The 57671-nt window shown below is 29.8% G+C and carries 60 protein-coding genes (2 of these 60 only partly in view); 23 read left to right on the forward strand and 37 right to left on the reverse strand.

Annotated elements, in window-relative coordinates; genetic code table 11:
• The 3 genes in view from rpsF to rpsR are tightly spaced (at most 10 nt apart) and all read left to right on the forward strand, a layout consistent with a single transcriptional unit that may run on beyond the window.
• On the forward strand, window positions 1-93 hold the end of the coding sequence (gene rpsF, locus OT390_RS05475) for a 30S ribosomal protein S6 (RefSeq protein WP_002853062.1). 285 nt of this gene lie to the left of the window's left edge; only the last 93 of its 378 coding nucleotides appear in the window; its start codon lies off the left edge, out of view; the stop codon is at window positions 91-93.
• A gap of 8 nt (window positions 94-101) precedes the next feature.
• Window positions 102-653 (forward strand): single-stranded DNA-binding protein, encoded by a 552-nt coding sequence (locus OT390_RS05480; RefSeq protein WP_002853013.1) that lies wholly within the window; start codon window positions 102-104, stop codon window positions 651-653.
• A gap of 10 nt (window positions 654-663) precedes the next feature.
• Window positions 664-924 (forward strand): 30S ribosomal protein S18, encoded by a 261-nt coding sequence (gene rpsR / locus OT390_RS05485; protein ID WP_002853032.1) that lies wholly within the window; start codon window positions 664-666, stop codon window positions 922-924.
• Between the two features lie 59 nt (window positions 925-983).
• Here the strand turns inward: rpsR and lon are convergent, their stop codons facing one another.
• The gene (gene lon, locus OT390_RS05490) at window positions 984-3359 is read right to left on the reverse strand and encodes an endopeptidase La (RefSeq protein ID WP_002852988.1); all 2376 of its coding nucleotides are present in this window, start codon (window positions 3357-3359) and stop codon (window positions 984-986) included.
• Between the two features lie 16 nt (window positions 3360-3375).
• The gene (locus tag OT390_RS05495; protein ID WP_002852961.1) at window positions 3376-4023 is read right to left on the reverse strand and encodes an outer membrane protein assembly factor BamD; all 648 of its coding nucleotides are present in this window, start codon (window positions 4021-4023) and stop codon (window positions 3376-3378) included.
• A gap of 158 nt (window positions 4024-4181) precedes the next feature.
• Here OT390_RS05495 and fliW point away from each other — a divergent pair, with 158 nt between their 5' ends.
• The 5 genes from fliW to OT390_RS05520 are packed head-to-tail and all read left to right on the forward strand — an operon-like array spanning window position 4182 to window position 6709.
• Window positions 4182-4571: a flagellar assembly protein FliW gene (gene fliW, locus OT390_RS05500; protein WP_002852982.1), complete on the forward strand. Its 390-nt coding sequence runs from the start codon at window positions 4182-4184 to the stop codon at window positions 4569-4571.
• On the forward strand, window positions 4571-5302 hold the full coding sequence (locus OT390_RS05505; RefSeq protein ID WP_002859150.1) for a pyrroline-5-carboxylate reductase: 732 nt from the start codon (window positions 4571-4573) through the stop codon (window positions 5300-5302). The genes fliW and OT390_RS05505 overlap by 1 nt, the downstream gene beginning before the upstream one ends.
• Window positions 5299-5601, forward strand: a complete 303-nt coding sequence (locus OT390_RS05510; protein WP_394535901.1) for a hypothetical protein — start codon at window positions 5299-5301, stop codon at window positions 5599-5601. Before OT390_RS05505 ends, OT390_RS05510 begins: the two co-directional genes overlap by 4 nt.
• Window positions 5598-6260 carry a hypothetical protein gene (locus OT390_RS05515; RefSeq protein WP_002859149.1) on the forward strand — a complete coding sequence of 221 codons (663 nt, stop codon included), beginning with the start codon at window positions 5598-5600 and terminating at the stop codon, window positions 6258-6260. Before OT390_RS05510 ends, OT390_RS05515 begins: the two co-directional genes overlap by 4 nt.
• Window positions 6257-6709 (forward strand): hypothetical protein, encoded by a 453-nt coding sequence (locus OT390_RS05520; protein WP_002874062.1) that lies wholly within the window; start codon window positions 6257-6259, stop codon window positions 6707-6709. The genes OT390_RS05515 and OT390_RS05520 overlap by 4 nt, the downstream gene beginning before the upstream one ends.
• Here the strand turns inward: OT390_RS05520 and OT390_RS05525 are convergent.
• The 15 genes from OT390_RS05525 to yajC are packed head-to-tail and all read right to left on the reverse strand — an operon-like array spanning window position 6706 to window position 22642.
• Complete coding sequence (locus tag OT390_RS05525) at window positions 6706-7335, reverse strand: uroporphyrinogen-III synthase (protein ID WP_002859147.1); 630 nt, start codon at window positions 7333-7335, stop codon at window positions 6706-6708. The genes OT390_RS05520 and OT390_RS05525 overlap by 4 nt on opposite strands.
• Window positions 7313-7945, reverse strand: a complete 633-nt coding sequence (gene thiE, locus OT390_RS05530; protein ID WP_002852670.1) for a thiamine phosphate synthase — start codon at window positions 7943-7945, stop codon at window positions 7313-7315. Before thiE ends, OT390_RS05525 begins: the two co-directional genes overlap by 23 nt.
• Window positions 7935-8747, reverse strand: coding sequence for a bifunctional hydroxymethylpyrimidine kinase/phosphomethylpyrimidine kinase (thiD, locus tag OT390_RS05535; protein ID WP_002867189.1), 813 nt, complete (start codon window positions 8745-8747; stop codon window positions 7935-7937). The genes thiE and thiD overlap by 11 nt, the downstream gene beginning before the upstream one ends.
• A complete protein-coding gene (locus tag OT390_RS05540; RefSeq protein WP_002852847.1) occupies window positions 8744-9430 on the reverse strand; it encodes an endonuclease III domain-containing protein in 687 nt (228 codons plus the stop codon). Before OT390_RS05540 ends, thiD begins: the two co-directional genes overlap by 4 nt.
• On the reverse strand, window positions 9427-10188 hold the full coding sequence (locus OT390_RS05545) for an ATP-binding protein (protein WP_002852748.1): 762 nt from the start codon (window positions 10186-10188) through the stop codon (window positions 9427-9429). The genes OT390_RS05540 and OT390_RS05545 overlap by 4 nt, the downstream gene beginning before the upstream one ends.
• 1 nt (window position 10189) lies before the next feature.
• Window positions 10190-13126, reverse strand: a complete 2937-nt coding sequence (locus OT390_RS05550) for a DEAD/DEAH box helicase (RefSeq protein WP_032586317.1) — start codon at window positions 13124-13126, stop codon at window positions 10190-10192.
• Window positions 13126-13521: a polymer-forming cytoskeletal protein gene (locus OT390_RS05555; RefSeq protein WP_002859143.1), complete on the reverse strand. Its 396-nt coding sequence runs from the start codon at window positions 13519-13521 to the stop codon at window positions 13126-13128. The genes OT390_RS05550 and OT390_RS05555 overlap by 1 nt, the downstream gene beginning before the upstream one ends.
• Window positions 13458-14360: a M23 family metallopeptidase gene (locus OT390_RS05560; RefSeq protein ID WP_002853442.1), complete on the reverse strand. Its 903-nt coding sequence runs from the start codon at window positions 14358-14360 to the stop codon at window positions 13458-13460. The genes OT390_RS05555 and OT390_RS05560 overlap by 64 nt, the downstream gene beginning before the upstream one ends.
• Entirely contained in the window at window positions 14347-15531 is a 1185-nt protein-coding gene (locus OT390_RS05565; RefSeq protein WP_074471048.1) for a folylpolyglutamate synthase/dihydrofolate synthase family protein, read from the reverse strand. The genes OT390_RS05560 and OT390_RS05565 overlap by 14 nt, the downstream gene beginning before the upstream one ends.
• Complete coding sequence (locus OT390_RS05570) at window positions 15497-16894, reverse strand: hypothetical protein (RefSeq protein WP_032586312.1); 1398 nt, start codon at window positions 16892-16894, stop codon at window positions 15497-15499. The genes OT390_RS05565 and OT390_RS05570 overlap by 35 nt, the downstream gene beginning before the upstream one ends.
• Window positions 16878-17390 (reverse strand): LPS assembly lipoprotein LptE, encoded by a 513-nt coding sequence (gene lptE, locus OT390_RS05575; RefSeq protein WP_032586311.1) that lies wholly within the window; start codon window positions 17388-17390, stop codon window positions 16878-16880. The genes OT390_RS05570 and lptE overlap by 17 nt, the downstream gene beginning before the upstream one ends.
• On the reverse strand, window positions 17387-19816 hold the full coding sequence (leuS, locus tag OT390_RS05580; protein ID WP_032586309.1) for a leucine--tRNA ligase: 2430 nt from the start codon (window positions 19814-19816) through the stop codon (window positions 17387-17389). The genes lptE and leuS overlap by 4 nt, the downstream gene beginning before the upstream one ends.
• 9 nt (window positions 19817-19825) lie before the next feature.
• Complete coding sequence (gene secF, locus OT390_RS05585; protein ID WP_002853635.1) at window positions 19826-20797, reverse strand: protein translocase subunit SecF; 972 nt, start codon at window positions 20795-20797, stop codon at window positions 19826-19828.
• Window positions 20797-22377: a protein translocase subunit SecD gene (gene secD, locus OT390_RS05590; RefSeq protein ID WP_032586304.1), complete on the reverse strand. Its 1581-nt coding sequence runs from the start codon at window positions 22375-22377 to the stop codon at window positions 20797-20799. The genes secF and secD overlap by 1 nt, the downstream gene beginning before the upstream one ends.
• Window positions 22370-22642: a preprotein translocase subunit YajC gene (gene yajC, locus OT390_RS05595; protein ID WP_002786346.1), complete on the reverse strand. Its 273-nt coding sequence runs from the start codon at window positions 22640-22642 to the stop codon at window positions 22370-22372. Before yajC ends, secD begins: the two co-directional genes overlap by 8 nt.
• Between yajC and OT390_RS05600 the strand changes: the two genes are divergently transcribed.
• Window positions 22615-23940, forward strand: a complete 1326-nt coding sequence (locus tag OT390_RS05600; RefSeq protein WP_002853913.1) for an apolipoprotein N-acyltransferase — start codon at window positions 22615-22617, stop codon at window positions 23938-23940. The two genes, yajC and OT390_RS05600, sit on opposite strands and share 28 nt — an antisense overlap.
• Window positions 23941-24176: 236 nt before the next feature.
• Here OT390_RS05600 and metK read toward each other — a convergent pair whose 3' ends face one another.
• Window positions 24177-25373 (reverse strand): methionine adenosyltransferase, encoded by a 1197-nt coding sequence (gene metK / locus OT390_RS05605; protein ID WP_394535902.1) that lies wholly within the window; start codon window positions 25371-25373, stop codon window positions 24177-24179.
• A 139-nt stretch (window positions 25374-25512) separates the two neighbouring features.
• On the opposite strand from metK, the gene sstT reads away from it, so the two are divergent.
• From sstT to aat, 13 genes are read left to right on the forward strand one after another with little or no spacing between them, the layout of a single operon-like run.
• On the forward strand, window positions 25513-26736 hold the full coding sequence (sstT, locus tag OT390_RS05610; RefSeq protein ID WP_052800206.1) for a serine/threonine transporter SstT: 1224 nt from the start codon (window positions 25513-25515) through the stop codon (window positions 26734-26736).
• Window positions 26737-26745: 9 nt separating this feature from the next.
• On the forward strand, window positions 26746-27633 hold the full coding sequence (locus tag OT390_RS05615) for an aspartate carbamoyltransferase catalytic subunit (RefSeq protein WP_002859135.1): 888 nt from the start codon (window positions 26746-26748) through the stop codon (window positions 27631-27633).
• A gap of 3 nt (window positions 27634-27636) precedes the next feature.
• On the forward strand, window positions 27637-29358 hold the full coding sequence (locus OT390_RS05620; RefSeq protein ID WP_002888328.1) for a M3 family oligoendopeptidase: 1722 nt from the start codon (window positions 27637-27639) through the stop codon (window positions 29356-29358).
• Window positions 29352-29789, forward strand: coding sequence for a hypothetical protein (locus tag OT390_RS05625; RefSeq protein WP_002872542.1), 438 nt, complete (start codon window positions 29352-29354; stop codon window positions 29787-29789). The genes OT390_RS05620 and OT390_RS05625 overlap by 7 nt, the downstream gene beginning before the upstream one ends.
• A complete protein-coding gene (locus OT390_RS05630) occupies window positions 29786-31861 on the forward strand; it encodes an ATP-dependent helicase (RefSeq protein ID WP_032586297.1) in 2076 nt (691 codons plus the stop codon). The genes OT390_RS05625 and OT390_RS05630 overlap by 4 nt, the downstream gene beginning before the upstream one ends.
• Window positions 31858-32676: a tRNA pseudouridine(55) synthase TruB gene (gene truB / locus OT390_RS05635; RefSeq protein WP_032586295.1), complete on the forward strand. Its 819-nt coding sequence runs from the start codon at window positions 31858-31860 to the stop codon at window positions 32674-32676. Before OT390_RS05630 ends, truB begins: the two co-directional genes overlap by 4 nt.
• Window positions 32670-32897, forward strand: a complete 228-nt coding sequence (gene csrA / locus OT390_RS05640; protein ID WP_002852854.1) for a carbon storage regulator CsrA — start codon at window positions 32670-32672, stop codon at window positions 32895-32897. Before truB ends, csrA begins: the two co-directional genes overlap by 7 nt.
• On the forward strand, window positions 32894-33661 hold the full coding sequence (locus tag OT390_RS05645) for a 4-(cytidine 5'-diphospho)-2-C-methyl-D-erythritol kinase (protein WP_002860206.1): 768 nt from the start codon (window positions 32894-32896) through the stop codon (window positions 33659-33661). Before csrA ends, OT390_RS05645 begins: the two co-directional genes overlap by 4 nt.
• Window positions 33658-34110, forward strand: coding sequence for an SsrA-binding protein SmpB (gene smpB, locus OT390_RS05650; RefSeq protein WP_406611464.1), 453 nt, complete (start codon window positions 33658-33660; stop codon window positions 34108-34110). The genes OT390_RS05645 and smpB overlap by 4 nt, the downstream gene beginning before the upstream one ends.
• A gap of 10 nt (window positions 34111-34120) precedes the next feature.
• Complete coding sequence (locus OT390_RS05655; protein ID WP_002860208.1) at window positions 34121-34723, forward strand: TlpA disulfide reductase family protein; 603 nt, start codon at window positions 34121-34123, stop codon at window positions 34721-34723.
• Window positions 34723-35013, forward strand: coding sequence for an ATP-dependent Clp protease adaptor ClpS (locus tag OT390_RS05660; protein WP_002860209.1), 291 nt, complete (start codon window positions 34723-34725; stop codon window positions 35011-35013). The genes OT390_RS05655 and OT390_RS05660 overlap by 1 nt, the downstream gene beginning before the upstream one ends.
• The gene (locus OT390_RS05665; RefSeq protein WP_032586292.1) at window positions 35010-37139 is read left to right on the forward strand and encodes an AAA family ATPase; all 2130 of its coding nucleotides are present in this window, start codon (window positions 35010-35012) and stop codon (window positions 37137-37139) included. The genes OT390_RS05660 and OT390_RS05665 overlap by 4 nt, the downstream gene beginning before the upstream one ends.
• Window positions 37114-37761 carry a leucyl/phenylalanyl-tRNA--protein transferase gene (gene aat, locus OT390_RS05670; RefSeq protein ID WP_032586291.1) on the forward strand — a complete coding sequence of 216 codons (648 nt, stop codon included), beginning with the start codon at window positions 37114-37116 and terminating at the stop codon, window positions 37759-37761. The genes OT390_RS05665 and aat overlap by 26 nt, the downstream gene beginning before the upstream one ends.
• A gap of 21 nt (window positions 37762-37782) precedes the next feature.
• Here the strand turns inward: aat and cetZ are convergent, their stop codons facing one another.
• The 3 genes from cetZ to OT390_RS05685 form a co-directional block, all read right to left on the reverse strand.
• Window positions 37783-39072, reverse strand: coding sequence for an energy taxis response protein CetZ (gene cetZ / locus OT390_RS05675; RefSeq protein WP_002858314.1), 1290 nt, complete (start codon window positions 39070-39072; stop codon window positions 37783-37785).
• An 80-nt stretch (window positions 39073-39152) separates the two neighbouring features.
• A complete protein-coding gene (locus OT390_RS05680; protein ID WP_002860212.1) occupies window positions 39153-39779 on the reverse strand; it encodes a MarC family protein in 627 nt (208 codons plus the stop codon).
• A gap of 14 nt (window positions 39780-39793) precedes the next feature.
• Window positions 39794-40153: a methionine-R-sulfoxide reductase gene (locus tag OT390_RS05685; protein ID WP_002826104.1), complete on the reverse strand. Its 360-nt coding sequence runs from the start codon at window positions 40151-40153 to the stop codon at window positions 39794-39796.
• An 89-nt stretch (window positions 40154-40242) separates the two neighbouring features.
• On the opposite strand from OT390_RS05685, the gene OT390_RS05690 reads away from it, so the two are divergent.
• Window positions 40243-41040, forward strand: coding sequence for a ferritin-like domain-containing protein (locus OT390_RS05690; RefSeq protein ID WP_002870128.1), 798 nt, complete (start codon window positions 40243-40245; stop codon window positions 41038-41040).
• Here OT390_RS05690 and pssA read toward each other — a convergent pair.
• From pssA to pglK, 16 genes are all read right to left on the reverse strand, one after another.
• The gene (pssA, locus tag OT390_RS05695; RefSeq protein WP_002859122.1) at window positions 41031-41759 is read right to left on the reverse strand and encodes a CDP-diacylglycerol--serine O-phosphatidyltransferase; all 729 of its coding nucleotides are present in this window, start codon (window positions 41757-41759) and stop codon (window positions 41031-41033) included. The genes OT390_RS05690 and pssA overlap by 10 nt on opposite strands.
• Window positions 41760-41768: 9 nt before the next feature.
• Window positions 41769-42386, reverse strand: coding sequence for a phosphatidylserine decarboxylase (locus OT390_RS05700; RefSeq protein ID WP_032586289.1), 618 nt, complete (start codon window positions 42384-42386; stop codon window positions 41769-41771).
• Window positions 42383-44320, reverse strand: coding sequence for an ATP-dependent zinc metalloprotease FtsH (gene ftsH / locus OT390_RS05705; RefSeq protein WP_002856296.1), 1938 nt, complete (start codon window positions 44318-44320; stop codon window positions 42383-42385). The genes OT390_RS05700 and ftsH overlap by 4 nt, the downstream gene beginning before the upstream one ends.
• A gap of 3 nt (window positions 44321-44323) precedes the next feature.
• Window positions 44324-45169 (reverse strand): 50S ribosomal protein L11 methyltransferase, encoded by an 846-nt coding sequence (locus OT390_RS05710; RefSeq protein WP_002856135.1) that lies wholly within the window; start codon window positions 45167-45169, stop codon window positions 44324-44326.
• A 22-nt stretch (window positions 45170-45191) separates the two neighbouring features.
• A complete protein-coding gene (locus tag OT390_RS05715) occupies window positions 45192-45584 on the reverse strand; it encodes a chemotaxis response regulator CheY (RefSeq protein ID WP_002866134.1) in 393 nt (130 codons plus the stop codon).
• A 112-nt stretch (window positions 45585-45696) separates the two neighbouring features.
• A complete protein-coding gene (locus OT390_RS05720; RefSeq protein WP_002856519.1) occupies window positions 45697-46590 on the reverse strand; it encodes a PDC sensor domain-containing protein in 894 nt (297 codons plus the stop codon).
• Window positions 46590-48362, reverse strand: coding sequence for a UDP-N-acetylglucosamine 4,6-dehydratase (configuration-retaining) (pglF, locus tag OT390_RS05725; RefSeq protein ID WP_002858054.1), 1773 nt, complete (start codon window positions 48360-48362; stop codon window positions 46590-46592). Before pglF ends, OT390_RS05720 begins: the two co-directional genes overlap by 1 nt.
• 1 nt (window position 48363) lies before the next feature.
• Window positions 48364-49524 (reverse strand): UDP-N-acetylbacillosamine transaminase, encoded by a 1161-nt coding sequence (pglE, locus tag OT390_RS05730; protein WP_002852877.1) that lies wholly within the window; start codon window positions 49522-49524, stop codon window positions 48364-48366.
• A 97-nt stretch (window positions 49525-49621) separates the two neighbouring features.
• Window positions 49622-50212, reverse strand: a complete 591-nt coding sequence (pglD, locus tag OT390_RS05735) for a UDP-N-acetylbacillosamine N-acetyltransferase (protein WP_004308598.1) — start codon at window positions 50210-50212, stop codon at window positions 49622-49624.
• A complete protein-coding gene (pglC, locus tag OT390_RS05740) occupies window positions 50199-50801 on the reverse strand; it encodes an undecaprenyl phosphate N,N'-diacetylbacillosamine 1-phosphate transferase (RefSeq protein WP_032583016.1) in 603 nt (200 codons plus the stop codon). Before pglC ends, pglD begins: the two co-directional genes overlap by 14 nt.
• Window positions 50794-51924, reverse strand: a complete 1131-nt coding sequence (gene pglA / locus OT390_RS05745; RefSeq protein WP_052800205.1) for a N,N'-diacetylbacillosaminyl-diphospho-undecaprenol alpha-1,3-N-acetylgalactosaminyltransferase — start codon at window positions 51922-51924, stop codon at window positions 50794-50796. The genes pglC and pglA overlap by 8 nt, the downstream gene beginning before the upstream one ends.
• A 9-nt stretch (window positions 51925-51933) precedes the next feature.
• The gene (gene pglB, locus OT390_RS05750) at window positions 51934-54075 is read right to left on the reverse strand and encodes an undecaprenyl-diphosphooligosaccharide--protein glycotransferase (protein WP_002860216.1); all 2142 of its coding nucleotides are present in this window, start codon (window positions 54073-54075) and stop codon (window positions 51934-51936) included.
• 3 nt (window positions 54076-54078) lie between these two features.
• A complete protein-coding gene (pglJ, locus tag OT390_RS05755; RefSeq protein WP_002867211.1) occupies window positions 54079-55176 on the reverse strand; it encodes an N-acetylgalactosamine-N,N'-diacetylbacillosaminyl-diphospho-undecaprenol 4-alpha-N-acetylgalactosaminyltransferase in 1098 nt (365 codons plus the stop codon).
• A complete protein-coding gene (gene pglI, locus OT390_RS05760; protein WP_002867212.1) occupies window positions 55164-56093 on the reverse strand; it encodes a GalNAc(5)-diNAcBac-PP-undecaprenol beta-1,3-glucosyltransferase in 930 nt (309 codons plus the stop codon). Before pglI ends, pglJ begins: the two co-directional genes overlap by 13 nt.
• Window positions 56086-57165, reverse strand: coding sequence for a GalNAc-alpha-(1->4)-GalNAc-alpha-(1->3)-diNAcBac-PP-undecaprenol alpha-1,4-N-acetyl-D-galactosaminyltransferase (pglH, locus tag OT390_RS05765; RefSeq protein WP_079346724.1), 1080 nt, complete (start codon window positions 57163-57165; stop codon window positions 56086-56088). The genes pglI and pglH overlap by 8 nt, the downstream gene beginning before the upstream one ends.
• Window positions 57162-57671, reverse strand: partial view of an ABC-type lipopolysaccharide transporter PglK gene (gene pglK / locus OT390_RS05770; protein WP_002867213.1) — the 3' portion only. The gene runs 1185 nt beyond the window's last position; the window shows 510 of its 1695 coding nt (coding positions 1186-1695); its start codon lies off the right edge, out of view; it ends in the stop codon at window positions 57162-57164. Before pglK ends, pglH begins: the two co-directional genes overlap by 4 nt.

The raw sequence follows: 57671 nt of genomic DNA on the forward strand, positions 1-57671 counted from the left end.
AAAAAAGAAATTGCAGCTTGGGAAAAACTAAGCCACGGGATTAAGCAATCTAAAAAAGAAATTAAACCTTTAGATGCTCCTGAAATTCAATAAGGAAAAAGATGTTTAACAAAGTTGTTTTGGTTGGAAATCTTACACGTGATATAGAAATGCGTTATGCACAAAGCGGTAGTGCTATTGGAGCTTCCGCTATAGCAGTAACAAGAAGATTTACCGCAAATGGAGAAAAAAGAGAAGAAACTTGCTTTATTGATATAAGCTTTTATGGTCGCACCGCAGAAGTTGCAAACCAATACCTTACAAAAGGTTCAAAAGTACTCATAGAAGGACGTTTGAGATTTGAACAATGGAGTGATCAAAATGGACAAAATCGCTCTAAACATAGCATTCAAGTTGAAAATATGGAAATGCTTGGCAATTCCAATGCTCCACAACAAGGCGGAAATTTTGGCAATAATAGCTTTTCAAACAACAATTATAGTGGAAACTATGAAAATCAAAGCTATGATCCTTATATGAGTGAAAATCAAAATTTTAATAAAGCAAAAGCAAACCCTGCTCCACAAAGAAACCAAAACCCACAACACGAAGAAAAATTAAAAGAAATTGATATCGATGCTTATGATAGCGATGATACTAATTTACCATTTTAAAGGATAAACTATGGCAGAAAAAAGAAAATACTCTCGCAAATATTGCAAATACACTGAAGCAAAAGTTGAATTTATTGATTATAAAGATACAGCAATGTTAAAACATGCTTTATCTGAAAGATTTAAAATCATGCCACGCCGTTTAACAGGCACAAGCAAAAAATACCAAGAAATGGTAGAAGTTGCAATCAAACGCGCAAGACATGTAGCCCTTATCCCTTATATAGTGGATAGAAAAGAAGTAATCAATAATCCTTTTGAAGGACTATAATCTTTTAAAGCAAACTTGTAAAAAGTTTGCTTTCTTATACATTTATTCTCAAAATAAAGTTAAACCAAAGTATATTCTAAAACATCACTGAAAGTATCAACAGCAATGATTTCCATATTGTCTCTAACCTCACTAGGAATATCTTTTAAATCTCTTTCGTAATTTTTTCTTGGAATTAAAGCTGTTTTTATATCTGCTTTATAAGCTGCAATTAATTTTTCTTTTAATCCGCCTATTGGTAAAACTTTTCCTTTTAAATCTATTTCACCCGTCATTGCAACATCTGCTTTAACCTTTTTATCACTAAAAATAGAAGCAATAGCTGTGCTTATCGTAATACCTGCACTTGGGCCATCTTTTGGAGTAGCTCCATCTGGCACATGTATATGAATATTATAACTATCATAAACATTAACTTTAGGATCAATAATTATTTTTTTAGGTATTTTTATTTTTCCTTCATCGATTAAAACTTTTATCATGCTAAAAGCAATTCTAGCTGATTCTTTCATTACATCACCCAAACTTCCTGTGAGCGTTAATTCTCCTTTACCTTTAATTTTTACAGCCTCTACTTTTAAAACATCTCCACCTACGCTTGTCCAAGCCAAACCATTGACCTGACCTACTTGATTTTCTCCATTATTTTTTTCTATTTCAAAAACTTTTTTATCTAAAAATTCATTCAAATTTTTTGTATTAATAATGACTTTTTTAATATTTTCTAAAAGTAGTTTTTTAGCACTCTTACGACACAACTCTGCCACTTTGCGACGCAAATTTCTAACTCCTGATTCACGAGTATAATCGCTAATGATTAGCTCTATAGTTTCATCATCAATAAATAATTCATTGGATTTTAAGCCATGTTTTTTAAGCTCATCTGGAATTAAATATTTTTTCATTATATGAAATTTTTCACTTGGAGTATAAGAGCTAAGTTCTATAAATTCCATTCTATCTCTTAAAGGTGCAGGAATATTGCTAATATCATTTGCCGTTGCTATAAAAATGACTTTACTTAAATCAATATTAAAATTTAAATAATAATCCCTAAATTTAGAATTTTGCTCTGGATCTAAAATTTCTAAAAGCACCGCACTTGGATCGCCTCTAAAACTGCGATTTAATTTATCAATTTCATCCAATACAATTACAGGATTAATTTGTTTTGCCTCTATGAGTCCTTGAGTAATACGTCCAGGCATAGCGCCTATATAAGTTCTACGATGACCACGCAGCTCATTAACATCTTCAAGTCCACCTAAGGCTATACGAATAAGCTCTCTTTTTAAAGCTTTTGAAACAGAATTTGCCAGTGAAGTTTTACCAACGCCAGGAGGCCCATAAAGACAAAGTATAACTTTAGCACCATCTTTTTCTGCTATTTTTCTTTTTTCTAAAAGTTCCCTAACTGCAAAATATTCTTCTATGCGTTCTTTTGGTTTATTTAATGCATAATGATCATGGTTGAGCTGTTTTGAAACTTCCTTAATATCAAGTTTTTTCTTAGAAATTTTTTCAAAAGGAACATCTAATGCTGTTTCTATGTAAGTTTGAATCATCGATGCTTCGGAATTATCTTGATGAATGCGTTCGAATTTTTCAATTTGTTTTTTGATTTCTTTATAAGCGTCTTCGTGCATAAATTTCTTCTTTAACTCCAGACGCTTTTGATACTCTCTAACCTCATCTTCTTTTTGCGTATCAGAACCAAGCTCTTTTTGAATTTGTCTTAATTGTTCTTTTAAAAAATATTCTTTATTTACCTTATCAATACGAGAATGTACTTTATTTTTAATTTCTTTTTGAATTTTATTAGCTTCTATTTCTTGAGCAATTAAATCTATTAATTTTACTAATTTTTGCTCAAGATCTGTTAAAATAAAAAACTCATAAGCAACTTGTTTTTTAATACGCACAGTATTTAAAATCAAATCGCAAATCCTAGATGCATCAAAACCTTCTTCAATTGTTCTTAAAAGATCTGGAGAAAAATAATGACTAATATTTGCCAAATTTTTTACTTTCTCTTTTAAAACTTCAAGAAGTGCTTCTTTTTTAGTTCCTTCTAAAAAGTCTTCTTTTATAAGTTCTATCTTGGCTTCTAAAGGTTTATTAGAAATTTGCTCTATAATTTTACCCTTGGCATATCCTTGAAAAAGTATTTTCACTCTTCCATCAGGCAAAGGAACTTTTCGCATGATAGTCCCAATCACTCCGCAATTATAAATTTCATCAAAATTTCTTCCATTTTCCAACTTTGAAGGTGCAACAAAAAGCATGCTATCATTTTTAATCGCAAGATCTAAAGCTTTCATATTGGATGAATCGTTAATAAAAATAGGAGTTATCATAAAAGGATATAAAAATAATTCATCTTCAACCAATACTGGTAAATTTGCTGGATAATTTTGTATCTCTTCAATCTGCATTTATTTTCCTTGTTTATTAAAATCTTTCAAATATACTTCTATACCAAGGAAGCTCAGGTTTGATAATACTTTGCTGATAAAATTCACTTTCTTGAAGTCTTTGTTTATAAATTTGTGCACTTTCATCATGCCCTATGCGCTGGTATAGATTTTCTATAGTACTATTAAGATAAAAAACCGCTAAATTAAATTTTGTAAGCATTGTTTGAACCAAAGGTTCATATTCTGTATAAGGATAATCTTTCAAAAAAGTATCTATTTCTTTTTGGCTTTCAAGCATTAAAGCCTGATTACGATTTGGCACTGCAAATGCATCAAATTTTGCCTTAATTTTAAGATAACGAATATAATCAGCATTGCGTGAATTTCCAAATTTTTTATTATATTCATCTAAATAAAATTCAGCTAACTTATATTCCTCTTCATCCATATGAGCTTGTGCTAAAATAATTAAAGTAGTTTCTAATAAAGGATCGGCAACATGCTCACTTGCCATACCATTATAATGATCATCAGCTTTTTCCAAATCCTTGTCCTGCAAATCTTTAATAATTTGCTTATACCACTCACTAGCACTAAGATTGTATAAACCTTCATCATTTTTCGTACTACACGCACTAAAAAAAACACTTAAAAAAACCAATAAAAAAATACCTTTTTTCATACTTCACCTTGATTTATATTCTCAAAAATATATTTTAACGATTTTATAATTATGTTCTTCTAAAATTATAATAAAATTAATTAAATAATTTAAAATTTTGGAATGATTATTGCTTATTTTATGTTAGAATATTAAACATTATAACTTGAGGAGAAAACATGACCCTAGCTGTTAAATGCCCTATCTTAGGTTTTGAAGAAACCAAAAATATGGAATTTTCAACTATCGATGAAGTATTTGTAAGACTTAAAAGTCTTGATGGTAAAGACTTTTCTTTTGTTTTAATTAATCCTTATTTGATTAGACCTGATTATGAATTTGATATACCAACTTATTATCAAGAGCTTCTTTCTTTAACACCTGAATCTAATATGAAAATTTTTAATATAGTAGCCATAGCAAAAAGCATTGAAGAATCGACAGTGAATTTTCTAGCTCCAGTAGTCATTAATCTTGATAATAATACTATGGTACAAGTGATACTAGATACAGTTAATTATCCCGACTTTTTTCAAGCTGATCAAATTGCTAATTATATTAAAAAATAATGCTCTATATACTTGCAAATGGATCTATGGCAACAGCCTTAGCCTATGGGTTAAAAGATGATTATGAAATTTGTATAGTAGGAAGAAGTATAGAAAAACTTCAAGCCCTCGCCAAAGAAGGCTTTAAAACCTTACTTTACAAAGATTTTAACATAGAAGGTAAAGATGTTATTTTAGCATTTAAACCTTATGCTTTAGAAAATATTGCTCAAATGCTAAAAGGACAAGCACGTATCTTAATCTCTGTTTTAGCCAATGTTGATTTTGAAAAACTACAAACCATCAAAGCTCAAAATTATGTTAGAATAATACCCAATACAGCAGCTAAATACAAGGCTTCAACCACACCATATATACTTAAAAACTCTCATTTTGAAAATGAAATTTTAGACATTTTAAAAACTTTTGGCTCGGCTTATAAATTAGATAATGAAATACAAATGAATGCAGCTATGGCGATTAGCGGCTGCGCTCCTGCTTTTTTAGCACTTATAGCAGAAAGCATTGCTAATGCTGGAGTTTATGAAGGTTTGTCAAAAGAACTTAGTCTCAATCTTACGCGCTCTTTATTTAAAAGCTCTAGTGCTTTACTAGAACATGAGCATCCAGCTATTATCAAAGAAAATATTTGCTCCCCTGGCGGAGTTACAATAAAAGGCATAAAAATACTCGAACAAAAAGGAATTCGCGGAAGTTTTTTTGAAGCCATAAATGCTAGCAGCGCTAAATGAAAAAGGCTTTCATACTTATAGAAAGCATTAGTGCTATAACGATCATATCTTTAATTTTCATTGGCATTTTTTATTACTATATTCAACTTTACAAACACTATGAAAATTTAAATATTTTTGAAAGACTCTATAAACTTCAAGAAGAATTATATGAAAAGCCTATTTTTAAAACCATCATACTTCAAACTTCAGCCTTAAAACCTATAGTTTTACAAGAACAGTTTGTTAATGACGGTATATTTCAATTTCAAAAATTATACTTTCAAGATCAAAATTATAGCGTTTATTTTAAAGAATGAGCAAAGCTTTTACACTTTTTGAACTTATAATATCACTAATACTTTTTACTTTTATAACTAACTTACTTTCAAAACCTTTAATGGATTTTTATCATTTAAATTTTACTGCTTTACATACAAACAATCTTATCACTCAAGCACATTTAAACTTGCTTAAAATAGAAAAATTAATACAAAATTGTATTAATATTACATTTTCACAGAATACATTAAAATGTCTTTTAAAAGATGAGTTAATTAGCCTAAAAGATAATAAACTTTATCTTATTAATTCTGCTCTTATTTTAGAAAATAATCATACACTTTATTCACCTCATTCTGATTTTAAAACACAACTCCAAAATAGAAAAGATTTATATAACGACAATGAACATATTAGCTATGCTTATAAAATTAATAAGATTGAAAAAATATCTATCTTGGAAAATGGTATATCTGCAAATTTTACAGGTAGTTTTATTCCTTTGCAAGCTCAATTAGTTATCAAATTGCAAAATGAAGAACTTATATATGAAATAAAGCCAAAATTTAATGAACAATTAAACCAACAAGGATTAATTTCTAAAAACATAAGCTCATTTAACCTGCAAAACAATAAATTAAAAATTTGCCTAAAAAGACAAACAAAACATTGCCTTGAAAAAAGAATTTTACTGTGAAAAAAGCTTATGTTTTAATTTGGACAATTTTTTTAATACTACTAATAAGTCTATGGATGAGCTTGACCTTAAACATATCCAGCTATACTCCAAAAATAATCCAAGATAGTTATTACTACCTTCAAGCTCAAATTTTAAGTCACAATGCAACGCAATTTTCTAAATATTTTTTATATCAAGCAAAGCAAGAAAATAAAGAATGTTTAAACAATATATATTTTAATTACACAAAAGCTTTGATTAAAATAAAATATTTTTATCCTATTGCACAATGTGTTAATTTTAAATTTTCCAACTTCAATCCCGATGCAAATTTAAGCAAAGATGGTGTTATTATAGCCCACATTAGTATTGCTTTAAATCGTGATAAAAACGTCAATGATGAAATTTTACTCACAAAAAGCATTATTATTTATCCCAAAGAAAATTTTTGGAATTTAAAAAATTAAACCAAAGTCTTAGCGAGCTTAACACAGTCTAAAAGACTTTGATTTTCGCATATATAAAGATTTTTAAAATTTAAAAGCTTCTTTGCTGTGCTTTGCCCTATAACTACAACCTTATCTTCTTCTTTTAAGCTATAAAATTTTAAAAAATTTTCTACACTTAAAGGAGAGGTGAATATAAAAATAGCAGGATAGATAAGCTTTTTGTCGCCTTTTTTAAAAACATTTTCATAAACAATCATTTCATCTAAATCCACACCTACATTTTTAAGATCCAAATTTAAAGTTGAAACAATATTTTTAGCCCTTAAATACAAACATTTTTGCATTTTTAACTCCTCTTTAAATTCAAGAAAAAGATCTTTTCCATAAGCCTTTGATGGAATTTTAATCTTTTTAAAACCTAAATTTTTAGCGTATTGAGCTGTACTTTGTCCCACAGCGTATAAATTGAGTTTGAAATTTAAAGTGATTTTTGCATGTTGTAAAGCTTTTAAAGCATTTTTTGAAGTGCAGATTAAAGCATCATACAAACTCAAATCCACACTAAAATCATAAAAAACAATCTCATTTAAAATAAGATTTTCCACCCCTTCAAAAGGAGTTTCATTTAAGAGATAAATTTTCATAGATTTTACGCTTTAGCTCTTTAGCTGCCAAAAAAGCATCTTTAGCATCCATGATCGCCCTAACCACAGCCACACCGCTTAAATTTATACCCTTTAACTCAACAAGTGCTTCTTTGTCAATCCCACCTATGGCTACAACCCCTATAGGGCTTTTATCACAAATTTGACTTAAAAGCTCAAGGCTTAAAAGCGAACTTTCTTTAGTAGGCGTTGCCTTAATAGCTCCACAACCTAGATAATTTACTCCTTGTATAAACTCAAGTTGTTCTAACTTTTTAAGACTTAAGCCTATGATTTTTTCATCTCCTAAAAGCTTTCTAGCTAATTTTGCTTCTAAATCTTCCTGTCCTAAATGCACCCCATCAGCATCTAAGGCTAAAGCTATATCCACCCTATCGTTAATCAAAAAAGGTATTTTATAAGACTTGCAAAGTTTTTGCACCTTTAAGCCTAGTTTATAAAATTCTCTTGCATTAAGCTCTTTTTCACGAAGTTGTATGATACTTACTCCGCCTTTTATAGCATTTTCTAAAGTATTTAAAAAACACTCCTCGCTTTTATTTCCCTTAGTAGCAACCAAATAAAGGCTAAGATCTAATTTATTTTTCATCTAGAAACTTGAAAAAATGATTTGTAGGACCACAACCTTTTCCAAGATTAAGTGAATAATAAATCGCATTTCTTACATACTCTTTAGCTTCACTAACAGCGTGAAATAAATCCTTGCCTTTAGCTAAATTACTAGCAATAGCCGAAGAAAGCGTACAACCTGTACCGTGAGTATTTTTAGTTTCTATGCGTTCGCCTTTTAAAATATAAATTTCTTTTCCATTATAAAGCACATCATTGGCATTTGCTTCACTATGTCCGCCTTTAAGTAAAACTGCCTTAACCCCCAAGCTGCATAAATGCTTAGCTGCTTTTATCATCTGCTCTTCATTAGCGATCTTAAAACCACACAAAAACTCTGCTTCAGGAATATTAGGAGTAAGAATGTCTGCAAATTTTATTATAGTTTGTTTGAAAAAATCACAATTTTCTTGCGGCATTAAAGCATAGCCATTTTTGGCAAACATTACAGGATCAATAACTACATTTTGAGGTTTAAACTCGCTTAAATTTTTAGCTACACAGCTCATTAATTCACAAGAACCTATCATTCCGATTTTAGTTGCCTTTGGCACTATATCTTCAAACACGGCAAGCATTTGTTCATCCACGCTTTGAGTAGGTATATCGTGTACAGAAATCACCCTTGCGGTATTTTCAGCTACCACACTTAAAACCACACTCATACCAAAAAGATTGTGTGCACTAAAGGTTTTAAGATCGGCTTGTATCCCTGCTCCACCACTACAATCACTCCCTGCTATAGTTAAAACAGGTATAAGTTCACTTCCTTTTGCTTTCATAAATCTTCCTTTAAAATTTTGATCCATTCTTCACCCTTAGGGCTTAATTTTTGTCCTTTAAAACTCTGTTTTGCAAAAGCTACAATCAAAGCATGAAAAATTTGATAAAGTTCGTAAAGTTCGCATTTTTTTCCTAAAATTTTATACAAATTTTCTTGCTCACTCTCTATGTCACTTTGAAAAAATTCTCTTAATTCTTCATAATTTTCAAACTCATAACCTAAGTAAAAAGCCAAACGCAAACTATAATTATCTACAACCAAAATCTCTCTTTTGCAAAGATAGTTTAAAATACTATCAACGCTTTCAAAACCTAAACCTTTGATATTTAAAAGCCATTCTCTGCTTGCATTTGTTTTAAAATTTTCTAAATTTTCATAAGTGTTTATGATACTTTCTACCAAACCTTTTAAACGCTTAGTTTTGGTATTATAAAATCCGCTAGGCTTAATTAAAGTTGCAAGTTCTAAATTGGATAAAGTATTGATTTGTTCTAAGCTTGCAATATTTTCTTTTTTTAAATTTTCTAAAGCTTTTAAGACATTTTTCCAATTTGTATTTTGAGTTAAAACGACAGAAATTAAAAGCTCAAATTCACTCAATCCTTGATTTTCAAGCCAATCAAAATCATGATAATTTAAATCCAAATTTAAAAGCTTGGTAAAAATTTGTGCTCCAGTCATTTAAAATTCTCCTTAAAAGCTAAATAAAATTGCTTTGCGGTACGACCACTTCTACTTGCTCTTAGAGTAGCAAATTCTTTAGCTTTAGCGTGCAAAAGCTCTTTATCACAAGAATAATCTTTAAAATAAAAATCTATCATCTTTAAATACTCTTCTAAATTTCCCTGATAAAAACTTAACCACAAACCAAATCTATCACTCAAACTTAATCTTTCTTCAGCAGCATCGCTTAAATGAAGTTCTGTATGTGTGATTTGCGTATCAAGATTATCAGTAATGCTTTCACTTAATAAATGCCTACGATTTGAACTCGCATAAATAATTACATTATTTGGGGCTTTTTCTATGCTTCCCTCAAGTAAAGGTTTTAAAAATTTATAACTATCATCTCCCTTTTCAAAAGAAAAATCATCACAAAAAAGTATGAATTTAAAATTTTCTAATCTGATTTCATCGATGATATCTGCTAAGGCAAATAAATCTTCTTTATTTAATTCGACAAGTCTTAAGCCCTGTTCTTTAAATTCATTAAATATAGCTTTAATTAAACTTGATTTTCCAGTGCCCTTAGATCCCCATAAAAGTGCGTGATTTGCTCCCTTATCTTGAATGAAATTTAAAGTATTTTCATAAAGTGCTTTTTTTTGACTTTCCATACCTACTAAATCTTTTAAAGCAATAGGATCGATTTCAAAAATAGGCTTTAAATAATCTTTTCTTGCTCTATAAATTGCTGCATAAGTTTTATTCCAATCCATTTTAAGCCTTTCTTAAATGCGTTAAAATTGCCTCTAAAATATCATCATCATCTTTGCTTTTTGCCTTGATGAGTTCTTTTTCATCATTTAAAGCAGTAAATTGAATATTTTGCTCATAGTTACTAATGCTTTTAAATTTATTTAAAGCTAAAATTTTAATAGTAATCAAAGATAAAAATTGCTTAGTATAAATGTCAAGTTTTCCAAAGCGATCTTCAATTTCACCTTCGATCTCATAAACCTCATGAACTTGCTCACACTTGCTAAGTCTTCTATAAAGTTCTAATCTTAAGCGATCTTCGCTGATAAGTTCGCTGTTTAAAAAGGCATTAACATTGAGTTTTAAATCAAGTTTATTTTCTTTTTGATCCACTTCATTTTTACTTAAAGCATTAAGTTCATCTTCTAACATTTTAAGATATAAACTATATCCAATTTGCTCAATATGTCCACTTTGATCTACGCCTAATAAATTTCCACCGCCACGAATTTCAAGATCATGATAAGCCAAAATAGAACCTGCGCCTAAAAAAGAATTACTTTCTAAGGAAACTAGACGCTTTAAAGCATCTTTTGTAATAACATTTTTATCTTCAATTAAAAAATAACAATAACCTTGCTTATCACTTCTTCCTACACGCCCACGCAATTGATGCAAATCAGCCATGCCAAAACGATCGCTTTTTTCTACTATGATAGTATTTGCATTTGGTAAATCAATCCCACTTTCTACGATAGAGGTACTTAAAAGCAAATCATATTCTTTGTTTTCAAATTTCAACATTTCTTCTTCTTGCATCTTGGCATCGATTTTAGAATGTAAAATCAAAATACGCAAAGTAGAAAAAAGTTCTAATAAATGCTTTTTACATTGCTCTATACTTGCAATATGATTATGAATATAAAAAATTTGCCCACCACGTCTTAACTCTCTTGCTATAGCTTCTTTTAAAAGTGCGTCATCATTTTCTTTGACAAAAGTTCTTACATCCATTCTATCTTCTGGTGGAGTTTGCAAAACACTATAAGATTTTATAGAACTTAAAGCTTGATTTAAGCTTCTTGGTATAGGGGTTGCTGACATGGATAAAATATGTGAATTTTGAGTGATTTCTTTAAGCTTTTCTTTTTGCTTCACTCCAAATTTATGCTCTTCATCAATAATAACAAGGGCTAAATTTTCACATTCTACACTTAAAAGTGCATGAGTTCCTACAACTACACAAGCTTTATTTTCTTTTAAATTTTGTAAAACTTGTTTTTTTTCTGCACTACTTGTAAAGCGATCCAGTTTAAAAACCTTTATATCAAAAGGATCAAAACGCTTTTTTAAGGTTTTATAATGCTGATGAGAAAGCAAAGTCGTAGGCGCAAATAAAAATGCGCAAAATCCACTTTTAACTACTGGATAAATAGCATTCATAGCGACTTCTGTTTTTCCAAAACCCACATCACCGCTTAAAAGCCTATCCATGACTTTTCCACTTTGAAAATCTTGCAAAATTTCATGACAGGCTTTATCTTGATCGCTTGTATAAATAAAACCCGCACTAGCTATAAAATCAGTCTGTCTATTTAAATCCACTGTAATTTTTTTTGCTTGCACCAAAGATCTTTTAGCCGCCATAATAACAATTTCAGAAGCTATGGCTAAAAGTTTAGTCTTTAATTTTTCTTTAAGTTTAATAAAGCTTGTTTTACCTAGTTTATCTAAGCTTGGAATAGATCCACTCACGCCCAAATATTTATCAATCAAATAAAGATTTTCCACTGGTAATAAAAGCTTATCAGAATTTTGATACTCTATAGCAACAAACTCTTTTTTTGCTCCGCTTATCACTATCATCTCAAGACCTAAAAATTTACCTATCCCATAATCTTCGTGTACTATATAATCCCCATTTTTAAGCTCATCTATAATCAAACTAGCTTTTTTTCTTGTTTTTTGTTTTTCTTTTTGATTTAAAGAAATAATTAGCTCTTCAGGACTAATAAGATTAAGCCTTAAATCACTTTTTACAAAATGGATATTTTGAGTATCTTCAAGCTCTAAAGCTTTAAATAAAGCTTCGTTTTTAGCTAAAAGTGTGATTTTTTTATTTTTATGAAATTCAAAAAAATCTTTATTGTAAGAACTTTGCAATTCTTTAAATTTTTTAGCTTGAGGTAAAATTTTTGCATTCACAAAACTTATATCTTTTTCATATTCATTAATATCAAACTTTTCACAAGCTAAAAAATCAAGCTCCAAATAATCAAAAAAATCATCAATACACCAAAAGCCTAAAGAATTGATATCATGTATTAAAGTATCGCTTTGAAAATCTTCTAATTTGTCCTTAAAAATTTCATAATTTTCTTTGTCAAAATATTTTAAAAAAGGACAAATTTCAAAATGTTCTAGTTCGTTAGGAATAGACTTTTGACTTTGCAAATCAAAATATCTTATACTTTCAATCTCTTCGCCAAAAAGTAAAATTCTAATAGGATTTTCTTCATTGATACAAAAAATATCAATAATATCCGCACGAATTGAAATTTCACCTTTATCCTGAACTATATCTACAAATTCGTATCCCAATCTTGAAATTTCATCTTCAAAACATTTCAAATCAAAATTTTGTTTTTTATCGATATGATAATTTTGTAAATGTTTTTTTGAAGGAAGTTTTTTTAAAACAGTATTTAAAGGAGAAATAAGGATTTTTTTTTCTTCTTCTTTATGATAAGCATTTAAAATCTTACAAAGATCAAAAAGTTCTTTAGAAAAAACCCTTAAATCATCTCCAAACTGCGCTCTAAAATCAGGTAAAACAAAGGTTTTTAAACCCTTAAATCGTGAAACTTGAGCGAGTAAATCTGCTTGTTTTTCATCTTTGCAAAGAAAAAGTTCACAAATTTTTGGATTTTGTAAGTATTCATAAAATGAAGCTTGCATTATTCTTCGTTGTTATTTTCAATAAGTTTGATAGTATCTTCTTTAATTTTACTAGTTCCATTAAAGCGACCGCCATTTTCTATAGAAATTTTTTGCGTTGAAATATCACCATTAACAACTCCGCCCGCTAAAATTTCTAAACTATTAGCCTCAAGTTGCCCTTCAAAACACCCATTTACTACAATTTTATCTGCTTGTAATTCACCTTTTAAATTTCCATTTTTTCCGATAACCACAATGCTTTCAGAATGGATAATGCCACTTAACTCTCCATCAACATGGAGCATAGAAGCAAAATAAAATTTACCCTCAATTCTCGCACCTGAAGAAATTACTGTTGTTTCTGAGCTAGAGCTGGATGTTGGGCTGATACCGCCTTTATTAAAGATTGCCATGGAACTCTCCTTTCTTGATTAAAAAAATCATTCATATTTTTTCTTTGCAAATTTAAAAAATACAAAGGTTCTAAAGTTTTATTAATAAACCTTACCTCATAGTGCAAATGCGGCCCCGTAGAAAGACCTGTATTACCACTATAACCTATCAACTGCCCTTTATTAACAAATTGACCTGCTTTGACCACTTCTTTGCGCATCATATGAGCAAATACTGTTTTAAAACCAAAATTATGCAATAAAATTACATTATAGCCATAGCCATTATCACTATAACCTGAAAATTCCACTACTCCACTTGCTGGTGCATAAATAGGGGTACCAATTTCTGCTCTTAAATCAATACCAGGATGAAATTCCCTTCTTTTTAAAAGCGGATGCTCTCTCCAGCCAAAATTTCCTGTAATGCCTTTATTTTCAATAGGCCATCCATTAGGAATTTGTCCCAAAATTCCAAGTTGCTGCTCATTGGTAAGCTGAAGATTATCAAGTCTTGCACTAATTGTAAGATTATTTTCTACTTCTAAGCCCAAAGCCTCTTCAAAAGAAGCTATTTTATCTTCTATAGCTGCATACTGCTGAGTTTTTTCTTCTATGCTTTTTTGCATTTGCGAATTAGATAATTCCAATTCTTTGCTTTTTTTCAAAAGCTCCTCACGCTTTTCACTGATATCGCTAAGTTTGCTATCGAGATATTTGATATAAAAACCACTAAAAACTAAAAATAAAACAATAAAAGCAATAGTATAAAAAACTATTTTTTTGATTATTTGATTTAAATAAAAATGTCTTGAACCGTTAATATCTGTAATGGTAATAGTGAATTTATTTTTTACCACACCACTCCTTTAAAAAATTTTCTACCAGCATAAAAGAACCAAAAACTAGATTTTTTTTATTCTCTTCTAATTTTACAAATTCTTTGCATTGTATACCTAGCTTTGATGCAATACTATAAATTTCATCATCGGCCAGCTTTCGTTCTGCACTTTTATATTTATATATTTGTATTGTATCAATAATAGGCTTTAATGTATTTAAAATTTGAAAAATATCCTTATCCAAATAAGCATTATAAATAAGATTTATTTTTTCTCCTTGAAATTTATCAAGCATAGCCTTAGCAGCCATGGGATTATGACCCACATCAACAAAAAAATTTGGAGAAATTTCTTGGCATCTTCCTTGTAAATTTAACTCTTGTAACTTTTTTAAAGCTTCTAAGGTTTTTTCTTGCGAAGTTAAAATTTCACAAGCCTTTAATGCAAGCTTTAAATTATGCTTTAAAAAACAAGGTAAAACAAACTTTTCACAATAAATCTCAAATTTTTCTTTCAAAAAAGGATTTAAAGAAGAAACTTGCAAATTAGCTTTTTTTAAAAAAGCAATTTTTTTTGCTAAATTTAAAACATTTTGCTCTTGCTCATCACTTATAAGTGCTATAGGCGCCATAACTTTAAGCTTGGTTCTTGCAATATCTTCTAAAGAATTGCCCAAAATTTGAATATGGTCAAATCCAATTCTTGTAAAAATATTCATTCTTCTTTCAAAAACAGAAGTAGCATCATATTCTCCACCCACTCCTGCTTCTAAAACAATAAAATCACATTTTTGAAATAAAATCATAGCTAAAAAAGTAGCATATTCAAAATAACTTAATTTTTGCAAGTCTTGTTTAAAAATTTCTTCAAGTCTTATATGAGTTTGTTCTAATTCTTCATCATTTGCAATCTTACCATCAAGATAAAATCTTTCATTAAAACTGAAAATGTGCGGACTAGTATAATGCCCTATTTTATAATTTAAATTTTCTAAAAGTTGGGTTAAATATCTACCCGTGCTACCTTTACCATTTGTGCCTATAAGTTGGATTATGGGAGTATTTTTAAAATATTTCTTATATTTTTCATACATTCTAAACATCAAAAAACGATCAATTTTATCGTAATTTATACTTTTTTGAGCTAAAAAATTCTCAACTTTCATTATATTGTTCATTAACCGCTGCAATTTGCTTTATTAACTCATCTAAAATATTAATACTTGGCTTACTTTGCTTATCAAGATAAGCCACGTGAATTTTAGGAGTTATAATATCTTGCTTATAAATAAATCTAAAATTTTCTATAGTTTTAAGATTTGTATTTACAAGCTGTGTAATTTCATCTTTGCTTTTTCCTGGCGAAACAATCAAATAACTCTTTTCATCTATCATCCACAATTCATCAAATTCGCTACAAGAATCTTTTAAAATTTTTTTAAATCGAACAAAAATTTCATTCAAACTTCCCATACCGTATTTTTCCATAATGAAACGGTAATTTACTATAGAAAATAAAGCTAAAGAATAATTAACTTTATACTTATTAAAATTTTCATCCATTTTATCAAGCTCTTTAAGAACACTCCAAGCCTCTCTCTCTTCTAAGCTTTGCGTGAATTCAATTTGATTATTTAAAGATGTAATTTTTTCTCCAAGTTGTTTAAATTTTAGTTTTAAATCCTCAAAACTAAGTTTTACTTCCCCATTTTCATCTGGTTTTAAAGTATTGATAAAATCCATATTTTTTTCATTCGATTTATTAAGTAAGACAAGCAATTCATAGATTTTTTTTAGATTATCATTAAAAAAATTTAAATTTTTTTGGACATACATATTATCAACCATTATACGATGATTTATAAATTCCATTAGTTCATTTTTAAAATTTTCTTCGCCTATTACAAAAGGCTTTTGTGTTAAATTTTGTATAAAACCTTGAATTTTTAAATCTTCTACCAATGAAGGATTTAAACCCAAGCATAATAATTCACTAAAGTGCTCATAACTACGCTCTTCAAGTTTAACTAAGAGTTTTTTAATCACGCTATCATAATCATCATATTTACTAATACCATATTTGCGAGCTTGTTCTTCTAAGTCATTTTCATCGTAATTTCTTTCAAGCTCTTTCCATTTTTTAGTAAGCAAGTAAATACTTTCACTATCCATAGTTTTAGAAATTCTAATCGAAGTCACCTTAGCCAAATCTCTTATCTTTTTATCCTTACTTATTTGCAAAGTTTTAGATATGGTATATAAAAAATCAAAAAATTCACTAAATTGTTTTCCGCTTTGTCTATTTAAAACAGAAATTAAAAAACTAATTAGTTCTTCTAAACTTCTTATAGTTTTAGAATTTAATTCTTGTTGATAAATCGGTAAAAGCAAGGTTTTGTATTTATCAAGTTTAGCCTTATTTGAACTTGTAATACCATATTTTAAAGATAATTCTTCAAAAATTTCCGTATAATTTTCAGGAGTTGGTTTTAGTTTTCTTTCTTTTAATGCAATTAAAGTTTGCTTTGCTATTTCATTAGTATTTGAAATCACGTTTTTGTCCTTTAATAGCAATTACGGAAATAAACTCATCAAATGCCTCGCTTGAAGCTGCTCGAATAGCCTCATACCTTGCAGAATCACTAATAATACTATTTGGAGAAATTTCAAAATTATAACTTCCACTTGTACTAAAAGCCTGACTTGAACCATCTTTAAAGACAACATTAAAATCTAAATTTAATTTAGCTTTATAACTAATAACATAGCCATTTTTATCATAAGCTAAAGGAATAAATTCTAAATTATTCATTTTAACATTGATTACATCATCAGCTTCATGTTTTAAAGCAAGTTTACGCCCTAATTTTGAAATTACCATTTCTTTTAAAGTATCGGCAACATAGATACTATTTTTTGGGTCTTGTTGACTTAATTCAACATTAACATAAACCTTCTCATCGAAAATATTATTAGCGATTTTTGATGTAGGAACATATCCACAAGCACCTAAAAATAAACCTATGCAAAAAATTAAAATCTTTTTCATTTAATCACTAGATTAACTAGCTTTCCTTCCACATAAATTTCTTTAACTATACTCTTACCTTCAAACCATTTAGCAGTATTTTCTTTTGCAAAAGCTAAAATTTCTTCTTTACTCGCACTACTTGAAATTTCAAATTCAGCCCTTTTTTTACCATTAATACTTACAGCTAAATTTAAAGTATCTTTTACAAAAACCTCTTCCTTAAGTTCTAATTTTTTGAAATTTTTACATTTAAAAAGCTCCTCGCTAAGCTCAAAACAAACATGAGGAATAATAGGCTCTAAAATATTTAAAATAATATAAAAAGCCTCTTGCTCCAAAGCTTCATTTTTACAAAGCGCTAAAGCATTTAAAGCTTCCATGCAAGCTGCAATTAAAGTATTAAAAGCAAAACTTTGATGATAAACTTCAAAAGATTTTTTCAAAGCTTCATATACCTTTAATCTTGCATATTTTTCTTCTTTATTTAAATTTTCTTGTTTTAATTCTACAAGCTCACCTTTTTTAACATTTTGCGCCCTATCATAGAGTTTACAAATAAATCTATAAGCCCCTTCAACCGCATCATCATTCCATTCAAGCTCTTTAGCCGGAGGCGCAGCAAAAAGTATAAAAAGTCTTGCGGTATCAGCACCGTATTTTTCTATAATCTCATCAGGATCTACAACATTGCCTTTTGATTTTGACATTTTAGCTCCATCTTTTAACACCATACCCTGAGTTAAAAGTCTATCAAAAGGTTCATTTTGTGTTAAATAACCCAAGTCTCTTAAAGCTTTTTGGAAAAATCTCGCATAAAGCAAATGCAAGATTGCATGTTCAATACCACCTACATATTGATCCACACTCATCCAATACTTTACACTTTTTTCATCTAAAGCTTTTTCCTGCCAAGTTTTCTCATCACTTGCAAAACGTGCAAAATACCAAGAACTTTCAAAAAAAGTATCTAAAGTATCACTTTCTTTTTGAGCCTCTTTGCCACATTTGGGACAAATACAATTTTTCCAAGTTGGATGTTTATCAAGTGGATTACCCTCACCTGTAATTTGCACATCTTCAGGTAGGGTAATAGGTAAATTTTCTAGTTTTTGAGGTACTATACCACAAATTTGACATTTAATCATAGGAATAGGCGCACCCCAATATCTTTGGCGTGAAACACCCCAATCACGAATTTTAAAATTTACAACCCTTTTTCCTATATTTTTAGCTTCAAACTGAGAAATAATTTTTAATCTTGCCTCATTACAATCAAGATTATCAAATTCTTGACTATGGATTAACTTTCCTGATTTTTGCGTATAAGGTAAATTTTCTTGAGTTTGAATAACTTGTTTGATAGCAAGATTATATTTTGTTGCAAATTCAAAATCTCTTTCATCATGAGCTGGAACAGCCATAACCGCTCCGCTACCATAATCAGCCAAGACAAAATTAGCCACCCATAAAGGAATTTTTTCTCCGCTTAAAGGATGAATGGCATAAATTCCTAAAAAATAACCTTCTTTTTCAGAACTTTGTCTTTCTCTTGGGCTTTGATTTTGAATAACTTTGATTTTATTTAATACATCTTGATTTAATAAATTTTGTGAAAGCAAATTTTGAACAATCTTATGTTCTGGAGCTAAAGCGATATACGAAACTCCATAAATTGTATCTGCTCTTGTAGTAAAAACTTCTAAAGAACTTTCTTTGGTTTTTTGCTTGCTTTCTTCGTCTAAATTTAAAGAAAATTCCAAACCTTCGCTTTTACCAATCCAATTTTCTTGCATAGTTAAAACTTGATTAGGCCATTTATCTTTTAATTCTTCTAAATCTTTTAAAAGTTCCTCAGCATAAGCAGTGATTTTTACATAATAACCTGGCATTTTTTTCTGCACTACTTCATGACCACAACGCCAACATTTTCCGTCTTCAACTTGCTCATTAGCCAAAACCGTTTGATCTTGTTCACACCAATTTACATTTGCTTCTTTAGTGTAAATCAAACCTTTTTCAAACATCTTAATAAAAAATTCTTGCTCAAATTTTGTATAAAGTGGATCTGAAGTAGCAAGCATTCTTTTTTTAGAAAAAGAAAAACCTAAAGAAAAAAGTTCTTTTTTCATATAAGCTATATTTTCATAAGTCCATGACTTAGGATGAATTTTATGTTTAATAGCTGCATTTTCAGCAGGCATACCAAAACTATCAAAACCTATAGGATGTAAAACATTAAAACCTATCTTGCGATAATATCTTGCTAAAACATCACCTATAGTATAATTTCTTACATGCCCCATGTGAATGCGTCCGCTAGGATAAGGAAACATCGATAAAATATATTTTTTAGGCAAATTTAAATCATCTTTTGGCTCAAAATATTCATTTTCATCCCAAATTTTTTGCCATTTTTTTTCTATTAAACTTGCTTCATAAGCCATAAATTCTCCTTACACTGTTCCTTTTTCATACATTGCACGATTGCGTTCTTTATCTTGTTTTCTTTTTGCTTTTTCAATTTCTTTATTTCTAAACTCAAGCACACTAAATTTAAACCATAATAATGTCGGACTTGCAACAAAGATAGAGCTTAAAGTTCCCGCTATAATACCTACAATTAAAGCCAAAGAAAATCCTTGTATCATTTCCCCGCCAAAGAAATAAAGTATCACAACGGTTGCTAAAGTCAACCCTGAAGTTAAAACCGTTCTTGATAAAGTTGCTGAAACACTTTCATTGATAATAGGTGCAAGTTCGGTTTTTTTACTTGTTTTAATGCCTTCTCTGATTCTATCAAAAATAATAATTGTATCATTCAAAGAGTACCCAAGCACAGTTAAAACAGCAGCCAAAGTATCTAGATTGACATCAATTTTAAATAAAGAAATTGCCCCTAAAGTAATCACAACATCATGAATTTCACTGATTATAGCCGCAAGAGCAAAACGCCACTCAAAACGCAACGCTATATAAATTAAAATTGCTATCAAAGATACAGCTATAGCCATAAGTCCTTTATTTCTAAGTTCATCACCTACTTTTGGACCTACCACATCAGCACGACGCACTTCAAATTTTCCCGTATCCTTTAAAAGAGTGCTTATATGCTCGCCTATATCATTGCTTACATTATCATTACTTCCTAAAAAGCGTATGGTTACTTCTTCATTACTTCCAAATTCAGTTACAGATAAATTTTGAAAAGTTCCTTGTTTTTCTAAAATTTCTCGAATTTGTGTTATAGGAGCTGCATTTTCATATTTAAGCTGAACTAAAGTTCCTCCGCTAAAATCAATGCCATATTGCAAACCCCTATCCCAAAGCAAATAAATAGAACCAAAAAACAAAATAAAAGAAAGAGAAATAGCAGCAAAACGCATTCTCATAAAATCATAAATTTTCTTTTCGCTAAAAAACTGCATTATCTTCTCCTATAGCCAAACCAAAATCTTGTATTATTACTTTTTTCTATGCGTTGCATAAAATAATCAAACATTCCATGAGTTCCCAAAATAGCTGTAATCATAGAAACAACGATACCAATTCCCAAAGTCACAGCAAAACCTTTAACTGCTCCTGTTCCATAAGCATAAAGTGCTACCGAAGTAACCAAAGAAGTGATATTTGAATCTATAATCGCACTCATAGCATTTTTATAACCTTGTTCTATGCTAGCTCTTATATTTACTCCATCTCGCAAGAGTTCTCGTATGCGCTCATTGATAATCACATTTGCATCTACTGCCATACCCACAGTTAAAACAAGTCCTGCCATCCCTGGTAAAGTTAAAGTTGCTCCAAACATAGCCATAACGGCAACTACTACCAAAACATTAACTAGCATTGCAATATTTGCAAAAATTCCTGCCACACCGTAATACATCATCATAAATACTACAATAAAAACCAATGCACCGATTAAGGCTATCATACTCATTTTAATACTATCAGCACCTAAAGATGGTCCTATGCTTCTTTGTTCAAGTAATTTTACAGGCGCAAGCAAAGCTCCACTTCTTAAAGCTACCGCCACATCGCGTGCTTCTTCTTGAGTAAAAGCTCCACTGATTTGCCCACTACCTCCACCTATGCGTTCATTGATAGATGGAGCAGAATATACTTTATTATCAAGTACAATAGCAAGACGCTTTCCAACATTTGCTCCTGTATAATCAGCAAATTTTTTAGAACCCTCGGCATTTAAAGTAAAATTAATCACAGGATAATTACTCTTATCACTAATCCCTACTCTAGCATCAGTAAGCATAGATCCATCTAAAATAGGTATACTTTTTAAGGTATATTTTAAATTTGGATTTCTAGAATCAGGCACTAAAATCAGTCCATAACTCGCAGCCTCAGCATCGCTCATTGTAGAAGCTTGACCCATTTTAGAATCATCAACTTCCATAAGTTGCAAATGTGCTGCTTTTGTGATGCGTTCTTTTGCTCTTAGTTCATCTTCTTTGGTTTTAATCCCTGCAAGTTCAACCAAAATCTTATCATCACCTTGTTTAGCAACTGTTGGCTCTGCTAAACCAAATTGATCAAGCCTATTTCTTATGGTTTCAACTGCTTGCAAAAGTGCAAAATTTTCTATATTTTTTACTTCTTCTGAGGTAAAAGAAATTTTATAGTGCATATTTTCACTTTGTATATTAATTCCTTTTATTTCTTTAAGCAAATTTTCAACTTTTGCAATATCTGCATTATCAAGCAAAGTAAATTCTAAAATATCATCATGGGTATTTAAGCCATCATTTAAAATATTTTCTTTATTAAAAGAATAACTCAATGAAGATGCAATTGATTTTATTTTAGATTTTACAGCTTCTTTATTATCTACACCTAAGAGCATATAAAGCCCACCTTGCAAATCAAGCCCTAAATTAATCTTCGCACCACGTTCTGACTGCAAAAAAGAAGGGAGTGAAAAAGCCACTCCAAAAATAAATACCGCCATAAAAATAATCAAGCGATAATTGATTTTAGAATTACGCATCAATTTTCTTTGCTATAAATTCTCTTGAAATTTTTGCAGTAACATTGTCTTCATTAAGCTTAACTTTGATAAAATCCTCCTCTGGTTTTACGACTTCACAAATAAGTCCGCCATTAGTGATGATTTTATCTCCTTTTTGCAAAGACTCAAGCATTTGTTTATGTGCTTTTGCTTGTTTTTGTTGTGGTCTAATTACCAAGAAATAAAAAATTGCAAATAACACTACAAGAGGTAATAATGAAGTTAAAATTGAATTTTCTGCCATATTTTTCCTTTATTCCAAAAAAATTAAACACTAATTCTATCATTTTTAAAATAATAAAAGTCTTTTTTATTGCAATTTTACTTTCAAATTCTATTTATCTATCATTTTTTGAAAATATTTTTACACAAACCATTAGCCCATTTTTAGCTATTTGGGGGTTAGTTTTACTTCTAAAAAGTAAAAATTCTAAACAATATTTTTGGATAGGTTTTTTTGTAGGGATTCTTTGGTTTTGGTGGATTGGTTTATCTTCAATTTATTTTAATCTAAACTATTTAGTACCAATTATACCAATTATCATTGGTTTTATTTATGGACTACTTTTTAGATTATGTTATTTATTAAAATTTGATTTTTTAAGGCTTTGTGGAATTTTTTGCATAAGTTTTATCCATCCTTTAGGATTTGATTGGCTTAATTGGGGAATTTTTACAGTTTATGGTTTTTTTGACCCAAGTTATCGTGGTATTATTTGCATATTTTTAATAGCATATTTCATCTATGAGGGTTATATATCAAGATATTATAAAATAGCGATTGTTCTTATTTTATTCTTTAGTGGATTTCAATATAATGAAAAACAAGCTCAAACTCTTAATTTAAACTACAAACTCATCAATACTAATATCTCTCAAAATCAAAAATTTTTACAAGAAAATTTAAAATCAAATTCTGATATCTTAATTCAAGATATACTTCAAGCTATAAATGAAAAAAAAGAACTTGTAATCTTGCCTGAAACCGCTTTTGCTTTTGATTTAAAAAATACCAAATATGAGCTCATGCTTAAAGAATTATCTTATAAAATCACCATTATTACAGGAGCATTTCATGTTGAAAAAGAACATACTTACAATAGCACTTATATCTTTAAAAAAGGCAATGTCTATATTTTAAATAAGCATTTTTTAGTTCCCTTTGGTGAAGAAATTCCATTTTTTAAAGACTTAACAAAAAAATATTTTCTCAAAAATATTGAAGAATTTTCCAAAGGTCCTATACAAAGCAAATATAAATTAGATAATCAAATTATCACAAATGCAATTTGTTATGAAGCTACCAAAGAACAAAACTATCAAAATTCACAAATTATTATAGCCCTAAGCAACAATGCTTGGTTTAATAATAGTAGCGAATACAAACTCCAGCAACTCTTAATGAAATTTTATGCAAGTAAATATGGGGTTAGTGTTTATCATGCTACAAATGGCAAAGAGAATATAGTTATACTCCCTAAAAAGCTTTTAAGCAAAGATTGGAAAAATTTATCCAAAGAAATATTTAATGATAAAAAATAATATTAAAATTTTAATTTTAAAGTAATTTAAGTTATTTTATATTATAATTCTGTCAAACAATATTTTGACTTAGAGGGGTTTTTACCCCAAGGCTAAATTAATTTAGCTTCCTTCCTAACTTTTATATTTATGAGGGATATTGAAAAATATCCCTCTAAGTCAAAAATTAATATAACTTTATTAATTCTTTATAATTATACAAGCCTTGTTTAAGCTTGTATAATATTGTTAATTTTTTAAAGTAGCTTTTTAAACTGTTCTAGAGCATCAAGTTTTTCCCAAGGATAGTCCTTTTGTCCTACTTGCCCACGAGCTGCTACATCCGCATAAAGAAAAGTTTCTTTACTTGGTTTATCCAGATGAAATTTATCACGGATCCAATTTGGCGTTAAAGAGAAATTTTGCATTACAAAATCACTTAAAACATCGTCATTTACACTGGTATTTGTGCCCATACAATCCACGCTTACCGAAGTAGGTTTTGCAACACCTATAGCATAACTAAGTTGAACTATACATTTTTTAGCAAGCCCTGCTGCAACTATGTTTTTAGCTAACCATCTACCTGCATAAAGTCCACTTCTATCAACTTTAGTATAATCTTTGCTCGATTGCGCACCACCGCCTATTGGAGAATAACCTCCAAAACTATCTACTATAAGTTTTCTTCCTGTTAAACCACTATCATGTAAAGAAGAATGATTAACATATTTACCAGTTGGATTGATTAAAATTCTAGTCTTATTAGGATCAAAAAGTTCTTTTGGTAAATTACTATCTAAGATAAGTTTCATCACTAAAGATCTTAAATCTTCTATTGTCATACTTTCAACACAAGGTGCAGAAACTACTATAGTATGAATACTTTGCGGTTTGCAATTTTCAAAATTCGCCTTAGTGCCATAATCTATAGTCACTTGAGTTTTAATATCCACTCCAAGTTCATGTGGATTTGCTTTTGCATAAGCATAAACTCTATCGCATAGCATTCTTGCATAACTAATAGCTGCTGGCATATATTCCTCAGCTTCACAACTTGCAAAACCAAACATAATGCCTTGATCACCTGCTCCTGTTTCGCCATCTTCTTGATCGACACCTTGGTTGATATCAGGGCTTTGTTCATTTAAAAACACCATAACATCAACCTCATCAGGATGTAAACACTGCTCTTTGCTAAAATGGCCTGCTCCGTCATAACCAATGTTTTTTAAAACATCTTTAACTAAATTATCGTAATCAGCTTTACTAAGTTTGTGATTTGACTTAACTTCGCCTCCTATCACAACCTTATTTCCTGCGACAAAAACCTCACTCGCCACCCTTGAATTTTTGTCATTTTTCAAGAGTATATCCACTATCGTATCAGCGATTATATCAGCGCACTTGTCTGGATGACCTGCACTTACGACTTCTGAAGTGAATAGATACATAAAAAGTCCTTTCATTTAAAATGAACCACAATTGTATCCAAATAAACTTATCAAAGCTTGATAAATTAAAAATTCTCTAAAATTAAGCAAAAGTTAGTTAAAATCAACTTTTGATATAAAAAATATTTAAAAGGTTTTTATGTTTTCTAAAATCATTCAAAGCTACGCTAAAGGCAACCTCATAGTTCAAATTTGCATAGGTATAGCACTAGGAATACTTATAGGCATTAGCTCTAAAGAAATATCTGAAATTGCAAATTTACTTGGAATACTTTTTACAAGTGCCTTAAAAGCTATCGCTCCTATGCTTGTTTTTATTTTAATTTTAACCTCAATTTGCACTAAAGATTTTTCTCAAAGTGGTGCTAAGATCAAAAATATTATTATTTTGTATATAGTAGGCACCTTTCTTGCTTCAGCTTGTGCGGTTCTTGCTAATTTTTTCTTCCCTGTAAAGCTTGTTTTAGATGGAGTTCAAACCGCTACAAACTCATCTCCAACCCACATGAGTGATATTTTCAAAGATCTTTTATTTAAAATTGTTGATAATCCCATAAATGCTCTTTCAAGTGGAAATTATTTAGGAATTTTAACTTGGGCAATAGCTGGAGGTATAGCATTAAAACACTGTTCTAACGAAGCAAAACAAGTTTTTATAGACATTAATGAAGGGGTTTTAAAAATTGTTAAATTTGTAGTAAAACTTGCTCCTTTTGGAATTTTTGGACTTGTGGCTAATTCTGTAGCACAAACAGGAGCACAAGGTTTGCTAAGTTATATAAAACTTTTAATTTTACTTGTAGCTACTATGCTTTTTGTTACTTTTGTTATCAATGCCTTAATAGTCTTTTTTTATACAAGAAAAAATCCTTTTCCTTTAATTTTTATCTGCTTAAGGCACAGTGCATTTTTTGCCTTTTTTACAAGAAGTTCAGCGGCAAATATTCCTGTAAATATGGCACTTTGCGCTAAACTTGGCATAGATAAAGAATTTTATAGCATTTCTATACCTTTAGGAGCTACTATCAACATGGCAGGAGCAGCAGTTACTATAGCTATTTTAAGTCTTACCGCAGCCAATACCGTTGGTATAGAAATCAGTCTTTTACAAGCCTTTTTATTAAGCATTATTGCCACCTTTGCAGCTTGTGGGGCTAGCGGAGTTGCGGGCGGATCTTTACTGCTTATACCTTTGGCTTGTTCTTTATTTAATATAGACTATGATATTGCTATGAAGATAGTTGCCATAGGTTTTATTATAGGGGTTATTCAAGATAGTGTTGAAACTGCTTTAAATAGTTCTACAGATGTTCTTTTTACAGCAATTTGTTCTAAAAATGAATTAAATTACAATATCAAATAAGGTAAAAACATGCGTCATCTCATCACTACAAAGGATTTTAATAAAGTCGAAATTATGGAGCTTTTTAAAGAAGCAAGTGATTTCTTAGATGAAAAACCTAGAACTTTTCTTGAAGGAAAAAGTATCACGACAATTTTTTTTGAAAACTCTACACGCACCCTTTCATCTTTTGAAAGCGCTGCAAGAAGATTAGGTGCTAGGGTTTTACGCCTTGATGTTTCAAGATCAAGCTCTAGCAAAGGAGAAACTCTTTATGATACTGCTGCTAATTTAGATGCCATGAGTCCTAATGCTATTGTTGTAAGACACGCAAACTCAGGAGTTCCTTTGATATTAGCAAAGCATATGCATTGTCCAGTTGTTAATGGAGGAGATGGAAAACACGCCCATCCTACCCAAGCTTTGCTAGATTTATTTACTATTTATAATCATTTTCAAGGCGATGTCGAAGGTAAAAAAATTTGCATCGTAGGTGATATTAAAAATTCCCGCGTTGCAGCGTCCAATATAGAACTTTTAAGCAGGTTTAATCTTGATATTACCCTAGTAGCTCCACCACATTTTATGCCTAATACCCATCTTAAAAAACATTATAAGCTTGATGAGAATATCATAGCAAATTCAGATATTATCATGAGTCTTAGAACACAAACAGAAAGACATAATAAAACCGTTTATGCTTCACTTAAAGACTATGCAAATGATTTTTGCATTCAAAAAAGCTTAGTAAAGGATAAAAAGCTTATTTTACTACATCCAGGCCCTGTTAATCGCAATATTGACATAAGCGATGAAATGATGAGCGATGAAAGGACTTTAGTTTTAAAACAAGTTAAAAATGGAGTGGCTATTAGAATGGCTGTTCTTAAAAAACTCATACTAGAAAATGAAGGATAAAAAATGTTAGAATGGGATTTAAGTGCTTTATTTCACGATAAAGAATCATTGCAAAATTTTACACAAGATCAAATCCAACAAAGTTTAAATTTCAAAAAAAACTATGAAAATAAACTTTATACATTAAATGCTAATGAGTTTTTGCAAGCTTTAAAAGATTATGAAAATTTAAATCAAGCTCTTGGTAAAATCATGACTTATGCTTATTTGCTTTTTGCTAAAAACACTCAAAATGGTTCTTTTTACGCACAATACGAAGAAGAATGCAAAAAAATAGAAGAAAATTTACTCTTTTTCGAGCTTGAATTTTGCGAGTTAGCTCCTGAGAAAAGTCGAGAATTTACAACTTTTTGCAAAGATTATGATTTTTATCTTTCTAATTTATTGCAAAACAAACGCTATAATCTTAGCAAAAACGAAGAACGCATTATGCTTTATCTTTCAAATACAGGTGCAAATGCTTTTAGTAGACTTTTTGATGAAAGTATGAGTGCTTTAAAAATCCCTTTTGAAGGTAAAAAACTTAGCGAAGAAGAAATTCTAAGCAAAATGTATGATGAAGATAGAAAGATACGCAAAAAAGCTGCTAAAAAATTCAGTAAAGTTTTGCAAAAAAATAGCAGACTTTTAAGTTTTATTATCAATATGATAAAAACAGAAAGAAAAAATATAAGCTTATTAAGAGGTTATGAAAATGCTGAAATTTCAAGACATATCAGCAATCAAATTTCACAAAAAAGCGTTGATTCTTTGATAGCAAGTGCGCAAAAACATTTTAACTTAGTATCGCAATTTTACAAAAGAAAAAAACAAATTTTAGGCTATGATGAGCTTAAAGACTATGATAGATATGCACCCATAGGAAAAGAAGCAAGTTTTGATTTTAAAACAAGTAAAAATATTGTTTTAGAGGCATTTCAAGCTTTTTCTCCGCAATTTTATAATATAGCAAAAAATGCTTTTAATCAAGGCTGGATTGATGTTTATCCACAAGAAAATAAACAAGGGGGTGCTTTTTCACATTCTGCAACTTCTGATGCACATCCTTTTGTTTTATTAAACTACACCGATAAAAGGCGTGATCTTTTTACACTTGCACATGAATTAGGACACACCATCCATCAAAAACTTTCTTATAATGTAAGCTATTTAAATCAAAACACGCCTTTAACCACCGCAGAAACAGCTTCAGTTTTTGCTGAAATGCTCGTATTTGATTTTATTAAAGATAAGTTAAAAAAAGAAGAACTCCTATCTTTATATGCAAATAAAATCGAAGATATTTTTGCAACTTTTTATAGACAAATTAATTTTACTTGTTTTGAAAGACGCTTACATGCTCAAGAAAATGAACTTAGCACCGAAGAAATCAATAAAATTTGGATGGAAGAATCTCAAAGGATGTTTCAAGACAGCGTAAAACTTACAAAAAATTATGCTTCTTGGTGGAGTTATATTCCTCATTTTATCCATTCTCCTTTTTACTGCTATGCTTATGCCTATGCACAACTTTTGGTTTTAGCTCTTTATGGACTTTACAAAAGTAAAAAATGTGAAAATTTTAAAGAACTTTATATCAAAATGCTTTCTTTAGGTGGAAGCGTGAGTCCAAAAGAACTAGTAGGAATGTTTGGATTTGATATAGAAGATGAAAATTTTTGGGAAATAGGCATAAAAGAAATTCAAAAACTCATCAATGAATTCATGGAGTTACAATCATGCTAGAAACAATCTTAAAAAATGAAAATTTTATCCATACCATGCAAAAGCATTGTTATGAAGTTATTTCACACCTTATAGAAGAAAATATAGAATTTTCCATAGTTGCAAATACAAATTTCATAGATTTTAACCCTGAACTTCCCAAAGAGCTTGATATTAAACAAAATCCTTATGCTCTTTTTGCTCTTGGAGGATACACCTTTGAATCCATACAACTAAATAAAGATTTCATTCAATTTCACGCAGGTTTTGGAAATGATGATTTTGATAGTTTTGTAAAGGTTGATTTAGGAGCTATCACGCAAATTCAAATAGAAAATAGCATTTTATTTGTTAATTTTAGCCTTTATAAACGCGAAGATAGTAAAAATTTACAAAAATCTAAAAATATATTTTTAAATAATCCAAAAAATAAAGATATTTTCAAAAAATGAATCTATTTGAAGATTTAAATGATAATCAAAAACAAGCGGTAAGTCACATTGATGGAGCTATGCTTATCCTAGCGGGTGCAGGTAGTGGAAAAACCAAAACTATTACCACTCGTCTTGCTTATCTTATCGGTGAAGTAGGCATCCCCTCGCATAACACTCTTACTCTTACTTTTACAAATAAAGCAGCTAGTGTTATGCGTCATAGAGCATTAAATTTTCTGCAAGGCAATCACAATCCTTTGCTTTGTACCTTTCATAAATTTGGACTTTTATTTTTAAAACTCCATTTTGAAAGATTGGAGCGTAAAAATAGTTTTATTGTTATCGATACAGATGATACAAAAAAAATAATTAAAGACTTAATCCATGATAAAAACAAAGATAATGTCTATGATATTATCAAATACATATCTTATTGCAAAAATGAAGGCAAAAGAGTAAGCAATGTCTTTGAAGATTTAAATTTACTAAAAGAACATAATTTTGAAAAATATCAAAATGAATACAAATTTGCCAACTATTACCGTGCTTATGAAGAATACTTATTAAAACAAAATTTTGTAGATTTTGATGATCTTTTATTGCTAAGCAATCTCATTTTAGAAAATGATATAAATTTTGCCAAAGAACAAAGCTTACTTTATAATTACATTACAGTTGATGAGTATCAAGATACCAATACCTTGCAATATAAAATTCTAAAAAATCTATGTTGTATGCATGAAAATATCACAGTTGTTGGTGATGATGATCAAAGTATTTATAGTTGGCGTGGAGCAAAAATTGAAAATATTTTAAATTTTCAAAACGATTTTAAAAATGTTAAACTTGTAAAACTTGAACAAAACTATCGTTCAGTAGGGACTATTTTACAAGCAGCAAATAATCTCATATCTCACAATGAGCAACGACTTGGAAAAACTTTAATCTGCACTAAAGATACTGGGGAAAATATTAAAATATTAAAAAACGAAAACGAAAAAGATGAAGGTTTATATATCGCTCAAGAAGTGAAAAAATTGCTAAATTCTGGAGTAGAAGCTAAAGAGATCGCCATTTTATTTCGAGTTAATGCACTATCAAGAGCAATAGAAGAAGCATTTATGAAGAAACAAATTTCTTATAAACTACTTAGTGGTATGCGTTTTTATGAGAGATTAGAAATAAAAGATTTAATCTCGTATCTTAGACTTATCTTAAATCCAAGCGATGATTTGTCGTTTAAACGTATTATTAATCGCCCCAAAAGATCCATAGGAGAAAAAGCCCTAAAAAATTTAGAAGAATATGCAAAAAAACGTCAAATTTCACTTTTTGATGCCCTATGCGAAAGCGATGGTGGTGTAGGAATTTTAACAACAAAAAAAGCACAAAATGAAGCAAATATTTTTATACAAAATATTCACACTCTAAAAAGCTACGATAATGCAAAAAAGGTTTTTGACAATATAGAAGAATTATTTAAAATTAAAGATTATTTTTCAGAGCAAGATGATGGAGATGAAAGAATCAGAAATCTTGATGAGTTTTATGCTAATCTAAGAGAAAAACTCAAAGAAGATCCCAAAGCTTCTTTAGAAGATCTACTTAGTGAAATTTCTTTATTAAGCGATCAAGATAATTTAGATGAAGAATGTGTTTGCTTGATGAGTATTCATGCTAGCAAAGGTTTGGAATTTGATTATGTTTTTATAATAGGCTTTGATGAAGGATTTTTTCCTTTAAATAGCGAAGAAAATCTCGAAGAAGAACGCCGTCTTGCTTATGTTGCCATCACTCGCGCCAAGAAATTTCTCACAATAAGTGTTGCAAATTCTCGTTTTTATCATGGTTCAAGAGCAAATATCAATCCTAGTCGCTTCTTAGAAGAAAGTAAATTAATCAATGAAAAATCAAAAAATCAAAATATACAAAAAACTAGTTTTTGCAAAGGAGATCTAGTTAAACATAAAATTTTTGGCATTGGCAGGGTTGTTGAAGTTAATAAAAGCGGAAAAGAGGAAAAGCTTAATATTAATTTTGGTGGTATAATGCGTGTAATCATGGCAAGCTTTGTGGAAAAAGCAGTATGAACAAGATCTTTGCAGCCTTTAAACCAAGGGGTTTGAGTTCTAATGCCTTTTTAAGTACTTTAAAGAAAAAATATAAAAATAAAAAAGCAGGATATTCTGGCACTCTTGATCCTTTCGCCAAAGGGGTTTTAATCGTTGCATTTGGGCAATATACAAAACTTTTCCGTTTTTTAAAAAAAACTCCAAAAACCTATAAAGCTACTTTATGGCTTGGAGTTTACTCCTTAAGTCTTGATGATCAAAATATAAAAGAAATTAAAAATATAAAAGAATTTGATCTTGCAAATTTACAACAAATCATTGATCAAATGCAAGGAATTATCTCCTATACACCACCGCAATTTAGCGCCAAAAGAATCAATGGAACTCGCGCCTATGAACTTGCAAAAAAAGGTATAGAAGCAAATTTAAAACCTTGCCAAATGGAAGTATTTGATTGCAAGATCTTAAGCTATAATCATCCTTTTTTAAATATTGAAATCACAGTCAGTGAAGGTGCTTATATAAGATCTTATTGTGAACTTTTTGCTAGAAAACTAGGTATTAATGCGACTTTAAGCTCTTTAGAGCGCATTAAAGAAGGTAAATTTGTTTATAATAATGAGAAAAGCTTAAATGTGTTAAAATACATTGACCTAAAACCAAATTTTATCAAGGATTTAAATAAACTAGAAAATGGTGCTAAAATTTTTGTCGAAGAATTAGAATTTCATGATGAAGGAGATTATTATATTGAAACAGAGAAATATTTTAGCATAATTAATATTAAAGAAAATACAGTAAAATATCTTCTAAATAAGGTTGAAAAATGTTAATATTATCAAGAAAAGAAAATGAAAGTATAATTATCGGAGAAGGTATAGAAATCAAAGTCGTTCAAACAGGGAAAGGATATGCCAAAATAGGCATAGAAGCTCCAAAATCCCTTATGATACTTAGAAAAGAACTTGTTCAACAAGTAAAGGATGAAAATTTACATTCTGTTGTTCAGAATGATATTAAACTTGATGACTTAAGCAAAAAACTAATCAAATGAAAGCTTACGCTAAAGCAAATATTTTTTTAAAACTTACCGGTTTTGACTCAAGAAAATATCATCTTTTAGAATCACGATTTATACTTTTAAAAGATCTTTTTGATGAGCTTGAGCTTGTTGATAAAGAATCAGACTCTAAAAAAGAATTTGAAATCATTAGTAATTTTAAATGCGAAAATAATATTATTCAAAAGGCTTATTTGCTACTTTCTAAAAGATATAATAACGAATTAAAAGAATTATTTAGCAAAAAAAGCCTAAAACTCACAAAAAATATCCCAGTATGTGCTGGACTTGGCGGTGGAAGTAGCGATTGTGCGAGTTTTTTACTGCTAATAAATGAAACCCTAAATTTAAAATTAAACCTACAAGAACTTATAAATTTAAGCATGCAACTAGGAAGTGATATTGCTTTTTTTTTAAGTGGCTTTCACTCTGCTAATGTAAGTGGCTGTGGTGAAATTATAAAAGAATTTGAAGATGACATACCTAATTTAAAATGGACTTTTCCACAAATATTTTGCCAAACTAAAGCTGTTTATGATGAATTTGATAGAGAAATATTTGACTTTCAAAAAAACAATAATCAAGCGCAAATCTACAAAAAACTCAGCACAAAAGAGTTGTTACAAAACTTTAAAAACAAAGAATTAAATGATTTATTTACTCCTTGTGCAACTTTATATCCTAAAATGAAGTCTTACTTGCAAGAAGATTTTTTTCTAAGCGGTAGCGGTAGTAGTGTTTTTAAGGTTGATCAATGAAAATTATTGCGAGAAATAAAAAAGCTTTATTTGATTATAGCATCATAGAACGCTTTGAAGCCGGAATTGTCCTTAAAGGAAGTGAAGTTGTAGCCTTAAGAGCAGGAAGAGCAAATCTTAAAGACTCTTTTGTTCGCATTATAAAAAATGAGATTTTTTTACTTAATTCTCATATTTCATTGCTTCATACTACACATTCTTTCTATAAACACGAAGAAAGAGGTGTTAGAAAGCTTTTAATGCATAGAAAGCAAATTGATAAATTATTAGGTAAAGTAAGTATAGAAGGATATACTATCGTTGCATTAGATCTTTATTTTAACACAAAAAATAAAGTAAAAGCTACCCTTGCTTTAGCTAAAGGGAAAAATTTGCACGACAAGCGTGAAACTTTAAAGAAAAAGCAAGCCGATTTAGAAGCTAAAGCTGCTATGAAAAATTACAAATAAAGGAAAATAAATGAAAAAAATTTTAGCCCTAATTTTAATAAGTTTAGCATTTTTTCTTAATGCTTGCTCCAAGGAAGAAGAAATTCAAAATGATTTTATGTTTGAAGAGTATCACAAAGGAGATAAAATAGTCTTAAATAGTGTAAATGGTGGAAGCAAAACTTTAATAAGAACAGATAAAGGTTTTGTGGTAGAAGGAGAGGAAGGAAAAGTTCTAATGTTTGATTTTTTTGGCACTTTTTGCACCCCATGTAAAGAAGAAGCTTTAGATCTTAGCAAACTTTGGAAAAATAATTCTAGCAAATTTATCATTATAGGACTTACACATTTTGAAGATGTTAGCGATGAAACAGTTAAAAAATTCGCGGATGATTATGGTGCTTACTATTTTCTAAGCAATGGCAGCTCTAATGATCGTATTATTGCTCAAATTTTAAAAGATATAGACTATCAAAATATGGAGCAACTTCCTTTTAAAGTTGTTTTAAAAAATGGAATTTATCAAAAAATAAGCGATTACTGGAATAATAATACTCCAACAAATTTTTATCTTGGTAAAATTCCAACAGAACTCATGCAAGAAGATTTAAATAAAATCTACAAAGGAAAATAATGCCAAAAACCCAAACTCTAGAGCAAACAAAACTTAGTGAACCAAAAATGTATAAAGTTATACTCTTAAATGATGATGTAACAACCATGGATTTTGTTATAGAAATTTTGATGAATATTTTTCATCAAAACCTTGAGAAAGCAAGTCAAACAATGTTAGAAATTCACCACAATGGTTCTGGAATTTGTGGCATTTACACCCAGGAAATAGCTCTTTCAAAACAAAAAAAAGTTATAGATTCGGCTAAACTTGCCAATTTTCCGCTACAAGCAAAGGTGGAAGAAGAATGAAATACCAAGAAAATTTACAAAAATATCTTGATAATGCCAAAAATCTAAGCTTAATAAATCACCATGAATTTGTTACCTGTGAGCATGTACTGTTTGCATTACTAAAACTAAGCACTGATTTTAAGGATATATTTGAAGAATTTTCAGATGGAGATCTTGAACTTCTAGAAACTGAATTAAAAAATTACATTTCTCAAAACAATCAAGTTATTAAACAAGAAATAGAACCTACAATATCTGTTGTTTTAGATGAAATCTTACTTTCATCTAAAAATAAAAATAATGAAATTAAAATTATAGATTTTTTAGAAAAGCTCATACAGGATTCAAGAAGTTATTCTAGCTATCTCTTAAAAAAACACAACATAAATCTTAACAAAATTCAAGAACTTCAAAATCATGAAAATATACAAAATTTAAACAACCACACAAGTGATTTAACACTTTTAGCTCAAAATGGCAAAATTGATCCTTTAATAGGAAGAAAATTTGAACTTGAAAGAATGATGCAAATTCTTTCACGTCGCAAGAAAAATAATCCTATTTTAGTAGGAGAAGCAGGAGTTGGAAAAACAGCCATTGTAGAGGGATTAGCATTGGCTATTGCGGAAAAAAAGGTGCCTAAAAACTTACAAAATGCAAAAATTTTTAGTCTTGATATGGCTAGTATACTTGCGGGAACAAAATACCGTGGAGATTTTGAGAAAAGAATTAAAGAAATTTTAAGTGAACTTGAGAAAATACCCAATGCTATTTTATTTATTGATGAAATTCACACTATAGTAGGAGCTGGAAGCACAGGAGAATCTCATACTGATTTTTCCAATCTTTTAAAACCAGCTCTAAGCAATGGAACTTTAAAATGCATAGGTGCAACAACTTTTATGGAATATAAAAATACTTTTGATAAAAATAAACCCCTAAGTCGCCGTTTTGCTAAAATAAATGTAGATGAACCAAGCCAAGAAGAAAGCTTGCAAATTCTTAAAGGATTAAAAAACAAATATGAAGAATTTCATCATATCAAATTAAACGATGAAATTCTTCAATATGCTGTAATTTGGGGTAAAAAATTTTTTAATGATAAATTTTTACCTGATAGCGCTATAGATCTGATCGATGAACTTGGCGCTTCTTTTGCTTTAAATCCAAGAGCTAAAAAAAATGCCAATTTAAAAGATTTAGAAAATGTTTTAGCAAAAATGACCCACCATCACAAAATGTTTGAATTCGATCAAAATAAAGCTTTAATGAACTTAAAAACAAATTTAAAAGCAAAAATTTTTGGCCAAGATGAAGTTATAGATAGCCTTGTTTCATCACTTAAGCAAAGTTTCGCAGGATTTAAAAATTCCAATACACCACGCGGAGTGTTTTTGTTTACTGGATCAAGTGGAGTTGGAAAAACAGAACTTTGCAAAGCTTTAGCTGAATTTTTAGGTTTAAATTTAGAACGCTTTGATATGAGTGAATATGCAGAAAAACATGCTATAAGTAAACTAATAGGATCTCCAGCTGGATATATAGGTTTTGAAGAGGGTGGACTTTTAAGCAATGCTATTCGCAAAAATCCTTTCAGTCTTATTCTTTTTGACGAAATAGAAAAGGCTCATCCTGATTTAAGCAATACCTTTTTACAGATTTTTGACAATGCTGAACTCACCGACAATAGTGGTCTTAAAGTAGATTTTAAAAATACAATTATTATTATGACATCTAATCTAGGACTTAAAGAAAGCAATGAGCTTGGTTTTTTAAGTAAAAATGAAGAAAAAAGTAATCGTGCTATCAAAGACTTTTTTGCTCCAGAATTTATTAATCGCATTGATAAAATTTTACATTTTAATGATTTAAACGATGCTATACTTGTTAAAATTATCGAAAAAGAACTTGACGAAATTTCTAAAAATTTAAATAATATAAAATTATCAGTGGATGATAAAGCTAAAATTTATTTAGCTAAAAAAGCCTATAATAAAGAATTTGGAGTAAGGCTTTTAAAACGCATAATTTCTGAGGAAATAGGAGAAAAAATCAGTGATGAAATTTTATTTGGAAAGCTTAAAAAAGGTGGTATAGCTAAAATCAAACTTGGTAAAAATGGAAAGCTCGAATTTATATTCTAAATTACTCAATGCGCCTAAAAATGCTCCTGTATTTTTAAGTCAAAATTTAGACGCTGATTTTATTGTAAAAGCTTATACTTTTGGTCTATTCCCATGGACAAGTAAACCTGTAACTTGGTGGTGTCCAGATCCTAGATGCATTTTAATTCCAAATCAAATTCACATCCAAAAAAATATGAAAAAATTTATTAATCTCTATCAAATTAAACTTGATTATGATTTTTTAAAATTAATTACATTATGTCGCGATACACGCTCTCAAAGCTGGATAGATGATGAATTTATTACCACTTATTATAAGTTATTTACCCAAGGCTATGCGCATAGCCTTGAACTTTATGAAAATAATGAACTTATAGGTGGAATTTATGGTTTAATTTTAGGCAAGGTTTTCTTTGGTGAAAGCATGGTAAGCATTAAAAAAAATGCATCTAAAGTTGCCATGATTAAACTTTGTGATTTATTAAAACCTTATGATTTTATCATAGATTGTCAAGTTTATAACCAACATTTAGAATTTATGGGTGCTCATAATATTTCTAGGAAAGAATTTTTAAATATTTTAAAAGAAAAATGCAATCAAGAAAGTGGTTTTAAAAATTTTAAAGATTTAATTACTTAAAAATAAGCGTGAAAATCACGCTTATGACATCGCTTTAGCAACTTCAGCAGAGCTTTCACGAATTTTCTCCATACACTCTCTTGCTTCTTTTGCAAGTTCAACACTCTGATTAACATCCTCTAAACCGCTTTTAATACTCTCAACCACTTGTGATGTAACATTACGAATAGAATTAATCGTAGTGGTAATTTCATTAACCGAATGCCCTGTTCTTTCAGCTAAATTTCTTACTTCATCAGCAACAACAGCAAAGCCTCTACCATGTTCACCAGCACGTGCTGCCTCAATAGCAGCATTTAAAGCAAGCAGATTAGTTTGATCAGCGATATCACTAATAGTCTGAATAATAGATTTAATTTCATCTGATTGTTGATTTAATGAGGAAACAAGATTTGAACTTTGAGACATCATATCAGCAATATTCTGAACATTTGAAACAGTGTTTTCAATTACACGATCTCCATCTTGAGTAAGATTATCATTTTTTTCTGCAAGTTCGCTTATGAGGCAAAGTTTTTCTTGATCTTTTTTAACTTGTTCGCTTATATCTGTAGCAAATTTAATAACCTTGTAAATTTTTCCATCATCATTTTTAACCGGATTATAACTTGCTTCAAGGTATACTTTTTTATTATTTCTTCCGTATCTTATATATTTACCTGATTGAAATTTGCCCTCTCTTAAATCTTCCCAAAATTGAACATAGTCCTTAGAGTGTCTATAATTAGAATCACAGAACATGCTATGATGCTTTCCTTTAATCTCATCAATATTAAAATCCATAGTTCTTAAAAAATTTTCATTAGCCGTAATAATAGTCCCATCAGGTTTAAATTCAATAATAGCCATAGAACGATTAGCAGCAGCAATAGTATTTCTAAGATCAAGCATTTCATAATGTCTTTGAGTTATATCATTGGCAAATTTAATAATTTTATAAACATGACCATTATTATCACTAATTGGAAGATAATTTGCTTCTAAATAAACATCTATCCCTCCCTTAGCTATACGTCTAAAAAGACCACTTCTAGCTTTTCCATCTCTTAAATCTTTCCAAAAATCACTATATGCTGAAGAATTAACAACTTCAGGCAAACAAAACATACTATGATGCTTACCCTTGATCTCTGAAAGGGAGTATTTCATAGTTGTTAAAAAATTTTGATTTGCCTCTAAAATAACGCCATCGGTAGTAAATTCAATTACCGCCATGGTATTCCCAATAGATCTTAAAATATCTCCTAAACCATTACATTTTTTTTCAAGTTGTTCAATTATTTTAGTATTATTTTTCTTAGCACCAAACATAAAACTCACCTTTTTAATAATAAATTATTTTAAAATCATATCATATTTATATAGTATTATTTACTTAAAATTATATTAATTTATAAGTTAAATATATCCTTTAAACCTACAATAATCATCTTAAACCCCATAGCAACAATAAATACTTGTGCTATACGAGAAAAAACATGTAAAATCAATTTTCCAACTATTTTTTCTATAGTAGCTGCAAAATGAAAAAGTATAAACATAAAAATAAAAGCTATCATTACTCCGCCAAGAGCAACATCAAGCCCACCATCTTCGGCTATAACAATAACGCTAGCTAAAGTTCCAGGCCCAACAAGCATAGGAAATGCCATAGGTATTAAACTCTGTCTTAAAATTTCCTTATCATCCATATCTTGATAAGAACTAAAATCCTTAGTTGCAATTTTTGTTGAAAAAAGTAAATTTTTAATAGCCATTATAATAAGAACCAAACCACCAGAAACCCTTAAATCATCCAATGAAACTCTAAAAATATAGTTCATAAATAAAGGTCCTGATAATAAAAACACCAAAACTATAGTAAAAGCTGTATAGAGAATAGTTCTAAAAAGTTTTTTTCGAAGCATTAAAGGCAATCCATCACTCATAGCCAAAAATTGAGTTAAATTACCAAAAGGATTTAATATAGCAAGTAAAGTAATTGCAGCAAAAAACATCAAATAAAGCTCAGAACCCATACTAGAAAACACTATCAATCCTTAGTTTTTACAAATTCCAAAGAAATAGAATTTACACAATGTCTTACATTTTTAGCAGAAAATCCTTCTCCTTCAAAAACATGACCTAAATGTCCATTGCAATTTGCACATACAATCTCGGTTCTAATCCCATCTTTATCAGGAATTCTTTTAACAGCCCCTTTTATTTCATCATCAAAGCTAGGCCATCCACAACCTGATTTAAATTTATCTTCGGATTTATAAAGCGAAGCTCCACATTGCTTGCATTGATAGATTCCTTTTTCATAAAAATCATTATATTTCCCACTAAAAGGAGCTTCTGTTCCTTTATTTAAAATTACTTTTTTTTCTTCTTCATTTAATTCTTTCATGATCTACCCTTGTAAAATAATTTTTATATTATATAATTAAATTTTCAATTTTAAATGATAAATTTTTATAATTTTCAAGAAAGTTTTAAATGCAAAAAGAATTTTTTCAAGAACTTCAAGATATTTTATATGAAAAAAATATAACTATAAAATTTCACTCTTTTCAAAATTTTTATGAAGACTTTAAAAGCCACAAATTGATTTTTAATCACGAACATCAAAGCATTTTCAAAAAAAATACATCACAACAAATTACCTTGCTTCATCCTACGCGTATAAGAAGGCCTAAATTTGTCAATTCAACTCATGCGCTTGCTAAAATAATTCATTCAGTCGCTCATATAGAATTTAATGCAATTAACCTGGCTTTAGATGCGAGTTATCGCTTTAAAAATCTACCTTTGCAATTTTATTACGATTGGCTGGAGGTAGCAGATGAGGAAATTAAACATTTCAAACTTTTAAATTCAGCACTTAAAGAACTTAGTTACAAATATGGAAATTTTCCAGTGCATGATAATTTAGAATCTGCTCTAGAAGCTACAAAAGACTCTTTAAGCTTTAGAATGGGAGTAGTTCATAGAGGTTTAGAAGCTAAAGGGCTTGATGCCAACCCCTTTGTTGTTCAAAAACTTCAAAGTTCCAATCATTCCATTAAAAATCTTCTAATGGAATATCTTGAAATTATACTTAATGATGAAATAAAACACGTTAAAAAAGGAGATACTTGGTGGAAATTTGCAAATCAAAACAGGTATGATTTTATTGAGCTTTGCAAAACATTTAAACAATTCTCTCTTGCGGGAAAAAAACTTAACATTCAAGCAAGAATCAAAGCTGGCTTCACTCAAGAAGAATGCGAAGTCATTGAAAAATTTTACTCTTGATTTCTTATCTTAAATTTTGAAACGATAATGGTATATAAAACCCGAATAATTCCATAAAGCACATACAAGCTTGCTAAAATTACTAAACTTTCAAGAGGGTAAAGATATAAAAATGAAAATATTATAATTAAAATAATCAAAACTTTTAAAACACTAGAACGATTAAAATCAAGCTTTTTAAAACTAGGATAACGTATATTACTTACCATTAAAAGCCCTAAAATTGCTTGAAGCACCAAAAAAACTACGCCATAAGGCTTTAAAAAATCATAACTGATAAACGCATAAGTCCATATAGCACTCACAACTGCTGCAGTAGGTATAGGAAGACCTATAAAAACGGAGGGTTCATAAGTGCCTGTGGTAACATTAAATCTCGCCAAACGAATAGCTCCAAAAACCACAAAAAAAGCTGTAATCAAAGATCCAAGTTTTCCAAAATCATAACCTATCGCCATATAAAAAAGAACCGCTGGAGCAACTCCAAAAGCTACTAGATCAGCCAAAGAATCAAATTCTACTCCAAATTTTGAAGTAGAATTTGTAAGTCTTGCAACACGGCCATCAAGCCCATCGCAAATCAAAGATAAAATAATATAAATCAAAGCTGTATAATAATTTCCATGTATTGAAGCTATAATAGAAATAACCCCTAAAAAAGCTGAAGCAGCTGTAAAAAGATTGGGTAAAATATAAATTAGTTGCGGTCTGTTATTCATTATTTTTCCTTACGCAAAATAGCCTAGCAATGAACCTGCTTTAATTTCATCATTTAAGCCTATATGAATTCTAGTATCTTTTGGTAAAAGTAAACTTATAGAGCCATTAATTAAAAAACCCATTCTATCTCCTGCTTTTAAATCATGAGAAATATTATCAAGCTTTAATTTTCTATCAAAAGAACCTGCATAGATTCGCAAGGCTATCGTTTTATTCTCTTTAACTTTTGCCAAAATAAAAGCTCTTTCATTCATCATTTTTGCAGATTTTAATTCACTGCACAAAAAAAGCCCATGTCGTAAACGAACATCTATTATAGACATTGCAAAAGGTGTATTAAAATTTCCAGCATCATAAAGAGCATTTTTAATAGTAATTTCAACACATTCACCCAAATCTTTATGATGAATATTTTCTATTTTAGTAACCCTACCATCTATAGGTGCAAAAATAGCTTTTTCATCACTACAAACAAGTTCTCTTTTGGGTGTTCTAAAAAGAAAAATACAAATTACAATTAATGTTAATAGTAAAATGGAAAAAGAATAAAAAATCCATACAAAAATAAAAATCAAGCTTAAAATAATAAGGCTTAAATATCCATCTTTTGCAATAAAATCTTTCATTCTTCTACTTTAACTTCAGTTTTAACTTCTTCGAGTTCTTGTAAACGAGTTGGTAGACTATTTTGATCCTCAAACTCTTTAATAATCTCGCGCACTTTATTACCTTCAATAGTTTCTTCTTCATAAAGGGCTGCAACCATAGTCTCAATCGCTCCCTTATAAGTATTTAAAGTATCTTTAACATCTTTATAGCGTTCATCCAAGGTTTTCTTTACATAATCATCTAAAGATTCTGCCATCTTTTCAGAATAATCTTTGATAGTTTGTCCACCACTTAAGAAAGTATTTCTTTGTTTTTCAAGTACCATAAGTCCTGCAATTTCACTCATACCATACATAGAAATCATAGCTTTTATGATATCGGTTGCTCTTTCTAAATCATTACTTGCACCCGTTGAAATTTCACCTATAAACACTTCTTCAGCTGCACGACCACCCAAAAGTACATCTACTTCAGCGATAAGTTCATGTTTTTGCATTAAAAATTTATTTTCCTCAGGAGTATTTAAAGTATAACCTAAAGCCGCAAGACCACGCGGAATCACAGAAACCTTACTTACACGTTTTGCGCCTTTGGTAGTTTCAGCAATCAAAGCATGACCGCATTCATGATAAGTAACAATTTTCTTTTCTTTTTCATTAATACGACGTGATTTCTTCTCAAGCCCTGCTATAGCTCTTTCAACAGCTTCAACTAAATCATTTTGTTCTACATATTTTTTAGAATCCCTACCCGCTAAAAGCGCTGCTTCATTAATAATATTTGCAAGATCAGCTCCTGCAAGCCCTGCGGTTAAGCGTGCTATATCTTCTACTTTAACTTTTGGGGAGATTTTGACATCTTTCATGTGCACTTTTAAAATATCACACCTACCTTTAAAATCAGGTTTATCAACTAAAACTTGTCTATCAAACCTTCCTGGTCTTAAAAGCGCTGCATCTAAAACTTCTGGGCGATTTGTTGCTGCTAAAACAATGACTGGGGAACTTTCTGTCCCAAAGCCATCCATTTCAGCCAAAAGCTGATTTAAAGTTTGCTCTCTTTCATCGTTTCCACCCATCATGCCACTTGCTGCACGACTTTTACCAATAGCATCTATTTCATCTATAAAAACAATAGCAGGAGCTTCTTTTTTTGCATTTTCAAATAAATCTCTCACACGAGAAGCACCTACACCCACAAACATTTCTATAAAAGACGAACCTGAAACACTAAAAAACGGCACATCAGCTTCACCTGCAACTGCTTTTGCAAGCAAAGTTTTTCCTGTACCTGGAGGCCCAACAAGTAAAAGCCCTTTTGGAATTTTAGCTCCCAATTTAATATATCTTTCAGGATACTTTAAAAAATCTACAATTTCTTTTACTTCTTCTTTAGCTTCTTCAACACCAGCTACATCGCTAAATTTTACTTTAGGTTTTTCTGAATTTACAAGCTTCTTAGAACTTCCTATACCCAATATAGAACTTCCCATATTTTTTTGCATACGACTTGCCAAAAACATCCAAATACCAAAGAAAATAAATACTGGCAAAACCCATGAAAAAAGTATATCCGTAAACCAATTTGTTTCAGAATACGCACCATAAGCGATATTTTTACTATCTAGTAAACTCACAAGCTCAGGATCATTAACTTTTTTTGCTGTATAAACAGTATTGTGAGAGCTTGAAATCGCTTTGATTGTTGTTTGTCCTATACTAACTTGATTGATTTGTCCACTTTCAATAAGCTTTTTTAACTCAGAATAAGGGACATTTTTATTTACTTCATTGCCATTCAATGCCCCGCCAAAAGAACCATTGCCATCAAAAAATCCCTTAAAAATAATTATCATTACAATTGCAAAAATCGCAAAAATAAAAATGGGATTTTTGTTAAAAAAATTATTACCCTGCGGATTACCCTTATTATTTTGGGTATTATTATTCATTGCTTATCCTTTTTTATTATTTTTATATACAAAACTACACCACTCATTGATTTGCATTTCATCAATGAGTTCCAAATCTTGAAATTTTTCTTTAATTCTTGTTGAATATTTATCTAAAATTCCTGACAAAATAAGTATAGCATTATCTTCTAAATGGTTTTTAATATCTTTTTCTAAAATTAAAATCACATCTGCAATGATATTTGCAACAATTAGATTATATAAACCATTTGCTTTATCTATAGATCCACACCAAGCCTTGTGAAAATCGACACCATTTAATCTTGCATTTTCTAAAGAACTATCAATAGCCAACTCATCAGTATCACAAATTTCAACATTACAACCAAACTTTGCCATAATAATACCCAAAATTCCACTACCACAACCAAGATCTAAAGCTCTTAATTTACTTTTAGAAAATTTTTGTAAAAATTTTACACAAGAATATGTGCTTTCGTGATGTCCTGAGCCAAAGGCTAAGGCTGGATTAATCTTTATATTTATACAATTCTTCTTTTCTTCTTGCCAAGTTGTATGGATGTAAACATTATCCACTAAGATAGGTTTTATGCCTTTTTTATATTCTTGTATCCAGTCCTTGTTTTCTTTCTCTACAAGACTTAAATTAGAAATAATTTTATGGTTTAAATTGAAAGTAGTTGTAAGTTTTTGAGCAAATATTTCAAGTGCCCATGAAAACTCTTCTAAACTCTCATGGGATCTAATGTAAACACCATTATCTTTCTCTTCTATGGCTTCTATACCTAAATCAAAAGCAAAATCAAGAAATAAATTTTTATACCGCTCTTCTACAATAAAGAACAATTCATAATATTTTTTTTGCATTTAGAATTTTAAAAATCAGCCTTTACTCAGCTGCACCTTCTCCACTTCCTGTTCCTAAAACATCTTCAAGTTTTTCCTTTAAAACTTGTGGAGTAAAAGGTTTTACAATATAGTTATTTACGCCAGCTTTTAAAGCAGTAATCACTTCAGCTTTTCCGCCCTCAGTTGTAACCATGATGATAGGCATATCTTCATATTTTTTCTCTGCTCTTACTTTTTTTACCAACTCCAAGCCATTCATTTCTGGCATATTCCAATCTGTAATTAAAACTTTTACATCTTCATTTTTAGTTAATAAATCCCAAGCTTCAACGCCATGCTCAGCTTCTAAAACATCATCGTGTCCAAGTCTTGTTAGGGTATTTTTAATAATCCTTCTCATAGTAGAACTGTCATCAACAACTAACAATTTCACAATTTCGTCCTTTCAAAGTTTTTATAGTTTTATTTTACCCTTTTTAGCCTTATTAATCAAGCTAAAAAATTTTAAAAAACAGCATTATATCATCTTTTACTTAAATTTTTACTCAAATATTATTATTTTTATACTTAACCGTAAATAAATATACACTTAAACCTAAAAGAAGCAAGCTCACTCCACCGATAAGATAAATCGCATAAATCATCTGAGAAAGATCACCAATAGCAAGTTTAAATACCAACATCAAAGCTTCTATAGCTAAAGCAATGATAATAGAACCCAAAAATCTCACCATAGTTTTTTGAATTCCACCTTCTTCTTTTTTTGTCCTTCCTAATACTTCTTGTTCGATCAAAGTTTTTGCCAAATCAAAAATAGCTAAAGCCAAAGTTATAGCGATGGTACTTTCAAACATATGTTCTATACCTATAGCTTGATTATCAAAAAGACTAAAAAAACCTTTTTGAAATAAAAAACAAGTAATCACAAATAAAACCAGTGCGAAGCAAAAATATACCGAACGACTAAATTGAGTAAAAACAAACTCAAATTTTCCTGCTTGAATAATCTTTAAAATATCTTCAAGCTTGATATCAATACAAACAACAAAAAGCAAGTTATTTTTATCATCGTAAATTGGCATAGAAGCTGTCACGCAAAGCTCATTATTTAAAACCGAAGGATAAGGATCGCTTAAAACACATCGTCTTAATTTTACAGCTCTATAAAAATAAGAACGAGTACTTCTATCCTCACCCTGCCCTATTTCATGAGCTTTATTTAAGGAAATCGCATTTTCTATTTGCATGCCTGAAATATCTAAAATATACAAAGCATCAAAAACAACAACTTCATGAGCTATTTTATCCAAAGCTGTTTTAATCGTTTCAAGGTGAATATCAGGAAGTTTATTGGGCAGATTTCTTGTTAAAATATAACTCATATAAGCTCTAGCACGATAGCGATTATCTTCAAATCTTTGTATATCTTTTATATACATTATACACCTTCTTTATTGTGTTTAAATTCAGGTACAATCTTTAATAAAGCCTCTGAAATATCTTCACATATTTGTAAATTTTCTATCTCTTTATTAAGCCAATCAAGATCAACCTTCTCATTCTTTGCTACAAAAATACTCTCATATTGCGTTTTAGCATCATTTTCATCAATCAAAAGCTCTTCATAAAGCTTCTCACCTTTTCTTAAGCCTGTGATTTTAATTTCTAAATCATTGCGATTAGAAAGTAAAAGCATTTTTTTAGCTAAATCTATGATTTTCACAGGCTTACCCATATCCAAAACAAAAAGTTCTCCCCCTTTTGCGATAGCTCCAGCTTGTAAAACAAGTTGCACTGCCTCAGCCACAAGCATAAAATAACGCACTATATCAGGGTGCGTTAAAGTTAAAGGCTCATTATTGGCAATTTGTGCTTTAAATTTCGGTATCACACTACCACTAGAACCTAAAACATTACCAAAACGCACACAAGCAACTTCAAAATTTTCATCACTCATACTTAAAGTATAAAGCTCACAAACTCTTTTAGTGCAACCCATAATATTTGTTGGTCGCACTGCTTTATCTGTACTTATCATCACAAATTTAGCTACTTTATTTTCTTTAGCACTGTCGCATAAAATTTTAGTTCCTAAAATATTATTGATTACTGCTGAATGTGGATTTTGTTCACAAAGAGGCACATGTTTATAAGCGGCTGCATGTAAAATAAGCTCAGGTTTATAAGTTTTTAATACCTCATCTAAACTTTGCTTATCTAAAATACTCAGTAAAATAGGAGTAATTTTTTCTTTATATAAATTTAAATCATCATTGATCTTATAAAGATTATACTCACTATGATCAACCATAATAAGATGCTTAGCGCCAAATTTAATACATTGCTTACAAAGTTCACTGCCTATAGTTCCACCTGCTCCACTTACCAAAACTACCTTGTCTTTTAAAAAAGCCGCCACAGCACTATCATCTAAATCTTTTGGTTTTCTAGCAAGCAAGTCTTCTATACTGATATCTCTTGCTTCGTTTCTTGTAAAAGAAAATATTTTTACATCACAAATACCATAAGCTACAAGTTCTTCAAAAAGTTTTTTAAGCTCTTCTTGTTCAAGTCTTAAAGCAATAATGGCAGTTTTTACCCCTTGTTCTACATAAGATTTTATTTTTTCTTTTTCTTCTACAATAAATTTATCACAATAAGTCCCTATAAGCTCTTTTCTCGCATCAACTACGCCTACAGGAAAAAGCCCTAAAGAACCTTCTTTTGCACCTTTTAACAAATGCAAAGCCTTAGAAGTTGCCCCTACTACAATACAAGGAGTTTCTTCTTCTTTCATTCTAGAAGGTTTAAAATCCACAAGCATTCTTTTGCTAATTCTTAAAGTACCTATAAACATATAAGAAAGAACAAAATCTATCACAATAGCACTTCTTGGAAAAGGATTAAAAAAATCACTAAAAAAATAAAAAATAAGAAAAAAACAAAACTCAGCTAAAAGCAAAGCGATAAAAATTTTTCTTGCTTCATTAAGAGAAAAAAATCTCCAAGCTACTTTATAAATTCTAAAAACAAACAAAAATGAAAGTTTTAAAACAAGCAAAATAATAGCAGAAACCATCATACCATGATAAAAAATACTCGGAATATCTCCACTAAATCTCAAAGAAAAAGCCAGATAAACGCTAAGTAAAATTAAAACAATATCTGAAGTTAAAAAAAATGCTAATCTTTTGCTTTTATAAAAAATCATTTTAAGCCTTTATGCTCTTTAAGATCAGTTTTGAAATTTCATAAACATCATCTTTACTCATCGCCGTGCCACTTGGCAAACAAATTCCTTTTTGGAAAAATAACTCACTATTGCCATTAAGATAAGCCTTAGCTCCTTTAAATACTTCTTGAGCGTGCATAGCTTTCCATAATGGTCTTGTTTCTATTTGTTCATTTTTCAAATCTTCTATGAGTTTTGAAATTTTTGGATGCAAAGTAATATTTTTTTGACTGATATTTATATCTTTTTGACAAGAATTAAGTTCATTTTTATCAAAATCAATCAAAGCTGTACTTAACCAGCGATTGCTTCTTGAATTTTCTAATTCATCTAAAAAGCTAAAACACTCTCCTAAAAATTCTTTATACCACTCATAAATTTCTCTTTTTTTAAGCACTCTTTGTTCTAAAACCTCCATTTGCGCTACGCCAATAGCTCCTAAAACATTGCTTAAGCGGTAATTATAACCATAATCTAAATGTTCATAATGCAAACAATTTTCCCTAGCTTGAGTGCTATAAAATCTTGCTTTTTCAATCTTTTCTTTATTTTTTCCTATAAGCATACCTCCACCTGAAGTGGTGATAATTTTATTGCCATTATAAGAATAAGCTCCAAATTCTCCAAAAGTTCCTAAAGCTTTATTCTTATAAAAACTTCCTAAAGCTTCAGCAGCATCTTCGATTAAAACAATTTCATTTTCTTTGCAAATTTCAACAATTTCATCCATTTTAGCCGCATTGCCATAAAGATGAGTTAAAATCAATGCTTTTGGTTTTTTTTCACATTCTTTAATAGCAAGCTTTAATAAATCTACATCGATATTATAAGTTTCATCACAATCTATAAATACAGGTTTTGCTTTAAGATAACAAATAGGTGCTACTGAAGCGATAAAAGTAAAAGAAGAAGCCAAAACAATATCATCTTGTTTTACCCCTGCCACCCTTAAAGCTAAATGCAAAGCCGCTGTGGCTGAATTTAAAGCTAAGGCATTTTCACTTTTACTGTAAGCCTTGACACTTTGTTCAAAGCGATTTACAAATTCACCCAAAGGTGCTATATAATTGCTTTTGAAAACTTCTTCTATGTATTTTAATTCATTACCACCCATATGCGGAGGAGAAAGAAAAAATCTCATGATTTATCCTTTGTGTAAAACAAAATTTTTATAAATTGACTCTATTTTACCTAAAAAAATTTACAAAGAATCAAACAAAAATCTTTTTATAATCATTTCATATTTTTCTTTTTGCAGGTACTCCCACAAAAACACCTTTTTCATCTTGATTTTTAACTAAAGTTGCTCCACCACCTAAAATACTATCATCTGCCAAACTTAAATTAGGCAAAACACAAGAATTAATCCCTAAAAAACAATTTTTACCAATTTTTACATTACCCGCACATTTAGCTCCCACACTCACATGAGAAAATTCCCCTATCACACATTCATGCTCAATTACGCTTGAAGTATTTAAAATCACACCTTTTTCTATTTTAGCTTTAGCGTTAATCACTACATAAGGCATGATTAAAATTCCTGCACTTTCTTCCACGATTGCGCTAGGACTTATAAGTGCACTTTTATGGATAAGATTGACAATTTTAAAGCCATTTTCTGAAATTTTTTGATAAATCTTTTTTCGAATTTCATTGTTTCCTATGGCTATAAAAAAATCATATTTAGGTAAGGTACTTTCAAATTTCATTCCTTTAAAATCATCTAAAAAAATACATTCTTTATAACCCATATTTTTAGCCACATCTTCACAAACAAGCCCATGACCACTAGCACCATAAATATAAATTTTTTCAGTTCTTGCCATTAAATTTCTCTGTTGTAACATGGCCTTCTTTGCTTACCCCACTTCGTTTTAAAACCTTTAAAGCTGTTAAAAACATGATTTTTAAATCAAGCAAAAAAGAAATATTTTTCACATAATACACATCAAGTTCGAATTTTTTCTGCCAAGAAATAGCATTTCTACCATTTACCTGCGCCAACCCTGTTATACCTGGACGCACTTTATGACGCAATTTTTGCTCTTCATTATAAAGGGATAAATACTCTACTAAAAGAGGTCTAGGTCCCACAAAACTCATATCCCCTTTTAAGACATTAAAAAGTTGTAAAAGCTCATCCAAGCTTAAGCTTCTAACAATTTTTCCAAAAGCTTTTAAGCGAAGCTCATCGCTCAATAACTCACCCTTTTCATCTCTTTCATCGCTCATGGTTTTAAATTTATAAATTTTAAAAATTTTTTCATCTAACCCGGGACGATTTTGGGTAAAAATCACACCTCCTTGAGTGATTTTTAAAAGTAAAGCAGTGATTAAAATCACCGGAGAAAAAAGTACTAAAAGCACTAAAGCTAAAATAAAATCAAAAATTCTTTTAAAAACTTTTTCATACATTCTTAATTACCCTATCATAAAGTTTTAAATAACGCTGTGCGATATTATTTTCATCGTATTGTAAAGCATCTTGGGCGGCATTTTTAGCTAAATTTAATCTTAATTTTTCATCTTCTAATAAAAGTGAAATTTTTTCGCTTAAATCCTTAGCATTTTTTGTTTTTGCCCAAAGTCCATCATAAGCATTAGAAATAGCCTCTACACAACCTTCGCAGTCACTTACCACTATAGCCTTACCACAAGCTTTTGCCTCCAAAACACTTACAGGAAAGCCTTCTTTATAGCTTGGTAAAACAAAAATATCACAATTTTGCAAAAGCTCGACTATATCACTTCTAGCACCCAAATAATGCACCACACCCGAGTTTAAAAACTCCAAACTCGCACAAGAAGGATTTTCATCTCTTCCACCAACTAAAACAAAATTTGCTTTGTCTTTTAGCATAGTAGCACTTTCATAAAATTCTTTTACACCTTTATGCCATAAAGCTCTTGCTATCATAAGCACAATGGGTTTTTTATCTATGTTTAAATTTTTCCAAAAAAGCTCTTTTTTTTCCGATTCTACATAAATAGGAAAAAATTTTTTTAAATTGATCCCTACGGATTTTATCACACAAATTTTACTTTCCTTAAGTCCTAAATTCCGCATAAACTCAGCATTACTTTCATTGACAAAAATAAATTGGTGTGCAAATTTAAAACTTAATTTATAAAGATTATTAATAAAAAAACGCACTAATTTTGCCTTAAAACCTTGATCTATATAAAAAGATCCCAAGCCTTCTACCAAAGCAAAACGATAAGGAATTTTTGCCCATTTTGCTGCTAAAATTCCAAAGGTATTGCTTTTGTGTGCCGCACTTTGAATAAGATCAAGATTTAAATTTTTCAAAACCTTAGCAAGATAAAAAAAATTCTTTAAAACCACAAAAGGATTTAAACTAGCTCTTGAAAGCTCGTAAACAATTACTTTTAAGCCAAGATCTCTAAGTTTTTGTGTGTATTCATCTTGTGGCACTATAACAAAAACTTCATCTTTTCTATCTTTTAATGCTTTTATAATAGGCGTTCTAAAATGATAAATACTTGCTCCTGCATGTGATAAAAATCCTATTCTCATTTTCAACCCTTAAATTTTAAGTTTAAAAACCTTGGCATCTCTAGAATTAATCACCAAGTCAAATAAATTCTTATCATAATTTCCTAAAAAAAACATTTGCACATAAGCACTATTAAACATGGTTTTATCCATTAAAATAAATTGTGCGTAAGGAATAGCACTATCCTTTAAATAAAAAATATAAAACTGAGCCTTATCATCAATTGGAGTGATTTTGTATTCACCTTGTTTAATAGAATTAATCTCTACGATACTATTTACAGAAACCACATTATCACCTATTTTAAAACTTCTAAAATCATCGCTTAAAACCACTCCGTTGCTAAGATAAATTTCTCCATTTTTAACATCAAGTGGATAAGCTGTGCTAAAGGTAAAAGGTTTATCCAAAACTCCTGTATCTAAATTAATAAAAGAAAAACTAGCCACCGTAGAAAAAATCAAAGACATTCTAGCGGGCATATAAAGATAAATATCACGAGTTTTTGGTGTATCGATTTTAAAATCAGGTTTTGATAATGAAGCTAGAAATAAATCCACATTGCTTTGATTATAATCTTTCATCATGGCTTGTAAAATGTCTGATTTTAAAATATCATTTTGCGGAGCATAAAAGCTTTTTTCTGTATATTCTACACTAAGTCTTGCCATATTAGCCGCAGCTTGTTCATCTTTGCTTAAAGCAAAAGAAGGGAAAAAATTATCCTTACCTAAATGCTTTCCACCATCTACTAAAGTTTTCACATCGCTATAATAACGCACAGGATAACCATAATCCCACCAAGTTACCACATAATCTTCTCTATTGGCTATATTTTTTAATTGATTTAATAATGATGCTTCATTTTGAGAAAAAACTGTTGGCGCTTTATAGTTGTAAATATGGATAAATACTGGAGCTAAAGTCAAAATAGTTGCAAAAACAATACAAACATTTGAAGTTAATTGGCTATATTTTTTAACCAATATAGCCTTAAACTCGCTCAATAAAAAACCAAATCCTAAAGCCATTACAGGTACAGAATAAATGGTAAATCTAAGCCCCCCTTTTAAGGCTAAAAACCCAAGCACCAATATAGGTAAAGCCATAATCATACTTTTATGTTTTCTCAAAAGCCATACAAAACCAAACAAAGAAAACAAGAAAACAATTTCACTACCACTAATTCTTCGCATAAATTCGCTAAAATCTACATTTTCAACTTCTTGTATGGTTTGATTAACATTAAAATACATAAAGCCCTGTGTTAAATTCGCACTTTCATCACTTCTAAAAATATAAAATTTAAGCTGATAAAGTATGGGATCAACCCCACCGCTTAAAATCAAAAATATCAAAGTTGCACTACCTAAAATTCCTATAATCATAAAATTTAAGCGTTTTTGCTCTAAAGCAAATAAAGCAAAAAGTATTACTATAATGGCACTTTGATAAAACCATGCTATATTTGAAAGAGTAAGAGAAGACAAAATCACAGCTATATAAAAAATCTTTTCTTTTCTATGAAAAATAAGTGTATAAATTAAAAAAAGTCCAATTAAAGCTACATTTAAAGTATAACTTGAAGGATACCACCAAAGATAAATCCCTATAAATAATGGCAAGGCAATCAATGAAAAAAAGTCTTTTTTTAAAATCATTCTTACCATAAAAAATAAAATAAACATAGGTAAAACAATTACCAGCATATCCGTATCATAATACCCACTCATAGTGCGATTATAATAACTGTTTGCTACACTTGCTAAAAGAGCAGCTACAAAGCCCATTAAAGGACGTTTGTATTCATTAGCTAGTAAAATAATAGGAATCACCACCAAAGAAGATAAAAAAGTACTCATATATAAAATGATACTTTCAAAAGAAAAAGGTGTGATTTTATAAAGCCAATAAGTAAGCGTAGATAAAGAAGATCCATAATAACTCAAATCATTAGGCTGATGAAAACCTGCTATCATATCTCTTGCGCCCTCAGCAAAGGCATAGCCATCGTTTGAAATGATCATTAATTGATTATTGAAAAAATACTCATTAAACTCACTTGCCCACCAAATCCAGTAAAATCTACACAATACACTAAAAACATAAGCTAATATAATCATCGCAAACAAAACTAAATAAGGGTTTTTTAAATACTCTTTTTTCAACATCTTTTATCCTAATAAATATTTCAAAGCATCGCGTGCAATTTTTACTTTATCAAAGGCTTTAGCCCTAGTTTTAGCTTTGTTTTTATACGCTTTTCTTAATTTATCGTCTTCAAGCATAGTTTTTAAACCCTGAAACATAGAGTTTTCATTATCTACTTCTACTAAAAGTCCAAATTCATCATCGCCAAAAAGCTCTCTTGCACCACTTTTATGATCAGTGCAAACCACCGCACAAGAACAAGCCAAACTTTCGATTAAAACATTTGAAAAACCTTCAAACACAGAAGCAAAAGCAAAAAATTCGCATTTAGCCATGTATTTATAAGGATTATTATCAAATCCTAAAAGCAAAACCTTTTCTTCCAAATTTAATTCTTTAATCAAAGCTAAAAGCTCATCTTTAAGCACACCTTCACCTAAAATCACAAGCTTTAAACCTGTTTTCAATCTCGCATAAGCACGAATTAATAAAGCATGATTTTTACCTTTATCAAGCCTGCCTACACTTAAAATAAATTTATCTTTTAAAGCTATGTCTTCAAGGGCTTTTTGCCCTATGTTTTCTAAATCGATGGCATTGTATAAAATTTCACATTTTTTTGGATTTATACTAAAATTTTGCACTAAATCTTCTAAATTTCCTTTAGAATTAGGCAAGATTAAATCAGCTTTTGGGTAAAGCAAAGAAATTAAAAATTTATTTGCCAAAGAATTAAAATTATTTTTTACATACATCACACTTGGCGTAGTGCATTCATTGATCACAAGGCGAGTTTTGTTTCCAAACATTCTTGCCATTAAGGCTATATAATTAGGTCGATTTAAAAAAACAAATTCTGTATCAATGCCCAAATTTCTGCAAAGTTTTTTATATTTTAAAGCCAAAAAAGGTAGTTTTAAAAATTTCAAAATAGGATTTTCACTAGGTTTTGAACATTCTAAAAAATGAATTTGACACTCTGGAATTTCATAAGAAATTTTATCATTCATCAAGATCAAATGCACTTCAAATTTCAAACTTAAAATAGGCAATAAAGTCGCCACAACTCTTTCAGCACCACCACTTCCTAAAGAATAAATAAAAATGCCTAATTTTTGCATAAAGCCACCCGAATTTTTGATAATTTTTCAATCATATTATTTGGAATTATACTTAAAATGAGTAATATCAAAGCAGGAGCGTTGATTTTTATACTCAAGCTTTTAAACAAACACTTATAAAGAGCTTTATAATTTTTTGCAAGTTTTGCATAATAAGCTGCCATTTTATAATAACTCGCACAAGTTTTTTTATAATCTTTATCCTTACTCATTCTAAGTTCATTTTCTAAAATTTTAGCAAGCTCTAAATATCCCAAATATACCCTATGAGCATTTTTACTCGCCCCTAAAGTCACGCTATCTTGCCTAAAAATCCTATAAATCCTAAAAGCCTTATGGATATAAAAACTTTTTTCCTTGTATAAATTTACCCAAAGCGTGGCTTCATTGCCATAAAATTCTTCATTAAAACGCTGGTTTTCAAGTAGAGATTTTTTAAAAACAGAAAAAAACTCTCCGCTAAATTTAACCATTAAAAAATCTTTTTTAGAAATTTCACTATCTTTTTCCAAGCCCTTACCGCTAAATTCCTTGCTTAAATTTCCTTCTTTTTCTATCAAACAATTTCCAAAAACATGAGCATAACCCTCATTTGCTTTTTGCATCAAGGTACTTAAAGCCCCAGATAAAAGCTCATCATCATCATCTAAAAAAGTTACAAACTCGCCACTTGCTTGATCTAAGCCATTATTTTTATTGCCATTTGGGCCTTGTTTGTAATTTTGATTTAAAAAATACTTAATGCGATCATCATCTTTTTGTAAATTTTGCACCACACTTTTAGTATCATCGCTAGAATTATCATCGCTTACAATAATTTCTAAATCTTTAAAATCTTGATTTTGTATGCTTTTAATAGCCTTTTCTAGTAAAACTTGACGATTAAAAGTTGGTACTATAACAGAAAGTTTAGGCATTTTTAACCTCAGCTATAAGCTTAAGCCATTCTTCTTTGATATGAGAAATTTCAAAGTCTTTACACCTTTGTTTGGCATTATTTACAAGTTCTTTTCTAAAATTTTCATTATTTAAAACAAGTTCAAGTTTTTTAGCAAGTGCTATTTCATCATCACAACCTATCAAAAGCCCATCATGATTATCTTTGATTAAATCCTTAGCACCATTATAATAAGAACTTGAAATTCTACAAACCTCAAAATACAAACTTTCAATTAAAACCGTTGGCGAACCCTCTACAAAAGAACAAAGACAAAGCACTTTTGCTTTTTCATAAAGAGTCTTGACATTTTCAACTCGTCCTAAAAAATCAACTTTTATTCCTAAAGATTTTACCTTGTATTCAAGTTCTTGCCTTAACTCTCCATCTCCTGCTATAACAAATTTATAATTTTCTTGCAAATTTTTATCCAAATGCGCTATAGCTTTTAAAAACATTGCAGGGTTTTTGTTGTGATCTAAACGCCCTATAAAAAGAACCAAATTTTCCTTTTCAAAACTAGAATCAAAAGGAATTTCATCGCTAAAATGACAAGGGTTTAATAAAAGCCTAACCCTTTTTACAAATCTTTCATAATACACCTTATCACTGCTTCCAAGCACACTTAAAGCATCACAAAAAGGATAGCTTACCCTTCTTAAAAAACGCCAAATTTTAGGTTTTAAATACGCTTCATTGCTATGCTCACTTATAATGAGTGGAGTTTTAAACCCTATTTTCGCAGCAATACAAGCAATATTAGTCGTATCCAAAAAAGAAATAAAAACATCAGCCTTACTTTCTTTCAAAGCCTTTCTTAAAGCAAAAAATTTCTTAAAACGACTTGCGATTTTATGATAAAGCGTATCAAATCTAAATTGTTCTAAACTTGTAACTTTAACTTCATTTTCAAGCTTATAAAAAGATTCTCCTGCATGAAATTTAATAATACTTACTTCATGCTCTTTGCAAAGTGCATTAACTAAGGTTACTAAAACACGCTCAGCGCCTCCTGAATTTAAAGTTGCGATAATAAAGCTTATTTTCATCATTTCTCCTCTTTAAGCTTACCGTGTTCTAAACGATAAACCTTATCACATTGCGTTATCGTAGAAAGGCGATGTGCGATAATAATCATGGTTTTATCTTTAGAAATTTTATAAATTTCATCCATGATTTTTGCTTCACTTTGAGTATCAAGAGCAGAAGTTGCTTCATCAAGCACTAAAATTTCAGGCTCTAAATATAAAGCTCTTGCTATAGCTATGCGTTGTTTTTGTCCCCCGCTTAAATTACTCCCCCCATCACCCACTTTTGTTTGCACTCCTTGAGATAAATTTTTTATAAAATGCTCTAAATTTGCTTGTTTGATAACCCTATTAAGTTTTTCTTCATCAACCGCATCTCCAAAAGTGATATTTTTAGCTATACTGTCATTAAAAAGATAGATATTTTGCGGGATATAGCCTATTTTTTGGCGATAATTTTTTGTATTATTTGCATTTAATTCTTGCTTATCAATTAAAATTTGCCCTTCTTTTGGTTTTAAAAGTCCTAT

The sequence above is a fragment of the Campylobacter sp. CFSAN122748 genome (assembly GCF_045277125.1).
GTDB lineage: Bacteria > Campylobacterota > Campylobacteria > Campylobacterales > Campylobacteraceae > Campylobacter_D > Campylobacter_D jejuni.

Bases quoted from the DNA above. Each gene is read 5' to 3' on its own strand.
- OT390_RS05480 (WP_002853013.1), top strand. From the start codon at position 102: ATGTTTAACAAAGTTGTTTTGGTTGGAAATCTTACACGTGATATAGAA.
- rpsR (WP_002853032.1), top strand. From the start codon at position 664: ATGGCAGAAAAAAGAAAATACTCTCGCAAATATTGCAAATACACTGAA.
- lon (WP_002852988.1), bottom strand. From the start codon at position 3,359: ATGCAGATTGAAGAGATACAAAATTATCCAGCAAATTTACCAGTATTG.
- OT390_RS05495 (WP_002852961.1), bottom strand. From the start codon at position 4,023: ATGAAAAAAGGTATTTTTTTATTGGTTTTTTTAAGTGTTTTTTTTAGT.
- fliW (WP_002852982.1), top strand. From the start codon at position 4,182: ATGACCCTAGCTGTTAAATGCCCTATCTTAGGTTTTGAAGAAACCAAA.
- OT390_RS05505 (WP_002859150.1), top strand. From the start codon at position 4,571: ATGCTCTATATACTTGCAAATGGATCTATGGCAACAGCCTTAGCCTAT.
- OT390_RS05510 (WP_394535901.1), top strand. From the start codon at position 5,299: ATGAAAAAGGCTTTCATACTTATAGAAAGCATTAGTGCTATAACGATC.
- OT390_RS05515 (WP_002859149.1), top strand. From the start codon at position 5,598: ATGAGCAAAGCTTTTACACTTTTTGAACTTATAATATCACTAATACTT.
- OT390_RS05525 (WP_002859147.1), bottom strand. From the start codon at position 7,335: ATGAAAATTTATCTCTTAAATGAAACTCCTTTTGAAGGGGTGGAAAAT.
- thiE (WP_002852670.1), bottom strand. From the start codon at position 7,945: ATGAAAAATAAATTAGATCTTAGCCTTTATTTGGTTGCTACTAAGGGA.
- thiD (WP_002867189.1), bottom strand. From the start codon at position 8,747: ATGAAAGCAAAAGGAAGTGAACTTATACCTGTTTTAACTATAGCAGGG.
- OT390_RS05540 (WP_002852847.1), bottom strand. From the start codon at position 9,430: ATGACTGGAGCACAAATTTTTACCAAGCTTTTAAATTTGGATTTAAAT.
- OT390_RS05545 (WP_002852748.1), bottom strand. From the start codon at position 10,188: ATGGATTGGAATAAAACTTATGCAGCAATTTATAGAGCAAGAAAAGAT.
- OT390_RS05550 (WP_032586317.1), bottom strand. From the start codon at position 13,126: ATGCAAGCTTCATTTTATGAATACTTACAAAATCCAAAAATTTGTGAA.
- OT390_RS05555 (WP_002859143.1), bottom strand. From the start codon at position 13,521: ATGGCAATCTTTAATAAAGGCGGTATCAGCCCAACATCCAGCTCTAGC.
- lptE (WP_032586311.1), bottom strand. From the start codon at position 17,390: ATGAAAAAGATTTTAATTTTTTGCATAGGTTTATTTTTAGGTGCTTGT.
- leuS (WP_032586309.1), bottom strand. From the start codon at position 19,816: ATGGCTTATGAAGCAAGTTTAATAGAAAAAAAATGGCAAAAAATTTGG.
- secF (WP_002853635.1), bottom strand. From the start codon at position 20,797: ATGCAGTTTTTTAGCGAAAAGAAAATTTATGATTTTATGAGAATGCGT.
- secD (WP_032586304.1), bottom strand. From the start codon at position 22,377: ATGCGTAATTCTAAAATCAATTATCGCTTGATTATTTTTATGGCGGTA.
- OT390_RS05600 (WP_002853913.1), top strand. From the start codon at position 22,615: ATGAAGTTAAAATTGAATTTTCTGCCATATTTTTCCTTTATTCCAAAA.
- yajC (WP_002786346.1), bottom strand. From the start codon at position 22,642: ATGGCAGAAAATTCAATTTTAACTTCATTATTACCTCTTGTAGTGTTA.
- metK (WP_394535902.1), bottom strand. From the start codon at position 25,373: ATGTATCTATTCACTTCAGAAGTCGTAAGTGCAGGTCATCCAGACAAG.
- sstT (WP_052800206.1), top strand. From the start codon at position 25,513: ATGTTTTCTAAAATCATTCAAAGCTACGCTAAAGGCAACCTCATAGTT.
- OT390_RS05615 (WP_002859135.1), top strand. From the start codon at position 26,746: ATGCGTCATCTCATCACTACAAAGGATTTTAATAAAGTCGAAATTATG.
- OT390_RS05620 (WP_002888328.1), top strand. From the start codon at position 27,637: ATGTTAGAATGGGATTTAAGTGCTTTATTTCACGATAAAGAATCATTG.
- OT390_RS05625 (WP_002872542.1), top strand. From the start codon at position 29,352: ATGCTAGAAACAATCTTAAAAAATGAAAATTTTATCCATACCATGCAA.
- OT390_RS05630 (WP_032586297.1), top strand. From the start codon at position 29,786: ATGAATCTATTTGAAGATTTAAATGATAATCAAAAACAAGCGGTAAGT.
- truB (WP_032586295.1), top strand. From the start codon at position 31,858: ATGAACAAGATCTTTGCAGCCTTTAAACCAAGGGGTTTGAGTTCTAAT.
- csrA (WP_002852854.1), top strand. From the start codon at position 32,670: ATGTTAATATTATCAAGAAAAGAAAATGAAAGTATAATTATCGGAGAA.
- OT390_RS05645 (WP_002860206.1), top strand. From the start codon at position 32,894: ATGAAAGCTTACGCTAAAGCAAATATTTTTTTAAAACTTACCGGTTTT.
- smpB (WP_406611464.1), top strand. From the start codon at position 33,658: ATGAAAATTATTGCGAGAAATAAAAAAGCTTTATTTGATTATAGCATC.
- OT390_RS05655 (WP_002860208.1), top strand. From the start codon at position 34,121: ATGAAAAAAATTTTAGCCCTAATTTTAATAAGTTTAGCATTTTTTCTT.
- OT390_RS05660 (WP_002860209.1), top strand. From the start codon at position 34,723: ATGCCAAAAACCCAAACTCTAGAGCAAACAAAACTTAGTGAACCAAAA.
- OT390_RS05665 (WP_032586292.1), top strand. From the start codon at position 35,010: ATGAAATACCAAGAAAATTTACAAAAATATCTTGATAATGCCAAAAAT.
- aat (WP_032586291.1), top strand. From the start codon at position 37,114: ATGGAAAGCTCGAATTTATATTCTAAATTACTCAATGCGCCTAAAAAT.
- cetZ (WP_002858314.1), bottom strand. From the start codon at position 39,072: ATGTTTGGTGCTAAGAAAAATAATACTAAAATAATTGAACAACTTGAA.
- OT390_RS05680 (WP_002860212.1), bottom strand. From the start codon at position 39,779: ATGGGTTCTGAGCTTTATTTGATGTTTTTTGCTGCAATTACTTTACTT.
- OT390_RS05685 (WP_002826104.1), bottom strand. From the start codon at position 40,153: ATGAAAGAATTAAATGAAGAAGAAAAAAAAGTAATTTTAAATAAAGGA.
- OT390_RS05690 (WP_002870128.1), top strand. From the start codon at position 40,243: ATGCAAAAAGAATTTTTTCAAGAACTTCAAGATATTTTATATGAAAAA.
- pssA (WP_002859122.1), bottom strand. From the start codon at position 41,759: ATGAATAACAGACCGCAACTAATTTATATTTTACCCAATCTTTTTACA.
- OT390_RS05700 (WP_032586289.1), bottom strand. From the start codon at position 42,386: ATGAAAGATTTTATTGCAAAAGATGGATATTTAAGCCTTATTATTTTA.
- ftsH (WP_002856296.1), bottom strand. From the start codon at position 44,320: ATGAATAATAATACCCAAAATAATAAGGGTAATCCGCAGGGTAATAAT.
- OT390_RS05710 (WP_002856135.1), bottom strand. From the start codon at position 45,169: ATGCAAAAAAAATATTATGAATTGTTCTTTATTGTAGAAGAGCGGTAT.
- OT390_RS05720 (WP_002856519.1), bottom strand. From the start codon at position 46,590: ATGTATATAAAAGATATACAAAGATTTGAAGATAATCGCTATCGTGCT.
- pglF (WP_002858054.1), bottom strand. From the start codon at position 48,362: ATGATTTTTTATAAAAGCAAAAGATTAGCATTTTTTTTAACTTCAGAT.
- pglE (WP_002852877.1), bottom strand. From the start codon at position 49,524: ATGAGATTTTTTCTTTCTCCTCCGCATATGGGTGGTAATGAATTAAAA.
- pglD (WP_004308598.1), bottom strand. From the start codon at position 50,212: ATGGCAAGAACTGAAAAAATTTATATTTATGGTGCTAGTGGTCATGGG.
- pglC (WP_032583016.1), bottom strand. From the start codon at position 50,801: ATGTATGAAAAAGTTTTTAAAAGAATTTTTGATTTTATTTTAGCTTTA.
- pglA (WP_052800205.1), bottom strand. From the start codon at position 51,924: ATGAGAATAGGATTTTTATCACATGCAGGAGCAAGTATTTATCATTTT.
- pglB (WP_002860216.1), bottom strand. From the start codon at position 54,075: ATGTTGAAAAAAGAGTATTTAAAAAACCCTTATTTAGTTTTGTTTGCG.
- pglJ (WP_002867211.1), bottom strand. From the start codon at position 55,176: ATGCAAAAATTAGGCATTTTTATTTATTCTTTAGGAAGTGGTGGTGCT.
- pglI (WP_002867212.1), bottom strand. From the start codon at position 56,093: ATGCCTAAACTTTCTGTTATAGTACCAACTTTTAATCGTCAAGTTTTA.
- pglH (WP_079346724.1), bottom strand. From the start codon at position 57,165: ATGATGAAAATAAGCTTTATTATCGCAACTTTAAATTCAGGAGGCGCT.